General features: G+C 43.5%; 41 protein-coding genes and 2 tRNA genes. 18 read left to right on the forward strand and 25 right to left on the reverse strand.

The features are described 5' to 3' along the window. The first annotated feature begins 239 nt into the window (after positions 1-239). Both C8N29_RS12715 and C8N29_RS12720 read left to right on the forward strand, forming a co-directional pair. A complete protein-coding gene (locus tag C8N29_RS12715; RefSeq protein WP_107866447.1) occupies positions 240-602 on the forward strand; it encodes a hypothetical protein in 363 nt (120 codons plus the stop codon). Between the two features lie 146 nt (positions 603-748). After that, positions 749-1357 (forward strand): HD domain-containing protein, encoded by a 609-nt coding sequence (locus C8N29_RS12720; protein ID WP_107866448.1) that lies wholly within the window; start codon positions 749-751, stop codon positions 1355-1357. Between the two features lies 1 nt (position 1358). On the opposite strand, the gene C8N29_RS12725 is transcribed toward C8N29_RS12720, so the two are convergent. Further along, complete coding sequence (locus tag C8N29_RS12725; protein ID WP_107866449.1) at positions 1359-4820, reverse strand: hypothetical protein; 3462 nt, start codon at positions 4818-4820, stop codon at positions 1359-1361. A 159-nt stretch (positions 4821-4979) separates the two neighbouring features. Further along, the gene (locus C8N29_RS12730; protein ID WP_107866450.1) at positions 4980-9617 is read right to left on the reverse strand and encodes a C-type lectin domain-containing protein; all 4638 of its coding nucleotides are present in this window, start codon (positions 9615-9617) and stop codon (positions 4980-4982) included. 244 nt (positions 9618-9861) lie between these two features. On the opposite strand from C8N29_RS12730, the gene C8N29_RS12735 reads away from it, so the two are divergent. Then, on the forward strand, positions 9862-10383 hold the full coding sequence (locus tag C8N29_RS12735) for a hypothetical protein (RefSeq protein ID WP_107866451.1): 522 nt from the start codon (positions 9862-9864) through the stop codon (positions 10381-10383). Between the two features lie 44 nt (positions 10384-10427). Here C8N29_RS12735 and C8N29_RS12740 read toward each other — a convergent pair whose 3' ends face one another. The 6 genes from C8N29_RS12740 to recA form a co-directional block, all read right to left on the reverse strand. Continuing rightward, the gene (locus C8N29_RS12740) at positions 10428-11609 is read right to left on the reverse strand and encodes an acetyl-CoA C-acyltransferase (protein WP_107866452.1); all 1182 of its coding nucleotides are present in this window, start codon (positions 11607-11609) and stop codon (positions 10428-10430) included. Positions 11610-12117: 508 nt separating this feature from the next. Further along, complete coding sequence (gene csrA / locus C8N29_RS12745) at positions 12118-12324, reverse strand: carbon storage regulator CsrA (protein ID WP_107866453.1); 207 nt, start codon at positions 12322-12324, stop codon at positions 12118-12120. A 381-nt stretch (positions 12325-12705) separates the two neighbouring features. Further along, positions 12706-13932, reverse strand: a complete 1227-nt coding sequence (locus tag C8N29_RS12750; protein WP_107866454.1) for an aspartate kinase — start codon at positions 13930-13932, stop codon at positions 12706-12708. Between the two features lie 12 nt (positions 13933-13944). Further along, on the reverse strand, positions 13945-16572 hold the full coding sequence (alaS, locus tag C8N29_RS12755; protein WP_107866455.1) for an alanine--tRNA ligase: 2628 nt from the start codon (positions 16570-16572) through the stop codon (positions 13945-13947). A gap of 328 nt (positions 16573-16900) precedes the next feature. Further along, positions 16901-17371, reverse strand: a complete 471-nt coding sequence (locus C8N29_RS12760) for a regulatory protein RecX (RefSeq protein WP_107866456.1) — start codon at positions 17369-17371, stop codon at positions 16901-16903. Between the two features lie 65 nt (positions 17372-17436). Then, positions 17437-18495: a recombinase RecA gene (recA, locus tag C8N29_RS12765; protein ID WP_107866457.1), complete on the reverse strand. Its 1059-nt coding sequence runs from the start codon at positions 18493-18495 to the stop codon at positions 17437-17439. 310 nt (positions 18496-18805) lie between these two features. Here recA and mutS point away from each other — a divergent pair, with 310 nt between their 5' ends. The 3 genes from mutS (at position 18806) to C8N29_RS12780 (ending at position 23625) form a co-directional block, all read left to right on the forward strand. Next, complete coding sequence (gene mutS / locus C8N29_RS12770; RefSeq protein WP_107866458.1) at positions 18806-21427, forward strand: DNA mismatch repair protein MutS; 2622 nt, start codon at positions 18806-18808, stop codon at positions 21425-21427. 102 nt (positions 21428-21529) lie between these two features. Next, a complete protein-coding gene (fdxA, locus tag C8N29_RS12775; RefSeq protein WP_107866459.1) occupies positions 21530-21853 on the forward strand; it encodes a ferredoxin FdxA in 324 nt (107 codons plus the stop codon). Positions 21854-22959: 1106 nt separating this feature from the next. Then, positions 22960-23625: a ribonuclease T2 family protein gene (locus tag C8N29_RS12780; protein ID WP_107866460.1), complete on the forward strand. Its 666-nt coding sequence runs from the start codon at positions 22960-22962 to the stop codon at positions 23623-23625. On the opposite strand, the gene C8N29_RS12785 is transcribed toward C8N29_RS12780, so the two are convergent. Then, positions 23618-24859, reverse strand: coding sequence for an NAD(P)/FAD-dependent oxidoreductase (locus C8N29_RS12785; protein ID WP_107866461.1), 1242 nt, complete (start codon positions 24857-24859; stop codon positions 23618-23620). The two genes, C8N29_RS12780 and C8N29_RS12785, sit on opposite strands and share 8 nt — an antisense overlap. Positions 24860-25053: 194 nt before the next feature. On the opposite strand from C8N29_RS12785, the gene C8N29_RS12790 reads away from it, so the two are divergent. Further along, positions 25054-26472 (forward strand): B-box zinc finger protein, encoded by a 1419-nt coding sequence (locus C8N29_RS12790; protein WP_107866462.1) that lies wholly within the window; start codon positions 25054-25056, stop codon positions 26470-26472. Here C8N29_RS12790 and C8N29_RS12795 read toward each other — a convergent pair. After that, a complete protein-coding gene (locus tag C8N29_RS12795; RefSeq protein ID WP_170106985.1) occupies positions 26469-27899 on the reverse strand; it encodes a rhomboid family intramembrane serine protease in 1431 nt (476 codons plus the stop codon). The two genes, C8N29_RS12790 and C8N29_RS12795, sit on opposite strands and share 4 nt — an antisense overlap. A 42-nt stretch (positions 27900-27941) precedes the next feature. Continuing rightward, on the reverse strand, positions 27942-28736 hold the full coding sequence (locus tag C8N29_RS12800; protein WP_107866464.1) for a sulfite exporter TauE/SafE family protein: 795 nt from the start codon (positions 28734-28736) through the stop codon (positions 27942-27944). Positions 28737-29021: 285 nt separating this feature from the next. Here C8N29_RS12800 and C8N29_RS12805 point away from each other — a divergent pair, with 285 nt between their 5' ends. From C8N29_RS12805 to C8N29_RS12835, 7 genes are all read left to right on the forward strand, one after another. Next, a complete protein-coding gene (locus C8N29_RS12805) occupies positions 29022-30350 on the forward strand; it encodes a TolC family protein (RefSeq protein WP_107866465.1) in 1329 nt (442 codons plus the stop codon). After that, positions 30347-31507 carry an efflux RND transporter periplasmic adaptor subunit gene (locus C8N29_RS12810; protein WP_107866466.1) on the forward strand — a complete coding sequence of 387 codons (1161 nt, stop codon included), beginning with the start codon at positions 30347-30349 and terminating at the stop codon, positions 31505-31507. Before C8N29_RS12805 ends, C8N29_RS12810 begins: the two co-directional genes overlap by 4 nt. After that, positions 31507-32214, forward strand: a complete 708-nt coding sequence (locus tag C8N29_RS12815; protein WP_107866467.1) for an ABC transporter ATP-binding protein — start codon at positions 31507-31509, stop codon at positions 32212-32214. The genes C8N29_RS12810 and C8N29_RS12815 overlap by 1 nt, the downstream gene beginning before the upstream one ends. Beyond that, complete coding sequence (locus C8N29_RS12820; RefSeq protein WP_107866468.1) at positions 32208-33428, forward strand: ABC transporter permease; 1221 nt, start codon at positions 32208-32210, stop codon at positions 33426-33428. The genes C8N29_RS12815 and C8N29_RS12820 overlap by 7 nt, the downstream gene beginning before the upstream one ends. A gap of 212 nt (positions 33429-33640) precedes the next feature. Further along, entirely contained in the window at positions 33641-35335 is a 1695-nt protein-coding gene (locus C8N29_RS12825) for a vWA domain-containing protein (RefSeq protein ID WP_107866469.1), read from the forward strand. 64 nt (positions 35336-35399) lie between these two features. Next, on the forward strand, positions 35400-35987 hold the full coding sequence (locus C8N29_RS12830; RefSeq protein WP_107866470.1) for a sigma-70 family RNA polymerase sigma factor: 588 nt from the start codon (positions 35400-35402) through the stop codon (positions 35985-35987). Positions 35988-35990: 3 nt separating this feature from the next. Continuing rightward, the gene (locus C8N29_RS12835) at positions 35991-36935 is read left to right on the forward strand and encodes a hypothetical protein (RefSeq protein WP_107866471.1); all 945 of its coding nucleotides are present in this window, start codon (positions 35991-35993) and stop codon (positions 36933-36935) included. Between the two features lie 58 nt (positions 36936-36993). Here the strand turns inward: C8N29_RS12835 and C8N29_RS12840 are convergent. Next, positions 36994-37068, reverse strand: a tRNA-Glu gene (locus tag C8N29_RS12840). A gap of 19 nt (positions 37069-37087) precedes the next feature. After that, entirely contained in the window at positions 37088-38596 is a 1509-nt protein-coding gene (gene gltX, locus C8N29_RS12845; protein WP_107866472.1) for a glutamate--tRNA ligase, read from the reverse strand. Between the two features lie 300 nt (positions 38597-38896). On the opposite strand from gltX, the gene C8N29_RS12850 reads away from it, so the two are divergent. Next, on the forward strand, positions 38897-40504 hold the full coding sequence (locus C8N29_RS12850; RefSeq protein ID WP_107866473.1) for an HD domain-containing phosphohydrolase: 1608 nt from the start codon (positions 38897-38899) through the stop codon (positions 40502-40504). A 100-nt stretch (positions 40505-40604) separates the two neighbouring features. On the opposite strand, the gene C8N29_RS12855 is transcribed toward C8N29_RS12850, so the two are convergent. From C8N29_RS12855 to C8N29_RS12910, 12 genes are all read right to left on the reverse strand, one after another. Further along, the gene (locus tag C8N29_RS12855) at positions 40605-41336 is read right to left on the reverse strand and encodes a phosphatase PAP2 family protein (protein WP_107866474.1); all 732 of its coding nucleotides are present in this window, start codon (positions 41334-41336) and stop codon (positions 40605-40607) included. A 130-nt stretch (positions 41337-41466) separates the two neighbouring features. Then, entirely contained in the window at positions 41467-43293 is a 1827-nt protein-coding gene (locus C8N29_RS12860) for a phosphoenolpyruvate carboxykinase (GTP) (RefSeq protein WP_107866475.1), read from the reverse strand. Between the two features lie 315 nt (positions 43294-43608). Then, positions 43609-43698: transfer RNA gene (locus tag C8N29_RS12865), tRNA-Ser, on the reverse strand. 107 nt (positions 43699-43805) lie between these two features. Next, on the reverse strand, positions 43806-44828 hold the full coding sequence (locus C8N29_RS12870) for an AgmX/PglI C-terminal domain-containing protein (RefSeq protein WP_107866476.1): 1023 nt from the start codon (positions 44826-44828) through the stop codon (positions 43806-43808). Then, entirely contained in the window at positions 44828-45331 is a 504-nt protein-coding gene (locus C8N29_RS12875) for an ExbD/TolR family protein (protein WP_107866477.1), read from the reverse strand. The genes C8N29_RS12870 and C8N29_RS12875 overlap by 1 nt, the downstream gene beginning before the upstream one ends. After that, positions 45328-45840: an ExbD/TolR family protein gene (locus C8N29_RS12880; protein WP_107866478.1), complete on the reverse strand. Its 513-nt coding sequence runs from the start codon at positions 45838-45840 to the stop codon at positions 45328-45330. Before C8N29_RS12880 ends, C8N29_RS12875 begins: the two co-directional genes overlap by 4 nt. A 40-nt stretch (positions 45841-45880) precedes the next feature. Further along, positions 45881-46513, reverse strand: coding sequence for a MotA/TolQ/ExbB proton channel family protein (locus C8N29_RS12885; RefSeq protein ID WP_204509356.1), 633 nt, complete (start codon positions 46511-46513; stop codon positions 45881-45883). A 33-nt stretch (positions 46514-46546) separates the two neighbouring features. After that, positions 46547-46873 carry a hypothetical protein gene (locus C8N29_RS12890; RefSeq protein WP_107866480.1) on the reverse strand — a complete coding sequence of 109 codons (327 nt, stop codon included), beginning with the start codon at positions 46871-46873 and terminating at the stop codon, positions 46547-46549. Next, on the reverse strand, positions 46870-48066 hold the full coding sequence (locus C8N29_RS12895; RefSeq protein ID WP_107866481.1) for a tetratricopeptide repeat protein: 1197 nt from the start codon (positions 48064-48066) through the stop codon (positions 46870-46872). Before C8N29_RS12895 ends, C8N29_RS12890 begins: the two co-directional genes overlap by 4 nt. Before the next feature lie 10 nt (positions 48067-48076). Beyond that, positions 48077-51148: a tetratricopeptide repeat protein gene (locus C8N29_RS12900; protein WP_107866482.1), complete on the reverse strand. Its 3072-nt coding sequence runs from the start codon at positions 51146-51148 to the stop codon at positions 48077-48079. Further along, complete coding sequence (locus C8N29_RS12905) at positions 51145-53070, reverse strand: tetratricopeptide repeat protein (RefSeq protein ID WP_107866483.1); 1926 nt, start codon at positions 53068-53070, stop codon at positions 51145-51147. Before C8N29_RS12905 ends, C8N29_RS12900 begins: the two co-directional genes overlap by 4 nt. 30 nt (positions 53071-53100) lie before the next feature. Next, entirely contained in the window at positions 53101-53631 is a 531-nt protein-coding gene (locus C8N29_RS12910; RefSeq protein ID WP_107866484.1) for a hypothetical protein, read from the reverse strand. 328 nt (positions 53632-53959) lie between these two features. Here C8N29_RS12910 and C8N29_RS12915 point away from each other — a divergent pair, with 328 nt between their 5' ends. From C8N29_RS12915 to C8N29_RS12925, 3 genes are all read left to right on the forward strand, one after another. Next, a complete protein-coding gene (locus C8N29_RS12915) occupies positions 53960-55111 on the forward strand; it encodes a 4-phosphoerythronate dehydrogenase (protein ID WP_239987169.1) in 1152 nt (383 codons plus the stop codon). A gap of 229 nt (positions 55112-55340) precedes the next feature. Then, on the forward strand, positions 55341-56771 hold the full coding sequence (locus C8N29_RS12920) for a high affinity choline transporter 1 (RefSeq protein WP_107866485.1): 1431 nt from the start codon (positions 55341-55343) through the stop codon (positions 56769-56771). A gap of 214 nt (positions 56772-56985) precedes the next feature. Beyond that, positions 56986-57564, forward strand: a complete 579-nt coding sequence (locus tag C8N29_RS12925) for a hypothetical protein (RefSeq protein ID WP_107866486.1) — start codon at positions 56986-56988, stop codon at positions 57562-57564. Positions 57565-57671 lie beyond the last annotated feature (107 nt).

A 57671-nucleotide genomic window follows, 5' to 3' on the forward strand; every position in this document is an offset into this window, starting at 1 on the left:
TAAATTCAGGGCTAAAACGTTTTGCCATTTCTTCTCTCCAAACATAATTCTTAAATTAGCTTTAGAGGGAATAATTGTCCATTTAGTTGGCTAGGATCAATTGACGATAAAATAAATTTAGAGATTGATATTGAGAATAGAGAAAAATTTTTTTAGATGATTTTTGGTGTTCATTGTTTTTCTCAATTACACATAGAAAATACTCAGTACCTTCTTCAATTAAAATATATGGAAATACAATGGTTTATCAAAAAAAAGAAACTTGGATAAAGCAAGGTATTGATTTATCAGTTTCTTTTTCACCATATTTAGATATTCGCTTAGATACATATATAACTGACTGGTTGCCATATAATATAAGTAAGTATGGAGGTGTTAATGAAGATTATGAAGCTAATGCTTATCGTTTAGAGTCTGCACTAACGGAGTTTGTAGAAAAAACAAGATTTTCGGTTGATACGGAACCTGTTATGTATTTAAGATATGACGGATTTCGACTATATAATCAAACTGTTGAAGAGACTGGCGAAATATTCTTATTTAATGAACAAGGCTCTATTATTGGCTTTTATAATGCTATAAGTAATAAAATTAGTTATTGATATAGTAATCGTAGATTAGGTTGAGGAACGAAACCCATCACATTAATTAGATAAATCGCTGGTTTCCTACGTCAACCCATGCTGCTAAATGATGAAAACACATTAAACTAGCAGCGTCATCACTCTCAATCTAGGGAGGAAATTAAATGAACTGGCCATCTTTGTGGCAAAGCCTAATTTTAGTGCCGCCCACTAATTTATTAGCAGAATTACAAACAGCTTATGCACAAACACAGCGTTTTTATCACAGCCAACAACATTTACAAGAATGTTTAAGCCTATTAAATGAAGTAGAACATTTAGCCAAACAACCTGCCGAATTAGCCCTTGCGCTATATTTCCATGATGCAGTTTATAACCCACAAGCCAACGACAACGAAGCACAAAGTGCCGCATGGGCTGTGCAAGTATTAACTCAATGCCATGCACCACAAACATTAATACAGAGAATTGAACAACTCATTATGGCCACTAAAAATCACACCATTGCCAAAGATGATGTTGATGGCCAATTATTATTGGATATAGATTTAGCGATTTTAGGGCAAGAATCGACTCGCTTTAATGAATATGAACAACAAATTCGCCAAGAATATGCGTGGGTCAGTGAACAAGATTACAGAGTGGGTAGGGCAAAAGTATTACAGAGTTTTTTACAACGCGAGACCATTTATCAAACGGATTATTTTAGACAACGATTTGAACAACAAGCACGGCTGAATATTCACGCCGCGCTTGTTGGTTTAGACACTTAGATTATTCACATAAAACCAGTTTACTGTTCCACTCCTCAATAATTGGTAATTTAATCGGCCAACGTTGCTCAAATAAAGTCAGCGTCATTTCTTCGCCAATCCAGCTACCGACATATTTTATATTTTTGGTGTTAATGCCTGCCGTAGCACGTATCCCTGCATCTAAGCCCAGTTTAAGTGCGCTTTGACAGGTAATTTCAGTGACACCCTCTAATTGACCTTGTACTGAGCGTGTGACCCAATCCGCACCAAAGCGTTGGTCATATAACTGGTGCATATATTGTTTCAGCTCGTCGAGTTTCTTTGGATTTAAGTTCTCCAATTTCAGACCCATACGGTCAAGTTCCCGTACAGCTTCACGACCTGTCTTGAATTTTGGTAGTTCATTGCGAACAGGTAGTAGACAACTTGTTTTTTCCTCTTCATTCAAGAGGTCATAACATTTAGAGGCTCTCTGTTCAAATATATAGTTTTGGACGGCTCTAATTTGATATTCATCATAAATTCTAACCAAGTCAGTTTGTAACTGTATGGTAGGTAAATTCTTTTTCTCTACGGCAACGCCTGCTTCAAACCCCGCAGAGGCGTTCAAAAAGCCGCGTAAGGCGACATTGGCTAAGTTATTACCCACCCCTGTGACACTGCCTTGCATACGCAACTCAAGATAGGGTTCAACGTATAGACTGGCGGCCGTAATGCCAAATTCAAATTGAGATTTATAGGTTTCAAAGCTACGTGGAAAGTCTAAACGTTTGCTCACTGTTGTTTTGCAACCAGTCCGCCATGAACAAACTAAGTCTTGGTCATAAAAAGCATCAACCCCTAGTTTAGCCTTCATACCACGAGTGTAAGCGGCAAAAATTTTAGCTTCACCGCCAAATTCAATGCCTGCACTGAGGGTAATTTCTGGCCGTAGAATAGTGGCAACAGGGCCTAAAATTGTGGTACCTGCGTTAATGGTAATCAAGGTATATTCTAGTTTAGGTTTTTCTGTCCCACGTTTCGTCCATTCACTGGAGTTTTTACCTGCTTTGACATTCACTTCTAAACGAGGCTCGACCGCCACTTCTGGAATCAGCTTAAACGCGGCTCTGGCATCAAATAAGCTAAAGTCAAAATAATAATCAACCGCCATGCCAAAACCTAATTTGGCATTGACTCCTACAGAAAGCCACGGAAAGCGTTTGAAAGGCATGTCAATCGACAAACCATCACTACCTAATAAGTTAATATTGGGGGTAACGGCTTGCTTAAATGGCGAGGGCAGTGGGTCGTTAGGACCAAAGTACCAAGGATTATCCGTTGTTTGACGAGATACTGGCATATTGGGTAAGCGCGCTTCTTTGAATGAGCATTTTGCTTTTGTGGCACAGCTAAAATCGGCAACAGTATATAAATCACCTTGTGGACGGTGTGTATCGTCAAAGCTAATAAATTCAAAACCTGAGCGACCATCGAGGCGATGCGTTAAAAAGACGTTTTTGCGTACTTTGAGCACAGGACCAATGTCTTTTGCCCATGTCCATGCGGCGGCTGTGCGATAGGTTTCGCCTTGTTTTTTATTACCGCTAATCAAATACAAAGGGGTATTGGCTAAGACTTTTGCGTCCATGTGTTGCATAAAACGCATGTTGGCAAAATCAATGGTTTTAGCGACCTGTTGAGCACTGGATTGATTCGCCGCGACATTAAAATCACGTGCATAGGCTTTATAGGCTTTATACACTAAGCGCTTATTATCGCATTCGCCTTCGGCGGCGCGTAATGCTGATGTCCATACGGTATCATCTTTGGGGTCGTCTGGTAGTGTAGGGCGTGTATTCGGTGGCGTAGCATCGGCATACAACACACATTTATCTTTGTGAACGACTAATTCCCATGCTTGTTTAGTTAAATGATTGCCACCACTTTTATCTTGATATTTAGGGATTGCGCCTGTCGATGGATTGCTTTGTAATGGCGATGTACTAAAGTTTTCGTTTTGAACACTGACTTTAGGGTCACGTAAAACCGTCTTATCGGTGAGCATACTGACCGAAATAATATCATCTAAGGTGAGTGCGGGTTTGTATTCGGTCGTCAAATAAAAAGAGGCTTGGCTTAAAACATCAGTGACTTCTTTATCACTAAAAGCAAAGTTAATTTCCGTCCCTTGACTGGTGGTTGTTAAGGATAATATGTCATTAACGTTGACCAGTGGGTGTGGTAAATAGGGCAGGCTGAGTATGTAACCTGCTTCTAAACTACGCAGTAACTCGGCAATATTGGTGTCTCGGGTGGTGATGGTGATGACGCCATTATCATCACTAATCACGACATCTGAATCAGGTGACAAGGCTTTATAGGCTTTGACTTCATCCTTAAAAATAGCTTTGCTTTCTAAAACAGCATAGACGCTTTTAGATTGGTCTGGTCGAATTAAACAGGTCGTTTTATCGGTACTAATTTGGCTGCAACCGACCCAAGACACAATTCTCCGTCCTTCATCAGGGGTGACAGTAAGAGCATATTCCTCTTTTAAGGAACGTGGTACGGCAATATCGTAAGAGCCATCGGTATTGCGCCATTGGCCTTTTTTGAATAAGCCGCCCTTGAGAGTGCCATAGCCATTAAGATAAATATTCAGCTTTACATTACTGGCGACATTTGTCTCAGGAAGCTCGATATTCGGTGCACTTGCACCTAGTAGCTCTCCAATATAGGTCAGACTATCGGAGTCACCATCATGTAGGCTATCAATAAACGATTTACCTTTTGTGAGCGGTAAATGGTATTTATCAAAACCAACGACGAGTTTGGAGTGCATCGTCGTATCGCTCGGATTAAAGGCTAAAATATCCTCATAATCTGTCACGACGTTGCCATTGATGTCTTCTGCCAGTAGCTGTGATGACATATCATCAATTTTTTCGCGTAGACTAAATGGCGATAACAAACCAATCATGCTAAACATTTTTTGGTAAATGATTTCAGTTACAGGCGTGACGTTAATACTGGTACCTTTAAGCAAGTCATTGGCAAAGACAATCGCGTGTAATGCGCCCTTATTGGGTTTGGCATCATCTTTGGTGGTGGGGTTGTCGTCTGGGTCTAAGTCTGTACCGCCACGCACCTCGATAATCAAGGGTCTAAATTCAGGTAAGGCTTGAAGGAGCTGTAAATTAAACGAGCCATCATCATTGGTTGTGCCTTGAGCCAATAAGGTTTCGATGTCCATTGGGTCGTAGAGATACACCTCTGCGCCTTTGAGTGGCCCCATTTTGGCGTAATGAGGGACGGGGATGACGGTATTGGCAGCAATCATTGGCTCTTTGCTGAGTGGACTTTTTTGCGACAAGGTTTGAGCAAGAGATTGCGGCGTTTCGGCGTCATTACTGTTACAAGCGGCTAGACTGATTGCTAGAGAGAGGGGCAATAGCTTAGCCACTATACGTTTAGAAAAAGCATGTTGTGAGTGTGCCATGGTATGTATCTTATGAAACCCTGAGATGTTTAGTTTTTTTGTTAATATAGTATGGTGTTTATTAAAATAATAGGCGTCATGTTGAGTTTTTGATTGCGATGGGATGATAGAACATAAAAAACGCGGCTTTTGAGCCGCGTTCTTTAGTGAGCATGATGATTATTTCTCAATCACTGCTTTGCTGATGGTGGTATTACTTAACATAGCGTCATTCCAGCGGCCATTTTCCACTGTTTCGGCATAGTCTTCGTCCCCTACATTATTGGGTTCACCAAAGTTCCAATTGGTATAAGAGGGTGTTTCGCCAGAAATCCACTTCCAGTTGCCTTCTTGGTCTTTGTCGGTTAAACCAATCCAGTATTTGGTCGTGCTGGGGAAGTTGTCATGTAACCAAGTTTGTTCGTCTTGGTCGTTAATGGTGACTAAGTTCGCGCCTACACTTTGAGCCTTAGCTTGACAGTCAAGCCAAGAACCACAATCAATAATCGCATAGGAGTTTTTGGTCGTCGCATTAAACTTCCAATTGGGTTGTAAGCGTTCAAAGATGGCACGACCCACGTTGTTATTGGTGACTGCATCATCATTCCAACGGCCATTACTTAACATGACTACAGCATCTTCATTGCCTGCATTATTGGGTTCACCACTATTCCAGTTACTGTAATTAGTGGTTTCACCAGATATCCATTTAAAGTTACCTTCTTGCTGAATATCGTTAAAACCAATCCATGCGGATTTGCCGTTAAGCATGTTATCGACTAGCCATTTGTTTTCATCCGCGTTGCTAATGGTGGCCAAATTAGCCCCCATTGTGCGTGCTTTATCTTGGCATTGTTGCCAGTTACCGCACTCGACTACAACATAGGCTTTACTATTTTGATTGTTGAGCTTCCAGTCAAGTATATCTTTACTACGTTCAATGACGGCACGATTGACACTGTCATCTTCGGTAGAGTTATCATTCCATTTGCCGCCGCCAATCATACTGACTACATCTTCGTTGTTGACGTTATTGGGTTCACCACTATTCCAGTTGGTATAGTTAAGTTCTTCTTCGGTGTCCCACTTAAAGTCACCTTCTTGGTCTTTGTCGTTGAGGCCAATCCATGCGGATTTATTACCATTTGGCACGAATTTATCACTAACCCATTTATTTTCGGCTTCACTGCCAATAGTGACTAAGTGAGCACCAACTTGATTAGCTTGTGCCTGACAATCGTCCCAAGAACCGCATAATATCAGCGCGTATTGATTGCCTGTCGCTGAATTTGTTTGCCATGTAATGGTGTTAGTACCTTCTTCAGCCGTATCATCGGGTTCAGGCTTGTCGGCTTCCTCACACTCAGCAAGTTTTTCATTAAAATCGTCAATAAATTGTAATTTGACCGGCCAGCGTTGCTCAAATAACGTGAGCGACATTTCTTCGCCAATCCAATCACCAACAAATTTAATATTTTTGGTGTTAATTGTGGCTGTGGCGCGATAACCTGCATCTAAACCCAGTTTTAGACCGAACTTACAAGACACCTTAGTAGACTTATTATATGAACCATCTAAAACTTTGTCGACAAAGTCGCCACCATAGTTTTTATCATAGAGCGAGTGCATTTTAGCGGCTTGTGCTTCTACAACCTCAGTGGGGGCGTCGGCGATACTTTTATTGTATTTAGCGAGTTCGGTATCAAGGCTAGTTGTACTCGCAAAAGAGCGGGCATAACTATTTGCCTGATTGAGACAACTTAAAAGCTCCCACGTAGATTTTGATAAACAGCCACGTGCCGTGAGTTGTTCTTGATAAACTAATTCTTGACCAATGCGTGTTTTATATTCATTGGCAATACGGTCGATGTCCTCATTAACTTGGTCACCAGGTTTATTGATGGGCGCGACAGCAACGCCTGCTTCAAAACCAATATTGGCATTCAAAAAGCCACGTAAGGCAACATTGGCTAAGTTTTCACCCACGCCCGTCACACTGCCTTCCAAACGCATCTCTAAATAAGGTTCTGCATACAGTTGACCTTCAATACCCAGTTCAAATTGACTTTTGTAGGTTTCAAAACCACGCGGAAAGTCGAGGCGTTTATCAACCCGTGTTTCAGGTAAACAGCAACCATCCCATACGAGGTCTGCATTGTAGTATGCGTCAACGCCCATTTTGGCTTTTACGCCGCGTGTATAGGCCGCATAAATTTTGGCTTCACCACCAAACTCAATGCCTGCATTCAGCGTGACATCAGGGCGTAAAATACTGGCAACTGGCCCTAAAACGGGATAACCAATATTAAAACGTAACATAGTGAGTTCGAGTTTGGGTTTTTCGGTATCTTTCTTTTTCCAATCACTGGTATTTTTACCTGCTTTTAAGTTCAGTTCTAAGCGTGGTTCAACTGCAACTTCTGGAATCAGCTTAAAGGCAGCCATGGCATCTAAAATACTGTAGTCAAAGAAATAGTCGACTGACATGCCAAAACCGAGCTTAGCACCAATACCAACACTCAACCACGGAAAACGCTTAAAGGGTAAGTCTAGAGCCAAGCCGTCTGAGCCTAATAAGTTATAGAGATTATTGACATCTACCGCGTTTTTATAAGGCGAGGGGATGGGGTCATTGGGGCCAAAATACCACGGATTTGCGGTCGCTTGTTTATAGGTACGCATTTTCGGTAATTCGGCATCTTTTAAGCTACAGCGAGTCCCTTGTTTGCACTTAAAGTCGGCTACGGTATACAACTCGCCTTGAGGCTTACGATGTTTCTCAAAACTCAGCAATTCAAAACCTGAGCGGCCATCACTTTTACGCGCCAAGAAAACGTTGTTGCGTATTTTTAATACAGGGCCAACGCCTTCTGCCCACGTCCATGCAGCGGCAGTACGCATGGTCTCGCCTTGTTTTTTATTACCACTAATCAAATAGAGTGGTGTATTAGCCAAGGTTTTAGGGTCCATGTGTTGCATATAGCGCATATTGGCAAATTGCGCATGATTTGCATTAGTCCCATCGGTGTTTGACTTAGCGGCTAGATTAAAGTCACGTGCATATTGATTGTAAGGCTTATAAATCAGCGTTTTGTTGTGACATTCGCCATCGGCTGCGCGTAGCGCAGAAGTCCAAACGGTATCATTTTTAGGGTCATTTGGAATGACAGGGGGTGTGGTAGGCGGTGTTTCGTCGGCATAAATCACACATTTGTTTTTGTGAATCACCAACTCCCATGCTTTTTTAACTAAGTGCTTACCACCACTACGGTCACGGTATTTGGGCACAATCCCCGTCTGGCTGTTGGTGTTAGCCGTCGAGTTTTCGAAGTTGCTATCAGTGACACTAACTTTCGGGTCTTTGAGAATGGTTTTATCGTTTATCATCGTGACTGAGATGATATCGTCTAAGCCAATTTGTGGCTTAAATTCGGGCGTAGAATAAAAACTTGCACGGTTTAAAACATCCGTCACTTGTTGGTCGATAAACTTAAATTGTACTTCTGTACCAGAGTCCAATTTATTCACACTGACCATTTCGGTAATTTTGATAAGTGGGTGTGGTAAGTAGGGCAGGCTCATAATGACGCCGTTACTTAATTGTGCCAAACCTGCGCCCATCGCCGCATTACGGGTGCTAATCGTCATAATGCCTGCATTATCACTAATCACAACATCTGAGTTAAGCGGGATATTGGTATGTGATTTTACCTCAGGCTTAAACAGTGGCTCAGCGGCTAAGACAGCATAGACACTTTTAGATTGGTCGGGTTTGACTAAACACGTCGTGCGGTCGGTACTGATACTGCTACAACCCACCCACGAGACAATCTTCCGGCCAGCATCAGGTTTTACCGTTAAGGCATATTCTTCTTTGAGTGAACGTGGAACAGCGATTTTATAAATGCCTTCGCTATTACGACGCGTACCTGTTTTGAATAGTCCGCTTTCTAAGGTGCCATCACCACTGACATAGATGTCTAATTTAACATTGTTGGCAATGTTTGTTTCTTGAATATTAATATTAGGGGCACTTGCACCCAGCAGCTCCGCTGCATAATTACTTTTAGCCGCGTCATTTTCTCTCAAGGCTTCAATAAACGATTTGCCACTGGCGAGGGGGCTGTGATACTTACTGAATGGCACATACAACTTGTTGTGCATGCTCATATCACTTGGGTTAAAAGCGAGTACATCTTGGTAGTTAGTGATAGTGTTCCCATTGATATCGCTATTCAATAATTGTGCAGCCATATCATCAAGTGCTTGGCGTAGCTCCAAAGGACTGAGTGTGCCAATCATGGCTTCTAGTCGTTGATAAACCAGTTCAGTGACGGGTGAAATGATAATACTGTTGTTGCCTAATAAATCCTCAGCAAACACAATCGCATGTAAAAAACCTTGATTGGCAATCGGGGTGTTCGCTGTCGATGGATTATCGTCAGGGTCGATATCTGTACCGCCTTCTGCACGTAAAATGAGTGGACGTAACTCTGGCAAGGGTTTTAATAAGGTGAGTTGAAAACTGCCATCTGCACCCGTAGTGCCTTTGGCCAAAGCTACACCTTGATCCATCGGGTCATACACAGCAATAGTCGCTTGTTGCAGCGGCCCCATTTTGGCGTAGTGTGGTACTTTAGTTGACGTTCCCGCAACCACCATCGGCTCACCTGCCAATGGGGTTTTCTGCGCTAGCGTTGCGGCTAAGTTACTGCTACTCTCATCATTATTATTACAAGCCGCGATTGATAGGGCTAAGCAACTAGAAAGTGCTAACTTAAGCGTGGGTATAGCGTGCAAAGATTTAGATAATCTCATGGAGATTCTCCAATAAGCGAGATATCATCAATGTCCAAAATAAATTCATTAGAACTCTCCAGTTAGCATAAAAAATAATGTATAGGCCTGATTTATTATAGAAGGCATGATATGAAACCAATTTTGTAGAAATATAGAGAAAATCATCTTGCCTTTGCAAGTTTAATTTGATAAAAATGCAAAAATTATGTGTTAATAATACATTATAAGTGCTTTTAGATGTTATAAAATAAGGAATCACGCAATGCGTTCGTGTCTTTTGGTTTTTTTGTGTGCGATATCTACATCAAGTCTGAGTTATGCTGACGCTGCGGCAGTAAAACAGGCAATACAAGATAATGTTCCTTTGCAGCAAGTCATAGAGTCTGAGTTGGCGAAAGGAGAAAAAATAACTGACGTGATAGAGTCAATCACGAGTGCTGCGCCAACACTCGCGTACCAAGCTATAGTCATTGCAATTACATTACAGCCTGATGCTAAGGACGCATTATTAAAAGTAGCCGATAAATTGGGCTTAGACGCAAATATACTTAAAACGATGTTAGCGAATAACACAAATACTAAAAGCCCGACTAATACGACATCTTCCAATACTGTATTGTTTGGCTCTGCTGGCGGCATTGCTAATCCTATGCAATTTATTCCTGTGAGAAATAATGCTGGCGGCGGCAGTGGTGGCGGTGTGATTATTATTGGTGATGATACGTGTTCGGGTATTAAAAACCCCGTCACAGGCGTTTCGTCCTGTGTTGCCTCTCCAAATTAAATGTAAAAGAGCCTGCATGCTTCAGCATGCAGGCTCTTAGCGCTTTAGATAATTTCAATCGCCATCGCGGTGGCTTCACCACCACCAATACATAAAGAAGCAACACCACGTTTGCCGCCGTATTGTCTTAAGGCGTGAATCAAACTTAAAATGATACGAGAACCAGTAGAACCGACGGGATGACCTAGGGCACAAGCACCGCCATGTACATTTACTTTATCATGGGGAATGTTGTGTTTAATCATCGCCGCCATTGTGACCATCGCAAATGCTTCGTTAATTTCAAATAAGTCAACGTCAGCAACGCTCCAACCTGTTTTCGCAAATAATTTTTCCATCGCACCGATGGGGGCAATGGTAAATTCGCTTGGATGTTGAGATTGTGTGCTGTGGGCAACAATACGCGCCAAAGGTTGCAAACAACGTGCTTTAGCTGTGCTTTCACGCATTAACACTAAGGCAGATGCACCGTCAGAAATAGAGCTGGCGTTAGCGGCAGTGATTGTACCGTCTTTAGCAAATGCTGGTTTTAAGCTAGGAATTTTTTCGATTTTAGCATTACCAGGTTGTTCATCAATGGCAACTAAGGTATCACCATGACGACCTTTAACAGGCACACCCACGATTTCGGCTTCAAAACGGCCTTCAGCAATGGCTTTTTGGGCGCGTTGTAAAGAAGCAATGGCAAATTCATCCATTTGTTCACGGGTTAACTCTAATTTTGTCGCCATTTCTTGAGCAAAAGAACCCATTAAACGACCTGTTTCAGCATCTTCTAAACCGTCTAAGAACATATGGTCTTTAATGTCACCATGACCCATACGATAACCACCACGCGCTTTGGTTAAGACATAGGGTGCATTGGTCATAGACTCCATACCACCTGCAACCGCAATATCAACACTGCCAGCCACTAATAAATCGTGCGCAAACATGGTGGCTTTCATACCAGAACCACAAAGTTTGTTAATGGTGGTTGCACCTGTTGTGGCTGGCAAACCTGCTTTTAACATTGCTTGACGGGCAGGGCCTTGTTTTAAGCCCGCAGGTAACACACAACCCATAATCACTTCTTGTACATCTTCTGGTTGTAAACCAGCGCGTGCAATCGCTTCTTTAATGGCAACAGCACCTAACTCAGGTGCTGTGACGCTGGATAAAGACCCTTGGAAACCACCCATTGGCGTACGTGCACCATTAACAATAACAATCGGATCATGGCTCATAATATAAACTCCGTGAATAAATAGGCTTATGTTCAGCTAAGTTGCGTTTGACGATGGATATTGCTGGTAGTCAGCGCGTAGCAAGCGGAGAGAGCGACACCATGTTCACACAACTAAATTTGCCTCATATAAGTTGGTCGATTATACGGTATTTTTAACCGTCATCATATTCGACATGATACTGTAGGAAATATCCTACATTAACTGCGATATTTGACCATAGAGTCTAAAAGGGCAATTTGTCATAATGCACTCACGGCGCAGGACGGTAGCAATGGAAAGCAAACAGGACGAGGAAAGCCGTAGGAAGCTAGGGATATTAACGAGGAACGTTAACTATCATCAAATAATTAGGGATGGATGACATTTGATGAGTTTGCAGCAAAAGGAGTAGACACGGAGTCATTCAGGAAGGACTGCTGCGGGAAGCCATGATGGCAAGATAGGATGCAAAAATGAAAAAGCCCAAGTTCAGGATGAAAAACTTGGGCTTTTCTATTTCAGATAATCAATTATCTAAATCGTCATGATCGTGATGTTGATGAATCACTTTTTCACGTTGAATACGTTGGTAAATTTCTTCACGATGGACGGCAATCTCTTTTGGAGCATTCACGCCAATACGGACTTGGTTGCCTTTGACGCCTAAAACAGTGACGCTAACTTCATCGCCAACCATTAATGTTTCGCCAACACGACGGGTAAGAATTAACATAGTTAAACTCCTTGAATGATAATAAGTCCCACGACCAACAATAAACGGATATCAGGTATATGTTTTATGTTGTTTCGCACAGAAAATCAAGTTAAACACATGACTAACAAGAACAAGAATTACATAATTTGCTTAAGCTAAGCTGAAAATCATCATAATACTATCTGTAGTTTCTAACGCTACCTTGAATATATTGTCTAACGCGTAGATTAACAAAAACTTAATCCAACTAGCGAAATATACATCACTGTTGCACCATCAAGCGGATGTTGACAGATACAGTACTGACAATTTCATCTAAGAGAGACAACAGTTTAATCAACGTCGCTGTTCTTAAAGCGTATCGTGCAAAGCCTAGGGCTTTGCACGGGAGAGTGGTTATCAGACACTCGGAGCATCTAAACCAAAGGCAGTATGTAACGCACGTACGGCTAATTCCATGTACTTTTCTTCTACAACCACGGAAATTTTGATTTCTGACGTTGAAATCATTTGGATGTTGATGTTTTCTTTGGCTAAGGTACCAAACATTTGGCTAGCAACGCCCGCATGAGAGCGCATGCCCACACCCACTAAAGACACTTTAGCAATTTTGTCGTCGCCAACGACTTCACGCGCACCAATTTCTTTAGCAATATTTTCTAAAATAGGTAAGGCTTTACGGAACTCGTTGCGGTGTACGGTAAAGGTAAAGTCGGTGGTGTTGTCGGCACTGATGTTTTGCACAATCATGTCGATTTCGATATTGGCATTACCAATGGGACCCAAAATGCGATAAGCAATACCAGGGGTATCGGGTACGCCACGAATGGTTAATTTGGCTTCATCACGGTTAAAGGCGATACCTGAAATAACGGGTTGTTCCATTGCTTCCTCCGAATCTGTCGTAATTAAAGTGCCTTCGCCTTCACCAAAGCTGGATAGCACACGTAATGGCACTTGGTATTTGCCTGCAAACTCGACTGAGCGAATTTGCAATACTTTAGAACCTAAGCTAGCCATTTCTAGCATTTCTTCAAATGTGATTTTGTCTAAACGACGCGCTTGGGGTACAACACGTGGGTCAGTGGTGTAAACGCCATCAACGTCGGTATAAATTTGGCATTCATCGGCTTTAAGCGCGGCTGCTAGTGCAACACCTGTGGTATCTGAGCCACCACGACCTAACGTGGTAATGTTGCCTTGTGCATCAATACCTTGGAAACCTGCCACAATAATGACATTACGTTTGGCCAATTCGGCACGCATGGCGGTATCGTCAATCGCTTCAATACGGGCTTTAGTAAAGGCACTGTCTGTACGAATGGCAACTTGTGCGCCCGTCATGGATTTAGCGCCTAAACCACGTTTTTGTAAGGCCATGGCTAATAAGGCAATCGTGACTTGTTCGCCTGTTGACACCATTTGATCGAGTTCGCGTGGGTCTGGCTCATCCGTAATAGCTTTAGCTAAGGCGAGTAAACGATTGGTTTCGCCGCTCATTGCCGAAACGACAACCACAATGTCGTGACCTTGTTGATGCCAACGCTCAACACGTTCGGCGACGGCTTGAATACGTTCAGGTGACCCAACAGAAGTGCCACCGTATTTTTGAACTATAAGCGCCATAGTAAAGATTTCCTATTTTTGCTGTAACCATAAAGAGACACTGTTAAGCGCTTGAGGTAGGGCGGCAACGTCAGTGCCTCCTCCTTGCGCCATATCTGGACGACCACCGCCTTTGCCACCTAACTGTGTTGAAATATGTTGTACCAATTCGCCTGCTTTGAAGCGTTGCGTTAAGTCAGCAGTGACACCTGCAATCACGGTGACTTTATCGTCTTCAACCGTGGCGAGGACTATCACACCCGAACCGAGTTTGTTTTTTAATTGGTCAAGTGTTGTACGTAAGGATTTAGAGTCTGCACTGTCGAGTTTAACGGCTAATAACTTAACACCATTGATGTCTTGAGTTTGAGACAATAAATCATTGCTAGCACTGCTGGCTAATTTTGCTTTTAAGCGGTCGATTTCTTTTTCTAAATCACGGTTACGTTCAGCCAGTTGTTGCACTTTATCGGCAACGGCTTGACGAGAACCTTTCACTAATTGGCCAATGTGGGCTAGGGCTTGTTCGCCTTCCGCTAACCATGCTAAAGCGCCTGAGCCTGTTTTGGCTTCAATACGACGAATACCTGCGGCAACACCCCCTTCGCTAGTGATTTTTAATAAACCAATATCACCTGTACGACTAACGTGTGTACCACCACATAATTCAACCGAGAAGTTGTCTGTGCCCATGCTTAACACACGTACTGTGTCGCCATATTTTTCACCAAATAAGGCCATTGCGCCTTTGGCTTTGGCGGTATCAATATCCGTGACTTCAGTCGCAACGGTACTATTAGCTAAGATTTGGCCATTCACTAAGGCTTCAATTTGACTGATTTGTTCGGCAGTGACACCTTCGGTATGTGAGAAGTCAAAACGTAAATAATCAGCGCAAACTAAAGAACCTTTTTGTTGAACGTGTGTGCCTAAGGTTTGGCGTAAAGCGGCATGTAATAGGTGAGTCGCGGAGTGGTTGCGTGCGGTGTTGGCGCGTAAAGTATTATCAACTTGGCCTTCAACGCTATCATTCACTAACAGTTGACCTTGTGTGACGATGCCATGATGCAAAAAGGCGTTACCCACTTTAGTGGTGTTTTGTACTTCAAAACGGGTATGACCCACTGACAATACGCCAGTATCACCGACTTGACCGCCAGACTCGGCATAAAAAGCAGTTTTATCTAAGACTACAACGGCTTTTTGACCTTCGTTGACGTGATTAACGGCTTCATCACCAATAAACATGGCCACAACCTTGCCTTCGCTGTGTGTGCTGTCATAGCCTGTAAACACAGTATCAACATCTACTTTGAGTAAGCTGTTGTAGTCAAAGTTAAACTTGCCAGCTTTTTGTGAGCGTTCGCGTTGTGCATCCATACAAGCGTTAAAGCCTGCTTCATCAATGCTTAAATTACGTTCGCGGGCAATATCTGCTGTTAAATCCATTGGGAAGCCGTAGGTGTCGTATAATTTAAATACTACGTCACCACTGATGACTGTGCCTTGTAAGTTGACTAAATCTTGCTCAAGAATTTTTAAACCTTGCTCCAATGTGCGAGCAAATTGTTCTTCTTCTTGCTTTAACACTTTTTCGATAAAGGTTTGGCGTTCAACCAATTCGGGATAAGCAGCGCCCATGACTTGGGCTAAAGCAGCAACCATTTTATAGAAGAAAGGTTGTGTTGCACCGAGTTTATTGCCATGACGACAAGCACGACGAATAATACGACGTAATACATAACCGCGGCCTTCGTTGCTTGGCACAACACCATCAGCCACTAAAAAGCTACAAGAACGCGCATGGTCAGCAACGACTTTTAAAGAAGCTTGTTGTTCGTTGCTGCAACCAATTGCATCGGCAGCGGCTTGTAATAAATGTTGAAATAAATCAATTTCGTAGTTGCTATGAACGTGTTGCATTACTGCACTAATACGTTCTAAACCCATGCCTGTATCAACAGAAGGGGCAGGAAGCGGATGCAATACACCGTCAGCAGTGCGGTTAAACTGCATAAACACGTTATTCCAAATCTCGATATAACGGTCGCCATCTTCTTCGGCACTACCGGGTAAACCACCCCAAATGTCGGCACCGTGGTCATAGAAAATTTCGGTACAAGGACCACAAGGGCCTGTGTCACCCATTGCCCAGAAATTGTCTGAGGCATAAGGTGCGCCTTTATTGTCGCCAATACGAATAATCCGTTCAGCAGGGACACCCGCCACGTCTTGCCATAATTGGAAAGCTTCGTCATCGGTGGCGTAAACCGTGACCCATAATTTATCGCTGGGAATATTTAACCATGCAGGCGAGGTTAAAAACTCCCATGCATAAGCAATCGCATCGTGTTTGAAATAGTCACCAAAACTAAAATTACCCAACATTTCAAAGAAGGTATGGTGACGAGCCGTGTAACCGACATTTTCTAAATCGTTGTGTTTGCCACCTGCACGTACGCATTTTTGTGAGCTAACTGCACGCGTATAAGCCCGTTTATCTAAACCCAAAAAGCAGTCTTTGAATTGATTCATGCCCGCATTGGTAAATAACAAGGTGGGGTCATTCGCAGGAATAAGGGAGCTAGAAGCAACACGAGTATGACCTTTGCTCTCAAAAAAGCTTAAAAAGGCTTCGCGAATGTCAGCACTGCTACGCATGGCAACTCCGAGACTAAAATAATCAAATGGACGACAGATTAAGACTGATAGGTGGCTTTCGATTTTGATGGACGAAGCACTTTTTAAGAGGACAGTCTTACATAATCTTTATCTTAGTACCTGAAATACCATCGCTTTTGGCAACGTATTTGCAAAAAATTAAGGCAGGTATCACAAGGCTAATAAGATAAGGGGCGAGATTATAACGTGTTCTTGGCGTGGAGCTAGAGTGTTGTTGTGTGAAAAAGATGAATGCTAGGCCGAAACAAGACAATTTAACGCAAAAAAGTTCAAAGAATAGGTGTGAATATCACTTCGTCGTATTAGCTCAGACGGAGTCTATATCTGAACTATGTTTGAGCGCATACCAAATTTGTTCGCTATTAAAGCCACGGTATTGTAAAAAACGGCATTGTTTGGCTTGCTCTTGACGTTCGGTAGGTAAGGCCAAACCAAATTTTTTGCTACGAACCTGTTGGGCGAGTGCGTACCAGTCGTAGTTTGCTAATTGTGTGTTGATGATATCGGCTGTCAATATGCCACGACGCTTTAGCTCTTGACGAATGCTGATTTCACCATGCCCTTTATGTACATAACTGCGAACCAATAACTCACAAAAACGCTCATCGCTTTGCCATGATTGCTGTACTAATTCTTGTAATATCGTCGTCACTTGCTCAGGACTTGCGCCTAGCTCAAGGAGTTTTTGTTGCAGCTCATACCGACTATGTTCGCGACGCGTGAGCATGGCTAGGGCTTTGCTGCGTAGGGTAGCGTGACTTAATTCGGATGTGGACATAAGCGAGTGTCCATAAAAAAGAGAGGGCGATACACGAAAAAGGTCATGTATCGCCTGAGTAGGGCTTAGATGGTCAAGTCATCACTGTCTAAGGCAGCTTCGCGCGCTTCTTCGTCAGAGGCTGCAACAGGTGCAGGTACAGCGAGTAATTTAGTACGGATTTCTGCTTCAATCACTTCTGCTACCGCAGGGTTTTCTTCAAAATATTTACAGGCATTGGCTTTACCTTGACCAATTTTGTTACCTTGGTAAGCATACCAAGCACCTGATTTTTGAATGATATTTTGGTCTACACCCAAATCGACCAGCTCACCTAAACGGTTTGTACCCTGACCATACATAATTTGGAAGGTAGTTTCGCGGAAAGGCGGCGCTACTTTATTTTTAACCACTTTGACTTTGGTTTCCGAACCTACTACTTCTTCGCCTTCTTTGACGGCACCTGTACGGCGAATATCTAAACGGACAGAGGCATAAAACTTGAGCGCGTTACCGCCTGTTGTGGTTTCTGGGTTGCCAAACATGACACCAATTTTCATACGAATTTGGTTAATAAAGACAACTAAGCAGTTTGAGCGTTTGGCATTACCTGTAATTTTACGCAAGGCCTGACTCATTAAACGGGCTTGTAAGCCCATGTGCGAGTCACCCATTTCGCCTTCAATTTCAGCTTTAGGCGTTAAAGCCGCCACAGAGTCGACAATAATCACATCCACTGCACCCGAACGCACTAGCATATCGGCAATTTCTAAGGCTTGCTCGCCGTTATCAGGTTGTGTGACCAATAAATTATCAACATCCACACCCAATTTACGAGCATAGGTCGGGTCAAGCGCATGTTCGGCATCAATAAACGCGGCTGTGCCGCCTTGACGTTGACATTCAGCAATCACCTGTAAGGTGAGTGTGGTTTTACCCGAAGATTCTGGCCCATAAATTTCAACAATACGACCTTTGGGTAAGCCGCCAATACCCAGCGCGATGTCTAGGCCTAAAGAGCCTGTTGAAATGGCTTGAATGGCTTCGGCGGTATGGTCGCCCAAACGCATGACTGTGTTTTTACCAAATTGTTTTTCGATTTGTGCTAAGGCTGCGCCTAAGGCTTTACGTTTATTCTCGTCCATTATTGTGCTCCTACAGGAATGTGTATTATGAGTCGTGGTTTAGTGGTTATGAAAGAATGAGTCATCGCTTATAGGGGAACTTTAGCTAATTTGCAAGCGGTCAAATGCTCACTTTCCTTGAGACCTATCATCGCAAAACAAGATGCGTTCGGCTAGCCTTGTTTGCGTGCTATGCGACGTAAATTGTCGCTACTGGACTAAGATGTATTTTTGAACAACAAAGCGTCAAGGCATTGTCATGTTGCTAAAAGTCAGTAGGGTTGCCAATAGAAATCCGCTACTATGACACGCTGAATACTAGGGGCAAACTATGACCAATTTTGACGATCACACACCGATGATGCAGCAGTATTTGCGGATTAAAGCAGACTATACACAGGCTTTAGTATTTTATCGTATGGGTGATTTTTATGAGTTGTTTTTTGAAGATGCACACAAAGCCGCGCGTCTGTTAGATATTACCTTAACCCATCGCGGTAAAACCGCAGGTACACCCATTCCCATGGCAGGTGTCCCTTTTCATGCGGTTGAAGGCTATTTAGCCAAATTAGTCAAACTCGGCGAAACGGTTGTTATTTGTGAGCAAGTGGGCGACCCTGCCACGAGTAAAGGGCCTGTTGAGCGTAAAGTGGTACGTATTTTAACGCCAGGTACGGTGACAGACGAAGCCTTACTCGATGCCAAACAAGAAGCCTTATTATTAGCGGTGCATGTTTATCAACAACACTTAGGTTTAGCCGTTTTAGATATCAGTAGTGGCCGTTTTAGTCTTTTGGGGTGTGAGCTAAGTCCTGATGCGTTATTAGCAGAGTTGGCACGGTTAAATCCTGCCGAAATTCTCATTAGCGAAGACTCTGCCATATTATCTTGGTTAGACCATCGCCCCGTCACTAAACGTCAGCCGTGGGAATTTATTTATGAGACGGCACAACATAGCTTATGCCAACAGTTTGACGTGAAAGATTTACAAGGTTTTGATTGTTTGCATTTACCCGCAGCCGTGATTGCGGCGGGGGCGTTGTTGCAATATGCCAAAGAAACGCAAAAAACGGCTTTAGTGCATATTCAAGGTCTACGTGTTGAGAATGCCAGTGACTTTATTTATTTAGATGCCGCTACCCGTCGCAATTTGGAGTTAAGTCAAACCTTAGCGGGTGAGTTTCAATACAGTTTGGCATGGGTCTTGGACAGTTGCCAAACCCCGATGGGCAGTCGTTTATTACGCCGTTGGTTACATCAACCTTTACGTCATATTCCCACTTTATTGGCACGACAAACCGCCATTTCAGCGTTAATGACGGATTATCAATACGAACATTTGCAAACGCATTTACAAGCGATTGGCGATTGTGAGCGTATTTTGGCGCGTATTGCACTTAAAACGGCGCGCCCCCGTGATTTGAGCCGATTACGGGAAGTCTTTGCCGAATTACCTGCCTTACAACAAAAATTAGCGTTGTGTCAGAGTGAAAAAGTCCAACAATTAGCGCAAGCGATTGGTGACTTTCCTGCCTTACACCATTTATTAAGTGGTGCGATTGTCGAAAATCCCCCCGTTGTCATTCGTGACGGCGGCGTATTAGCAGAAGGGTATGATGCAGAGTTAGATGAGCTGCGTGCTCTCAGTACGCACGCAGGGGATTATTTATTACAACTTGAAAATAAAGAGCGCGAAGCAACAGGCATCTCGACCTTAAAAATTGGTTATAACCGTGTCAGTGGTTATTATATCGAGCTAACGCGTGCTCAAGCTGACAATGCCCCCGCGCATTTTATTCGTCGGCAAACCTTAAAAAATGCAGAGCGTTTTATTACCCCCGAACTCAAAGCCTTTGAAGATAAGGCTTTATCTGCGGCATCACGCGCGTTGGCAAGAGAAAAATACTTATATGAGCAACTGCTCTTGGAGCTGGCTAAAGAGATTGCGCCATTGCAGCAGATGAGTATGGCCTTAGCTGAGTTAGATGTCTTGGTCGCGCTCAGTCAACAAGCTGACGAAGGGCAGTGGCACGCCCCACAGTTAGTTGACCATAGTTATTTAGATATACAACAAGGCCGACATCCTGTGGTTGAGAGGGTGTTAACACAACATCCGTTTACCCCTAATGATACTCACCTTAGTCCACAACAGCGCATGTTAATTATTACTGGGCCTAATATGGGGGGTAAGTCTACGTTTATGCGTCAAACAGCGTTAATTGTGTTATTGGCTCATATAGGCAGTTTTGTACCTGCGCAAGCTGCAACCATTGGTAGTATAGACCGCATTTTTACCCGTATTGGTTCGGCCGATGATTTAGCAGGCGGTCGTTCGACGTTTATGGTTGAAATGACAGAAACGGCCAATATTCTACAAAATGCAACCGCGCAGAGTTTAGTCCTCATGGATGAAGTGGGACGAGGCACGAGTACCTTTGATGGTTTAGCCTTAGCATGGGCAGCAGCGGTGCATTTAATTGAAAAAATAAAGGCATTGACCTTGTTTGCTACGCATTATTTTGAGCTAACCAGTCTACCAGAGCATTACCGTGGTGCTGCAAACGTGCATGTGGCCGCCAGTGACTATGGTGAACATCTCGTCTTTTTGCATCAGGTACAAACAGGGGCAGCGAGCAAAAGTTTTGGTTTACAAGTTGCCAAATTAGCAGGAGTCCCCTTAGTGGTGATTCAAGCAGCGCAACATAAATTGCATGAATTAGAACAAAGCCCCCTTGCCAAAAAAGCTAAAAACAAACCAGCACCATTACAAACGGGATTATTTTCTGAGCCTATGATTATCGAAAAAGTCGTTGAAAAAGTGCGCAGTAAGCCGAGTCTCGTTGAACAAAACTTAGCTGCTTTGGATGTTGATAACCTAACGCCACGCGCTGCATTACAACACTTATATGAGTTACAAGCACTATTGATAAAGCAAGCCGACATTAAGGCATGACAATAACAGGGATAATGCTTAGAATATAAGACGTTATCCCATCTTTTTGATGGTGTTCATCCCGTTAATGGATACACCCCTAATTTTAAGAGGCAAGACAGCATGGCTTTTGTCGTTACCGAAAATTGTATTAAATGTAAATATCAAGACTGTGTAGAGGTTTGTCCTGTAGACTGTTTCTATGAAGGTCCTAATTTTTTAGTCATTCATCCTGACGAATGTATTGACTGTGCTTTGTGCGAACCAGAGTGTCCAGCCAATGCGATTTTCTCAGAAGATGAAGTACCTAAAGGCCAAGAAAAATACATTAAATTGAACGCAGAATTAGCCGAAGTATGGCCAAATATCACCGAAAAAGGTGAAGCCCCAGCCGATGCTAAACAGTGGGATGGTGTTAGCGATAAATTCCAATACTTAGAGCGTTAAGCACAGGCCGCCTTGAGCGGCCTTTTTTATAGTAAATTGCCGCGACGATAGTCAAAAATAACTAAAGCAGTTTGAGATAAGCGAGTAGATTTTTAAGTGAAACGGTGCTGAATTAATGGCGCTTGGGGAGCGTAGTATCATTGTTTACGCGATTGCCGTGATGATAAAAAGATAAAGCAGAGAATGGATGTAACGGCAGTTGATATAGCGTATTGATTGTATGGTGAAAACATACTTTATTAATGGTTAAGACAGCTATATCGTATGAGAATATTTTTCTGTACCCCAAAAACACAAGCGGGGCAGATAAACTGCCCCGATTTGTATCCATCCCGAACTTCCCTACACGTCCTAGTGTCTCCATTCCGTCCTTTTATGCTTCTCAGCAATTGTCCTTTTCCTGTATCCTATAACGCGTCCTGACGAGTCCTTAGTGTAGTCCTCACACTTCCTTCTGTACTTCCCATTACAACTAGCATCCTGCTATATCCTGTACGGCCTTGTGTTGTTCTTCATGAACTATTTTGTCCAACATCCTGTAACCGCCTTGTTGTGTCCATAATAACATAAAACGCTTTGACTACAAGTAGCCATCTGTCAGCTTTTGGCTATGTGGTCGCAAGATAGGAAATCTGTGTTTTTATAAAAAAATTATGTATTACAATTGGTTATGTTTTTTAAATGAGTTTATTTGATGTTGATTTATGGAAAAATAAGTAAAAATCGTACAGTAAATGTCAGATTTTTCCTACAAAATAAAACGTCAAACGGGCGTCAATCAAACACGCTATTTGATGGCTACGGCTAACATAATCGATAGTTTTACGCAGTTGCATGATACAGCTTGGATGTTTTAAGCGTAGGCACTATGTTAGATACACAAATGCTGATTAGATAGCGAAGCGTTACACCGAAATACACTAAGTAATAACAAAAACCTACAGTGCAAAACTCATTTTCAGCGTACCTTTATCACATCAAATAGAGATTCTGTTTTGTCCTGTGACGCGTTGCCCAATCGTTAATGTGGGCTCAAAATTTCAGGCATGATGAGTCCTATCTTTTAGATATCTATAATAATAAAAGATGATAGTGTGAGTGCGTATATGAAGTGGTGTGGTGTGATAGTTCAGGCTTGTCTGCTCGGGGTGTTATGGCCTCCCGTCTCTGTATTGGCTGAAGAACAAACTGCAAATGCGCAACCTATTAAACACCGTTATTTACTATCTATCAATTTAGCGCCTGCATCGTGTACCTTACATCCCGAAACACGTGAGTTACGTCAATGCCAAGAAGGGTATTCATTAATTGTTCATGGTTTATGGACAGAAAAGAGTGCAACGAATAAGCCGACGATTTGTTCGGATAAACCGCCAGAGCTATCCCCTGTTCAGCAACGTGTGCTCGAAAAATTGATGCCTGATGAAACCGTACGTAATGCAGCATGGCAAAAATATGGCGCGTGTATGGGGCTAACAGCACAGCAGTATTTTCGTGCTATTATGTCGTATACCAATAAATTAAAATTACCTGAAATGTTCAAAGAAGAAGGGCTTGACCGTCAAGTTGACCGAGATGAGTTGGCAGCAGCGATTCAAAAGCTCAATACAGGACTCCCTGAGAAAGGCTTTTATTTACGTTGTCAAACTAAGCAAGATAAAACATTTTTAACCGAAGTCCGTGTTTGTTATGACAAAGAAGGGCAGTTTGCCGAGTGTAAAACCTTTAAGCCAAACTGCCCTGATTATATTACCTTAAGAGCCATTAAATAGTCGTATGCCGCTCGGCTTCAAAACGTCGCGCTTCTAACATAGAGCGGTTCAGCCATGTATTTTTAGCAAGTTTCCCCATATTCAGAGCGCTGAATTGAAGACTACTTTTGAGATTATGCCAGTCACTCATTGCCTTAGGTAATTTCATTAAGTGAAAGTTGGCTTGAAATACGCCTTCTTTTGCAGCAATAAAACTCGGGCTAGCCAACGCAAACTGCGGAAAAAGCATAAAGCCAGTCTCACCAAAACTCATTAAACTGGGGATAGGTAATGGCTTAAACTCAAGTAGCGGCTTAGCTTGTGTTTGCCGTTTAATATTTTTAGCAATCAAAGCCCCCATGGGAATCGCGTGATATGCCTGTTTAGGAATGGCGGGTTCAATGCTCACAGTATCACCTGCAAGCCACACATTTGCTATAACGGTTGACTGCAAAAAAGCATTGACAGGAGCGTAACCTTGAGTGGGTGCTAATGGTGTTTGCGCCAGTAATGGATGCGGAATAGCACCTGCACACCATAACGTGACACGGCTATTGAGGCGTTGACCATCATCTAAAACAACCGCATCTTTTTCGACGGCAATCACCGTGCGCCCCATATGCCATGTAATATCTAAGTCCCGCATTTTTCCTCTTAGATAGCTATCTAAACCGTGATAATGCGGCATCAATTGGGTATTTTGTTCAATAACATGCACTTGAAAACGCCATTGTTTTTGATAACGACGTATAATTTCTCCCAGCACTTCTAAGCCTTCAATATTTGCACCGACTAGAACGACAGGTCGGTTACTGATACCTAAACTATCTAGCCTTTGCAGTTGATGAGCTGCGCGTTCTGCATCGGCAATACAGCAAAATGGAATAGCATAGTTGGCAGCGCCTGCGATGTTTGAGACTAAACTTTGATTGCCAATAGCAACAATCAGTTGCTCATAAGGCACATAACTGCCTTTTTTTAATTGTACGCGCTGTTGTTGGTAGTCGATGGCGATGACTTCATCAAGCATAAATTGATGACCCGCCCGTTGAATCAGGTTCGCTCGGTCGTGTCGGAGTTGGTCGGCTTTTTTATGACGAGAAATGAGTTCATGGATATGCGGCAGCCATTCAAAGTCTGGGCTAGGGTCAATGACGGTCACCTCATAATCACGCGCAGAGAGGCCTTTTGCAGCATTCATTCCTGCGAAATTAGCACCAATAATCACAATACGTTGTCGATTAGCAATCAGCATTTGAGGTTCTCAATCAATATGCGAGCTGCTTTTATTGGCAATGTCTCGCGTGAGGTTAGATGGTGAAGTCTGTCGCAAAGTCCTTAGTTAACTCACAATGAGCGTAGGCATCTGGGGTTAAAAATGCTATTTTTTAGTACACCAAATCCGATGAAATAAACGGTTCTCAGCGCTTTAAGGATAACTTAACGACAATGGCTATTGATTATTGTAAATATCATCCCTTGACATTAGCAACATGGCATTGCTCAGGTTGTCATATCAATGTCTGTGATGACTGCACACATATGACCAGCGATGTCGAGGCGCAGCCGCAGTGTTTGTTATGTAATCAGCCGTTAACCATGATGAATGCCGAACGTGCCGTTCCACCTTTTTGGCAAAACTTCACCGATTTTTTACGTTTACCCTTTAATCTTTGGGGATTGATGTGGTTAGTAGTGGTAGCTTTACTGGTCAGTATGGCAAGTCAATTACCCATGCTCTTTGTCGTGGGACTGGGATTTTTTATCAGTACGGTATATGGTTGGTGTTTGTTACAGCAATTGATGTTGGGTGAGTTCAAACCACCGACGCTCGCCGTATTATCTAAATTAGATAAGCGTTTAGCCGTAGAAATGAGTGCTTTTTTGACGGCATTATTGGTGGGGGCGGGTATAGCCGCTGAACGTATCCCGTGGTTAGCCACTTTATTGATGCTCGGTGTGGTTGTATTAATGCCGTTATGGTTAATGGCGGTTGCGGTTGATAAAAGTATCACTGCATTGTGGCAAGCACATGCCTTAAAGCATGTTTTGTCAGCAATTCAATTTGTATATTTACCGATTGCATTCACTGCCGTGGGTTTATCTATTGCTCTGTATAGCATGGTGCATTTATTGGCAGATGTGTTACCAATGACGCTGAATTTAGCCTTACGCCAAGTGGTATATGCCTACGGCGTATGGGTCATTATGGCGGTGTCGGGTTATACGGTATATCAGTTTCATAAAGCGTTGCAGTTGGAGTTAACACAAAAAAAGACGCGTAAACGGGTGGTTATGCGTAAGTTGGATAACCAAACAAACCGTTTGGAAGTCTATCTCAAAGAAGGATTGTATGACCGTGCGGCAGCTTTATTAAAGTCACTGGCCGAAAAGCAAAAAAAAGACCCAGAAATTCAGGCGCGTTATTATCATCTTTTAGTATTTATGCAAGATAAAGAGCAAATTCCGTATCAAGCCTCAAATTATTTAGAAGCCTTATTAGAGGTAGGGCAGATGAGTCAGGCGTTGCAGGTGCTGAATAAGTTACAGTATTTGATGCCTGATTTTAGACCACAAACGCCAGACATCTGTTTCGATTTAGCGAAAGCGTGCGTGGAAGAGCAAGACTATCAACGTGCCGTCAACTTACTGACTAAAATGCATCAGCATTATCCTAATTATGCCAATTTGCCAGAGGCTTATTTATTGTTAGCCAAATTATGGCATGACAAATTAGCGGATAAACATCAAGCGCTAGAAGTATTGGAGTATTTAGTGCTTCGTTTTACACGTCACCCTCGTTTCCCACAAATTCAAGCCTACTGGCGTGAGTTAGGCGGTAAGCCTAAAGAAGATTTTTTACTTTAGGGTATAGGGTCTGTTTTTTGATTAGCGAGTTGCTGGTAATAGCTAGCACGTTGTTGATGATGAAGCTGTTCAAATAGTTGACTGAGGACAAGAGCTGCTTTTTTGGCTAGCACAGATGGACGTTTGCTTTCAGCACCACGTTTATACACCTCTTCAGCTTCTTTGTAGGCAGAAATACGTGCAAAACGCATGGCCAACTTAAAGCAGGTGTCACTGTCTAAGCTGGCAAAACTCAAACTACGCCGTTTATAGTCGTTGTAAATAGATAAAATCAGATGATTATCTGTTTTTTGATTGGCTAAGTTAAAAATCCCCATGGTGGTTGCTTCAAACTCAAGCTCCGCAGGTTTAAATTTAATCAAATGATATAAATGCTCTAGCACACGACGGTCGTCAGGATATTTTTCTAATAATGTCCGTAGTTGTTTTTCGGCATTCGCAAACTGCATCTCGCTAATTTTAGTTAAAATATGATGAAGCTCATGGCGATAGACCTCATCTTTTGGCACTTCATCGACAATCACCTCTTCGGTATCTGGTGTAGGCAGTTTGATAAACCAGCGTTGATATAAAAAGTGCAAGATGATGCCACTCACAAAAGCGACACTACAGGCAGCTAATAACCATAAATCGTGATGGCTCCAGCTATGATACAAAGCATAGGCAATAAATAGAGCCAAAAAAAGCCAACCATTTGTTTTGAGCTGACTGTTGAGTAATCTCAAACTTGCAGTCTGATTAAACCGAATAAAAGCCACACCTAATAGTGCCGAAATAGCACCAAATGCTCCAACAAGCGGAGAGATGGCATGTAAATGCGTGACTAAATACACAATTCCTGCACTGAGACTGCCAACCGCCCAAGCGGTTAAGACAATACCACTGCCCAAACTATGTTCGAGCAAAATGCCCACCAGTAGTAGTAACACAACGGCCAACAAAATATCTGCTGAGTTGTGGTCTAAAAAAGCATAAGTCACAAAGGTAATAGGCCGAAAACGCTGTGCATCTAAGCCTAATATTTGTGTGCTCATTAAATCACGTTGCTCATTAAATATGCGGCGATTTTCTTGCCATTGACTAAACACCTCAGTGTCTAAATAGTCGTCGCCTTGTTTAGTAATAGATGCTGCAAAAGCATAATCAAAACCAATTTGTTGGCTAAGAAGGTCGTATTGACCACGGTCATAGGCTTTTTGTAGGGTATCTAAGGTCTGAGTTTGCTGCTGTTGTAACAGATGTGTGGGGTATAATGGCCACTCTACGGCTAATAAGTGTTGCTGATAATAACGCTGTAGATGCTGCTGACGCGCTGTATCTAAGGGCTGTAACCATGCGAATAATAATAACAGCAATGCACAAATCGCTAAACACAAACGGGGTGGCTTATGATAATCATAGGGTTTGTCTATGGGGGCGATGAGCATATAAACCACCTTATCATGCATTTTGGTTGAGAAAAATCAACACTAATGGCCGAGAATAAAACTTAGCCCGACACAGACTAATAATACAGCAAACAGCTTTTTGAGTGTTTCTGCGGGCAAACGATGCGCTAGTTTGGCACCAACTCGGGCAAATAATAAACTGGTCGCACTGATGCCTAAAAATGCAGGAATAAACACAAAGCCCCATGCGCCTTTTGGCAAGCCTGTTTCATGCCATCCTGCCCACATAAAACCCAATGCTCCTGCGATAGCAATGGGTAGTCCGCAAGCTGAGGCACTGGCGACAGCATGGGTCATGCTCACACCATGTAAGGTGAGGTAAGGGACTGTAAAAGTACCCCCGCCGATGCCAAAAATTGCCGATACCACGCCAATACCACTGCCTGCACTGGCTAATCCGACGGTATTGGGGAGTGGCATATTGCTTAGTTTACCTTTCCAGCCACTAAACATTTGTGCGGCAGTTAATAAAGCGAAACATCCGATAATAATTTCGAGTTGTCGAGCGGGAATAGCATGGGCAATTTGTGCACCAATAATAGAACCAATAAATAAACCCAACGCTAATTTACGCACAATCGGCCATAACACGGCACCGCGTTGATGATGTGCCCAAATAGCACTCAAAGACGTGAGGACAATGGTTGCTAGAGACGTACCAATGGCCAAATGAGTCAAAATATCAGCACTCAGACCTTGCGCCTTAAAGCTAAAGACTAAAACAGGCACAATGACCATGCCGCCGCCAATCCCAAATAAGCCTGCAACAAAACCAGAAAAACAACCCAAAACTAAATACAACACTACATAATCCATCGTTGAACCATTAACCTTATACCCGTATGACTGAGTTATTGCACCGAAATGAGTGCGACAGTCCTTAATAGACATGAGGGACTGTGCTGCGAGATGGCCATTTTCTACCCCTTAGCAAGGTATAGTAGACCGACTTTGCGGATGAGATATCCTGACAAATCTTGCTCAGAAAGATACAAAAAACGTATAAAACCATGACAAATTCTACTACATATCTGACTAAAGCATTCATATTTGTCACATATGATTGCAGGTCAATAGCCGTATCTCAGCAAGGGGAAATTCATGACGAAACGCAGTCCATTTTATTGGATAGGGTTAAGTATGATGATTTTAGTTACGCATCAGGCAAACGCGGCGCAAGATTGTCAGGCGGTACTTACTTCTCCTTTAAGTTTGGAGTCTGCGGTCAATTATGGTTTGTGTCATCACCCACAAAGTCAACACGTATGGGCACAGTTAGCCGTACAAAAAGCGGGTCTAGCCATTAGCCAAGACAGTAATAAACCCGCACTCAGCCTTCAAGCCAGTACAGCAAATACATGGCAAGCAGGTGACAGCCAATCGTCGATGAGTCTGCAAGCACAATTAAATTATTTATTATTTGATTTTGGCGAACGTAAAGCCAGTCAGCAACAAGCCCGTTATTTGCTAGATGCCGCACAACTGATGCTGGATACGACCATTCAAAGCCTGAGTAAAGATATTGTGACGGCCTATTTAGCCGTGTTAAAAGTGCAGGCACAAATTGACGCAAAACAACGAGCCGTGACAGCCGCTCAACAGACTTATCGTGATGCCGAGGCACGTTATCAGGTTGGTAGTGGTACGCCACTGGAGGTGGTACAAGCAAAAGCAGCATTGGCTCAAACACAATTAGTATTAATACAAACCCAAAGTCAATTAGCAAACAGTCGCGGGGCGCTCGCCCTTGCGATTGGCTTAAGCCCACCCAAGCTCCCTGCATTAAGCCCTATCACAAATTTATACACGCCGAATTCTTTGACCGAACAACAATTGAGTCAATGGTTACAACAATCACAGCAACATAGCGATATTCGTATCGAGCAAGCGAATCTTGAGGCGGCCAAGCAAGCTGTGTTAACAGCACGGTCTGCCAATAAACCGTCGGTGTCTTTGTCGGCTAACAGTGGATGGCAAGACCGTGACGGCTCTGCCCAAGACAGTACAGGCTTAGCACTTAATCTAACCGTTCCTTTGGATATCGGTGGCGCTAAACAGGCACGTATTCAACAAGCATTAGCTAAACAGCAAGCGCAAGAAGCCAGTTTATTGGCGAGTCAACAACAGGTAGAGCAAACTGTCTGGCAGGCATTTTATGAGCTACAAGCAGCCGTAGCCACCATACATGCTGCGCAAGAGAGTGTGGCGAGTAGTGATAAAGCATTAAAAGTGGCATTAGCGCGTTATCAGATGGGCTTAAGTACGATGTTAGATGTTCTCAATGCCCAGTCGGTATTGGCAAATAGTCAATTACAGCAAGTTAATGCGCAGTATGACGGTTTAACAGCGCGTGTGGCTCTCAGTTATCGTTTAGGTGAGAGTCTACAACCCACCATTCAACAATTTAGTACGGAGCCGTCTGCACCATGAAACGTTTAAGTCTTATTGTCATGGTTTTAGTCTTGATAGCGGGCGGCGTATGGGGCTATCGTGCACAAACCCAGACGGCCGACCAAACGATATATCGTCAACAAACCATTAGCCGAGGTGATGTTAGTCAGACTATCAGTGCTACAGGCACACTCAACCCCGTGCGTGTGGTGAGTGTGGGTACACAAGTGTCGGGCACCGTGAAAAAATTAAATGTCGACTTTAATGATAAGGTGAGTCAAGGACAAATATTACTGACGCTTGATACCGACCTGATGCAAGCTAAGCTCGCACAAAGTGAGGCTTTATTACACAGTGCGCAGGCAAAACTCACCTTAGCGCAAGCGAATCATAAACGTATGCGCGAGTTATTTGCTCAGCAATACATTTCTCAACAGGAGTTAGACCAGTCGGATGCCGATTTAGCCGCAAATGTAGCGCAATATGCACAAGTAAAAGCCCAAGTACAAAGTGACCGTATCAATTTAGCGAATACGGTGATTCGTTCCCCTGTTGCAGGTGTGGTGATTGACCGTAGTGTGGATGAAGGACAAACCGTGGCGGCCAGCTTTCAAACCCCTACCTTAATCAAAATTGCTCAAGATTTAAGTAAAATGCAAATCAATGCCAGCTTTTCTGAAGCCGATTTGGGAAAGTTAAGCGTCGGTCAGCAAGCCAATTTTAGGGTCGATGCTTTTCCGAATGGGCAGTATCAAGGCACGGTGCGTCAGATTCGTCTCAACCCAAGTACGCAGCAGAATGTTGTTACCTATGATGTGGTAATTGATGTCGCCAATCCTGAGCTTAAACTACTACCCGGCATGACGGCTTATGTGGATATTGATTTAGAGCATAAAGAAAATGTTTTATTAGTGCCCAATGCTGCTTTACGTTTTAAGCCCAGCACTAAAGAAAGCGAAAACAAAACGCAAACCACGACAAGCCGTAAACCTAAACGTGAACGCGGTATGGCAACGGTGTATGTATTGACAGCAGATGGTCAATTAAAAGCGATTCCTTTCAAAGCGGGGATTAGTGATGGCAAGTTTACCGAAGTGCAATCCGCAGCGTTGAAAGAGGGAATGTCCGTGATTGTCGGTGATGGTCAAACAGCCAAGCAGTCCTCAAAAAATAGTGCACCGATGAGGGGTTTTTAATGAAAACCGCCATTATCAATGTGAGCCAGTTAAAGAAGACCTATCATACCGAGGCAGGTGCATTACCTGTGTTACATGGGATTAACTTAGCGATTCACGAAGGCGAATTTGTTGCCATCATGGGGGCTTCAGGTTCTGGCAAGTCAACCTTTATGAATATTTTGGGGTGTTTAGATTCTGCAAGTCAGGGCGACTATACCTTAGCAGGACAATCTGTTGCGCAGCTAAGTCGAGACCAATTAGCACATCTACGCAATCGGGTAATTGGTTTTGTTTTTCAAGGCTTCAATTTATTATCGCGCACCACCTTATTGGATAATATCGCTTTGCCCCTCGTCTATGCAGGTATCCCAAAGACAGAGCGCCAACAACGCGCACAAACCCTATTGACTAAAGTGGGGCTAGAAAAATATAGCCAACACCGACCTAATCAAATTTCAGGTGGGCAACAACAGCGGGTCGCGATTGCCCGCGCCCTTGTTAATCAACCACGTTTAATTTTGGCCGATGAACCCACAGGCAATTTAGACAGTAAAACCAGTCAAGAGGTGATGTCTTTATTTTGCCAATTAAATGATGAAGGTATCACCATTGTATTAGTTACCCATGAGCCAGATATTGCTGCCTATGCCAAACGCTTAGTCCGTTTTAGCGATGGCCATATCGTCGAAGACCATGCCATCACACAACGGAGTTGGCCATGTTAATACCCATGTTGTACGAGGCGTTGGTGGCGATGTTGGCTAATCGCTTACGTAGCTTTTTAACCATGTTGGGGATGATGATTGGGGTGGCTTCTGTGGTGCTGATGTTGGCCATTGGGCAAACCGCGCGTGATTCGGTACAAAAAACCATAGATTCTATGGGTAGCCATTTATTTATTGTATTAGCAGGCTCAGCCAATACAGGAGGATTACGGACAGGCAGTGGTGGAGTCAGTACCCTCACAGTCGCTGATGCAACGGCTATCAGTGAATTAGCAGGGGTCAATGTAACAGCTCCCGTACTACAAACGCGCCAACAATTAGTGGCAAGTGGGACGAACTGGAGTACCGAGATTTTTGGTAGCACACCTGATTATTTAATTGCGCGGGGGTGGCAAATTCAGGATGGAACGTCGTTTGATGACAGTGATGTGCGCCAAAGTCGACGCGTTGCCTTGATTGGGGCGACAGTGGCACACAATCTATTTGCCGATGATAACCCGATTGGTCAAACACTGCGTATTGGTCGAACCCCCTATGAAGTCATTGGGGTATTGGCGGCTAAAGGTCAAAGTTTAGATGGACGCGACCAAGACGATACAGTGATTGTTCCCTTAACCAGTGCACAACGCTATTTGGTAGGTAATCGCTGGCGTAATTCCGTACGTATGATATTGGTACAAGCCACAGATGAGTCCGTTATGCCACAGGTAGAAGGAGATATGGATACCTTGCTACGTGAACGTCATAAAATCGCGATAGAAGCAGAGCCTGATTTTTCGATACGTAATCTCGCAGCGATTGCACAAACGGCTGCCGAAACCGCCAAAACTATGTCGTTATTATTGGGCGCAATTGCGTCTATTTCCCTTGTGGTAGGCGGTATCGGGATTATGAATATTATGTTGGTGTCGGTCACTGAGCGTACCCGTGAGATTGGTATTCGTATGGCGATTGGCGCACGCCAGCGTGATGTTTTGAGTCAGTTTTTGTTAGAGTCGGTCATGATTTCAGTGACAGGTGGCATTATCGGTTTGTTAGTCGGGATGGGCTGTGCGCAGTTAGTCGGCTCAATGTGGCAAACCAGTGTCAGTGTTTCGATGGATGCCGTGATATTAGCGTTTAGTGTTGCTGCGGTGACGGGTGTCAGTTTTGGCTTTTATCCCGCCTACAAAGCCTCTCGTTTAGACCCAATCGAAGCCTTACGTTATCAATAGGCGCATGTCAGTCAGTTTGTTAAAACAGTCAATAGAGCTTAAAGCCTATCTCTTACTCACGCTGCATGACTGCGACGCGTCTATGCAGCCACCGTAACTAAAAATAATGGATGTGTTTTAACCCTTTTTAGCCCTATGTTGCGTTTACTGAATAAAGCGGGCTACTTTGTATGTAACTAGCCCATCTCTCTTTATTAAACGGAATGTAAATAATGAAATATCCCACCTTTAGCCTTATCGGCAGTCTGTTATTGGTGAGTGCATGCTCACAAAAAGAAATCGCTAACACGCCTGCTAAACCGCAATCTAGCCCTGCACCAAGCGTGATGGCGGAGCAATCAATGAGCGCTGAGTTGATGACAGGTCACTCTCAGGCAACAGGTAGTGCTAGCGCATCTCTAGGTGCCATGCGGCATAATATGGCCTTAGCTAAGATAGCTAGTCCTGCTGTTAGTATGACAGACCGTGCACTGAGGCATGAGGAACGGGATAAATTTAGCCATTTTTCGGATAATCCGATTAAACAAGTGAGTTTAGAACCTGTTTCTACCTTCAGTTTAGATGTAGACACAGGCAGTTATGCACTGGTACGTCAATATTTGCGTCAAGGTCGTTTACCGCCAACCGATGCTGTTCGTACAGAAGAGTTGATTAACTACTTTACTTATGAAGAGATACATCATCCCAGTCAACATCCGTTTGCTGTGCATACCGAATTAACGACTGCACCGTGGCAGCCAGCCCATTATCTATTAAGAGTGGGCGTTCAGGCTCAAGAACAACAACGACAAGAGCTTCCTCCAGCGAATTTAGTATTTTTAGTTGACGTGTCAGGCTCAATGGATGACGCCAATAAACTGCCCTTAGTCATTCGGAGCTTAGAGTTATTAACGGAGCAGCTACGCGCACAAGATAGTGTGTCCTTAGTGGTTTATGCAGGTCGCACAGAGGTGGTTTTAGAGCCAACGGCAGGCAACCGTAAAGCAGAAATAAGAGCCGCTTTAGCACGGTTGCAAGCAGGCGGTAGCACAGCAGGGGCGTCGGCTTTGAATTTGGCCTACCAAATGGCGCGTAAGGCTTACAAAAAAGACGGTATCAATCGTATCTTATTGGCGACGGATGGTGATTTTAATGTGGGTGTTACGGATACGCAGCAAATTAAGGACATCGTACAGCGTGAACGTGAATCAGGTGTGACCTTATCGACCTTAGGTTTTGGTCTAGGGAATTTTAATGACGCCATGATGGAGCAAATAGCCGATGTTGGTAATGGCAATTATAGCTATATTGATTCATTAACGGAGGCGCGTAAGGTGCTAGTCGATGAGTTAAGCAGTACGTTTCATACAGTTGCGCAGGATGTCAAAATACAAATTGAGTTTAATCCCCAGTATGTCCGTGAGTATCGACTGATTGGTTATGAAAATCGTCAGTTAAAACGTGAAGATTTTAATAATGATAAAGTCGATGCAGGTGATGTGGGCGCGGGAAAACGTGTGACGGCTATTTATGAAATTACGCCTAACGGCGCACCATCCTCAGTAGATGCCTTGCGTTATCAGCAAGCACTTAAAAAAGCAGCAGTATCAACGCCAGAGTTTGCATTTTTGAAAGTACGCTACAAACACCCCAACAAAACACAAAGTGTGTTGTGGTCACAGGCTTTAGTCATGCCGAAAACGGTGACTGAATTTAGTCAAGCAAGTGTAGACCACCGTTTTGCCTGTGCTGTAGCAGGTTTTGGTCAATTACTGCGTCAGTCTACACAAATGGCAAATTTCAGCTATCCTCAGCTCTTAGCGATTGCACAGCAGGCCAGCGCAAATGACCGTTTTGGTTTACGCTCAGAGTTTTTACAATTAGTACAAAACGCGAATAGTCTGACTAATCCCAGTCATCATGAATAAGGGCGGGCTGAGGCATGGTCATTGATTATGATAGGCCTCGGACGTAGCACCAAGGAGACGTGGATTGACCTTAACACAGGCACGTATCACTCCGTCTAAAGTGAATGCCAATAGTCGAGATGAAGACCTGATGTTGGCCTACCAACAGCAGCACCCACAGGCGTTTGATTATTTGTATCAACGCTATCGTCAGCCTTTGTTTTCTTATTTGATGCGGGTTTTTAATGACCAAAGCCTTGCCGAAGATGTGTATCAAGACATATGGCTGACCTTAATTAAGCAGCGTCAGCAGTATCAACTGACAGGTAGTTTTAGAAGTTATTTATTTTGTTTGGCACATACCCGTGTGATGGATATGTGGCGCCGACAAGGACGTTTGTCCTTAGAACATTCATGGTCTTTAGAAGAGCATGATACCACAGCATGTGCATGGTATGAGCCAGAAGCACAACTCGCACAATGGCACTTGGCTCAACGATTAGCACATTGTTTACAGCAGCTACCTGACGAGCAACGCCTCATTATGTTATTACGCTTGGAGCTGGATACAGGATTATCTCAATTAGCACAACAACTCAATATCGCTTTTGAAACCCTAAAAAGTCGCTTCCGTTATGCACAAGCTAAAATTCAACGCTGTTTAGGCGAATAAGTCATGAATCCAGATGAAGTAGACCCTAAGCTAAAAGCCTTATATCAGCAAATGCCTACGTTTGAGCCGTCTAAACAGATTGACCAATATCTCTTAGACCAAGCCTATCGTGCGCCCATACGCTCGACATGGCGACCCGTATTTGCGCTGGCGGCAAGTTTGGTTTTAGTCAGTAGTTTAGTTTGGTATTGGCAGGCACAGCCGCCGCAGACCGTTAGCCAAACCATTCAGCGTGAGGTGACCTCTGCCAACGTACCGCTTACGAGGACAGAAGAAAAAGCGAGTCATGCACAAGCAGCCGCGTCTCCGCCTGCACTGGCTGTCGAGCCTATGCCTGCTATGAGTCAGCCAAGCGCGATGACAAAAACGCTATCTCATCCTGAGACTATCATGACTGCGCCTCAGACTCATCAAGCAGAACAAGAACGGCTGGAAATAGTCGCGGCTGCGCCTGCGATAACAGCCGATAAATCCATCGCCAGTGACACCGTAGAGGCCATAACAAACCCAGCCGTGATGTCAGCACCGATGAATAGAGCAAGCATGGCCAAACCCGTACTCAAAGAGCAGCAAGCTATCATGATAGAGCAGGTTTATATCGGCATGACAATAGACGCAGAGCATGCTCGTGGTTGGCAATGCCAAACTGAGGTGTGTCATATGCAATTAGAAAAGCCGTTACACACACAGTATTGGTACATACCGGCTCAAGGCGCGGAGCTTAATGCGTATGTGAATGCACAACGGGTACATACAATAAGACTCCGTCAACACATGACAGATATCCGTCAGACTCAACAAGCATTATTGACGCTAGGTACAGACTCAGCCGCACGTTGTGCAACAGAGCAAGGTGAGTTTTTACTCACACGAAAACTGGGCACACAATTACTACACTTGCGTTATCAAAACGCACACGTTGAGTTAATTATTTGCCAATCGGAATAGAAAGGTATGGATAACGGTAGATAATAAAAAAGCCAGCAATGAGCTGGCTTTTTAGATTTGGTGATCCCACGGGGAATCGAACCCCGGTTACCGCCGTGAAAGGGCGATGTCCTGACCGCTAGACGATGGGACCGCATCTGAGGCCGCGAATATTAAATCTCTTCGTGGGGGGTGTCAACACTTTTTAACGACTGCCAGTGCTTTTGCCATTCCGATTGCTCATTTTTTGACAATCCGCCTAAAATATCAACAGCTTGGCGTAAACGTGCAAAGGTTAAGTCCGCTCCCAAGATGCCCATAGACTCCATGACGGGTGTACTAGACGGGCTACCTGCAATGGCCACAAAAAATGGAAACATAAAATCGCGCAACTTATAACCTAAAGCGGTACTGAGTTGACTGAGTACTAAACTAATTTGGTCATGGTTCCAAATGCGTAACTGCTCAAAATCCCATAGGGCATATTGTAAAATGCGTTTAATTTCATCGGGCGTGAGTTTTTTATGTGCAAAGCGTTCGGCGCTTAAATTAACGTTGCCCGCAAAAAAGAAGGCAGCCCATTGTGCAGCGTCAGACAGGGTTTGAATACGCGGCTGAATTTGTTTGGCCACTAAACTTAAATACTGAGGGTTGATAGCCCATTGTTGAAATGCCGCCATAAAGTCGGTTAACGGCAACTCTTTGAGCCATTGACCATTTAGCCAACTGAGTTTTTCGACATCAAAGATAGGCCCTCCTAAGGATACGCGGCTTAAGTCAAAGTGGCTAATCATCTCTGCGAGACTAAATTTCTCACGTTCGTCAGGCATAGACCAACCCATACGACCCAAATAATTGAGTAAGGCTTCGGGTAAATAGCCCATACGTTGATAGTAGGTGATACTGGTCGGGTTTTTGCGTTTACTGAGTTTGCTTTTATCGGGATTACGTAACAAGGGCATGTGGCATAAAACAGGTGCTTGCCAACCAAAGTATTTATACAACAATAAATGTTTGGGTGCAGAGTTAATCCATTCTTCACCACGAATTACATGGGTAATTTCCATTAAATGGTCGTCAACGACATTCGCTAAATGGTAAGTCGGTAGACCATCGGCTTTGAGTAAGACTTGCATATCGACATTTGCCCAGTCAATTTCAATCTTACCGCGTAGCATATCGTCAACCTCACATACCCCTTCGCGGGGGACTTTCATGCGAATGACATGGCTTTCACCTGCGGCGAGTTTGGCATGGATTTGCTCGGTAGAAAGCTGCAAACAATGACCATCGTAACCTAAGTTTTCTTTATTGGCCTGTTGTTGTTGACGCAGTGTTTCTAAACGGTGGCTATCACAAAAACAATGAAAAGCATGACCTTTAGTGACCAATTCGGCTGCATGTTGTTGGTAAATGGCACTGCGTTCACTTTGACGATAGGGAGCATGTTTACCGCCGACGTCTGGGCCTTCGTCCCATGTTAAACCTAACCATTTGAGCGACGCCAAAATTTGTGCTTCTGACTCTAAGGTTGAACGTACTTGGTCGGTATCTTCAATACGCAAAATGAATTGACCGCCGTGTTGACGGGCAAAACAGAGGTTAAATAAGGCGATATAAGCAGTTCCCACGTGTGGAAAACCAGTCGGTGATGGAGCGATACGAGTACGGACAACAGTCATTGTATGGCCTGATTAACTAAAAAATAATGCGCGATTATATCAGGACTTTAAGACCCTGCATCCTCTCGACCCAACATAGTCGCGAATTTCATAGCGGATATGTCTAAAGAACCAAGAGCGTCAATATCACTATCCATTAAGATTTGATACATAGCTAACAAATCCCGTTCAGACAAAAAGTTATATTGCACAAAGAGTATGCTAAAGTGTTATGAAGGGATATGAATGTGCGTACTTGAGTCAGTATCGCTAGCAATCCTTCAGTGTTATGGCGTGATATATAGTCTGGGTTGAGTCAAGATGGCACAAGTCGAATTGGATAAAGATATTTTTTGGCGTTTAATTGAAATCAGTACCGCGCTGTCGAGTGAGCGTAACACGGCACGACTCTTTGAAAAAATATTGGATGCCGCTCAAGACTTTACAGGCGCAGACGGCGGCACTTTGTATTTGCTAAAAGAAAAGCACAACAAACAAGTCTTAGAGTTTGAAATTCTGCGTAATAACTCGCTGAATTTAACCTTAGGCGGCACGTCAGGCCGACCCATCCCGTTTGCACCCTTACCTCTATACCGAGATGATGGCACACCGAATCATAATAATATTGCCACTCATACTGCCTTAACACGCAAAATGGAAAATATTGCAGATGCCTATTGTGCTAAACATTTAGATTTTTCTGGAACGAAAGCCTTTGATGCGCGGGCAAATTATCGTTCCCAATCCTTTTTAACAGTCCCCTTGTGTAACCATGCCGACGAAGTGATTGGTGTCTTGCAGCTTGTTAATGCCAGAGATGCACAAACGGGGCAAACCATCTCTTTTAGTCCACAAATTGAACCCATTGTTGCTGCTTTAGCTTCCAGTGCCGCAATTGCCTTAGAAAATCAAATTCTTTTACAAGACCATAAAAACTTACTCGATGCCTTTGTACAAGTTATTGCACAAGCCATTGACGCCAAATCCTCACATACCTCTGCCCATTGCCAACGTGTTCCTGCACTGACAGAGTTAATTGCTAAAGCGGCTTGTGCTACGCAAGAAGGGCCACTGAAAGATTTTGATTTAGATGAAAGTGACTGGTATGAGCTAAGAGTGGCTTCATGGTTACATGACTGTGGCAAATTAGCCACTCCTGATTATTTATTAGATAAAGCGACTAAATTGCATTTACTACATGATGGCATTGATACAGTAAAAGCGCGTTTTGCCGCATTGATGGCACAAACAGAAACGGCTTATGTAAAGAAAATGTTGGCTATGCCGTTAGCACAAGCCGAATTAGCGCAAGAATTAGCACAAACCTTAGAGGCATTAGCGCAAGATTGTGCCTTTATTGAAATAGCTAACAAAGGCGGTGAGTTTATGAGTCCAGAGGCGAAAGCACGGATACACGCCATTGCTGAGCAATATTGGCAAGATACTAAAGGCCAACGACAGCCCTTACTCACTCCTGAAGAAGTGAGTTTTTTGTGTATCGAGCGTGGCACTATTAGTTTTGATGAGCGCCAAAAAATTAATGACCACATGACGGTCACAATTCAAATGTTAGAGTCTTTACCTTTTCCTAAGAATTTGAAACGTGTACCTGAGTATGCGGGTGGTCATCATGAAAAAATGGATGGTACAGGTTTTCCTAAGGGCTTAAGACGAGAGCAAATGTCTTGGCCAGCCCGTATGATGGCGATAGCAGATATTTTTGAAGCACTGACCGCCAGTGAGCGCCCTTATAAACCTGCGATGAAAATTTCACAGGCCTTGTCTATTTTGCAAAGAATGCGTAACCAAAATCATATTGATGGGGATTTATACCATTTGTTTTTAGAAGCGAAGGTTTGGTACACCTATGCGAAAACCTTTTTAAAGCCCGAACAATTAGACGTAGAAGATTATCAGCCTTATCTCTAGTGCCCTTTATAAAGCAGCCATACGTGTACTGAGCGCGGTCAACCTGTTTGTTGCCTCGCTCACTATCCTCAAACATCCTTATACAGCTTGAGTTTAGTACTTAAGGTTCAAGAGACTTGAGGTGTAAGGTTGTTTCATCTCTTGAGGGACTCAGCCTTGCTAAACCAGTGAGTGCTTTATGAAAGGGGAAATATAGGGCTAAACAGACATACCAACAAATGATAGCAGAACTAAAATCGTGAGAAGGAAAATGCGCTCCGCGTGCCCACTGACCCAGTCCAAATAACGTCCCTAAGCTAATCACAACCGTCAAAATGCTACTTGCCCACCGTGGTTTGTAGTGTAAACAAACAAAATATAAGCTAAATAGCGAAAAAGCCCCCGAAGAATGGCCACCGGGAAAACATTGACTAATTCCTAAATATTCAGGTTTATCACGCCATAGACCATAAAAAGTAACATGACCACCGTAACGGGTTAAGTCCCAAGGACAATCCATATTGGTTATATGTTTAAGGAGATTAACCAAGCCCGTGCCTAACGCAATACATAATAAAATGTAAAGCGCCACTTGACGGTATGGACGTAAATGAGGAATTTTTAAGCTGGCTATAGCCATCAATAAACTGGCAAGCGCAATGGTAAAAATGAGTTTGCCGCCGCCTTTATGAATGAGTCGGTCTGCCCACCAACTGTCGCGGCCAATGAATTCACCATACCTAAAAAAAAAGTCACCTACCATAAAATCGAGGGGTGTCAACAAAAATAATAGGCCGACCAATGTGCTGATAAACAAGGGAATAATGAGGGCTTTGTGTAAGGAAAAGGGCATAATGTGCCAACCATAATAACGACTGTTATATGATAACAAGGCACAAGAACGCGAAACTTAATAAAAACTTAATTGCTACAAAATAAAAAGGACGCTAAGAAGCGTCCTTTTGATGAACAAAAGACGGATATTAAACGTCTATTTTTTCACCGAGTGTCTGACGACGTGTTTTTAAGCTGGCAGGTAATTTGTCAGCAATTTTACTAAATAGCTCATCATGGCTGGCTAATTCACGTTGCCAAGCGGCTTTATCTTGGCTAGTGACAGCAGTGAAAAGCTCTTGGCTAAACTCACTACCTTCCCAAGATAAATCTTCATAACGTGGCACAACACCAATTGGGGTGTCTTGACCTGTAGCACGGTTTTCACAGCGGTCAATAATCCATTGTAAGACGCGCATATTTTGACCAAAACCAGGCCAAATAAATTTGCCATTGGCATCGGTACGGAACCAGTTCACATTGAAGATTTTGGGTAGCTTGGCACCAGACGCTGCAAGTTTTTCACCTACAGTTAACCAATGTGCGAAATAGTCACCAACGTGATAGCCACAGAACGGCAACATTGCAAAGGGGTCACGACGCACAACACCTTGTTGCCCAACCGCCGCAGCGGTAGTTTCTGAACCCATCGTTGCTGCTTTGTAGACCCCATCTTGCCAGTCGGTTGCTTCTACAACCAGAGGCATGGTATCGCCACGGCGACCACCAAAAATAAAGGCAGAAATTGGGACGCCATTCGGATTTTCCCAATCTGCATCGATTGATGGACATTGACCCGCAGACACAGTAAAGCGAGAATTGGGATGAGCGGCTTTACGACCACAATCGGGCGTCCAATCTTGACCTGTCCAGTCAATCAAATGGGCTGGTGCAGTTTTGCTTAGACCTTCCCACCATACATCGCCATCATCTGTTAAGGCAACATTCGTAAAGATGACGTTTTTATCTAAAGTCGCCATACAATTCGGGTTAGTCGTGGTGTTAGTACCGGGTGCGACACCAAAGAAACCTGCTTCTGGATTGATGGCATATAAACGGCCATCTGCACCGGGTTTTAACCAAGCGATATCGTCACCCACAGTTTCAATTTTCCAGCCTTCAAAACCTGCAGGGGGGACTAACATAGCAAAGTTAGTTTTACCGCAGGCAGAAGGGAAGGCCGCAGCAACATAGTGCTTTTCGCCTTGTGGATTAGTCACGCCTAAAATTAACATATGTTCAGCTAACCAACCTTCATCACGTCCCATCACAGAAGCAATACGTAAGGCTAAACATTTTTTACCTAATAGGGCATTACCACCGTATCCAGAACCAAATGACCAGATTTCACGAGTTTCTGGGTAATGAACAATGTATTTTTCGGGATTACATGGCCATTTAACGTCATCGGCAGCCGTTAAAATCGGTTGGCCAACCGTATGCACACAGGGTACAAAATTGCCATTTTCACCTAAAACATCATAAACAGCTTTGCCCATACGCGCCATGATACGCATATTGACAACGACATAAGGGCTATCTGATAACTCAACACCAATTTGTGCAATATGGCTACCTAATGGCCCCATAGAGAATGGAACGACATACAAGGTACGTCCACGCATGCAGCCTGCGAATAAACCGTTTAATTTATCACGCATAACCGCAGGGTCTTCCCAATTATTGGTTGGGCCTGCATCTTCACGTTTAGCAGAGCAAATAAAGGTACGTTCTTCAACGCGCGCAACATCGGAAGGGTCAGAGCTGGCGAGGTAAGAGTTAGGACGTTTTTCGGGGTTTAGCTTGCGCATCATGCCTGTACTGACCATCAGGTCTAACAAGCGTTGATTTTCCTCTTCACTCCCATCACACCATTCGATGCGGTCTGGTTGTGTAAGTGCCGCAATTTCGGCGACCCAAGCGATAAGTTTTGTATGTTTGACAAAAGAGGGAGCATTGACAATAGTTTGACTCATGGTGTGAGGCCCAATCAACTAAAAAACATCCATGCACTACAGGGGTGACCTGATAGTGGTAATAAAGAAAGTGTGACATATCAGTTTTCTGATATGTCATGTGATTCAAAAACTAGAGCTTGCTGTCACATAGTACAAATAGGTTTTAGTTTAGCTAAAACACATGACGGTTAGTCTCTGTAATGGAGTAAGGTCTTAATATTATATTTGTACCTAATACCTATACAGAGATTTGCTCTAAGGTAGCTGTTTTACCTTAATACCATAGAACAGTATTAAGGGTGTGTGATGATGTTCGACATCATCACAAAAATATGGCGGAGGTGGTGAGATTCGAACTCACGGACGGGGTAAACCGTCGCCGGTTTTCAAGACCGGTGCCTTAAACCGCTCGGCCACGCCTCCGGATTCAGGGCGGCAAGGATACTCTAAAAAAGCGAAATTGTCACTAAAGGACAATACTTTCCGATAAAAAAAGGCGCGAAATTCGCGCCTTTAGTCACAAACTTGATTTAGTTGGGATAGAAATTGACAGGATATTGTCCTTTCCAAACCTCAACATTGTCCTCGCCAAAGTTAAAACCTTTGACCATTGCAACAATTTTATTTTCTAAATCAGGGTTGTTAAGGTCACTAGAAGCGACTTCACAGTTAGTCACTTTACCACTGGGGTCAATGGTGAGTTTTAACTTAATAGTCCCTTCCATGCTGGGGTCATCTTTTAAGGCACGTTGATAGGCCTGATTGAGGCGACCGCCATTTTGGTCAAATACACGACGAATATTTTCGGTCGTCCGTTTACCAATACCCCCTTCGCCACGTGTTTTGCTCCCGTCACCACCACCGCCAGTATTAGCGCCATCACCACCCGCAATGAGGCCACCTTTCATATCTTTGGTGCCTTTATTGCCTAGGTTATAGTTACCCGTACCGCCTTTGCCTCCCGCTGTGCCTCCGCCATAACCAGAGCTAGCAGCGCCCGTGTAGGCTCCTACTGCGCCTGAGCCTGCACCTGCTTTTGCTGTAATCATATTACGGCTTGTGCCAACGGGCGCACCGCTATCTTTTTGCAATGCACCGCCAATATTGGGTTTGGAGGTGGCAACAACGTCCATATCACGTAAGTCGGCTAAATCATCGGCAACAGATGAGAGGGCTTCTTGCGCTTTTTGGCGTGCTGCTTTTACCTGACTTTCAGTTGGTTTGGCTTTGGCTACTGGTTCTTCTTTAATTTCTACTGGTTTGGGTTTGTCCTGTGGTTTGGGTTTGTCTTCTGCAACGTCTTTTTTAGACTCTTTCTTCTCAATCGGTTTAGGAGGAGGAGGGGGAAGCTCTATTTTACGTTCAACAATACGTGCAATCCGTTCTGGGACAACGGCTTCATTACGCGGTATGGGCGGAACTTTAATCCACGGAATCACGACAAAACAAATAATAGAAATGGCTAATGCAATATAGTTAATGCGTTTGGCGCGTTTGGAATCATTTGGGAGTTCGTCCCAAGGTAAAAAACTTTTAATCAGTAATGCTGACATTATTTTTTACCTCCACGCACGACAGCAAAGGATATCTTTGCGTAGTCACTGTCGCTACACGTCGCCATGACTTTACGAATCACACTGTAGGGCGTGTTTTGGTCGCCTAAAATAGTGATTTCGCGTTCAGGAACGCCTTGTTCATTCAGTGGTGGCGTCGTTTTTGAGGCGCGATACTTTAACTCGGTCGACAACGCTGGAATGATATCATTTTTTAATGCCATCACTGCGGCGACTGAACTCACCTGCATATCTTGAACCAAAATATCTTTATTGGTAATCATAACCACTAAATTTTCTTTAGGGTCTTTTTCGGCAATCGACTGCGGTAACTTTAAGTCTTTAGTATCTGGCAATTTGGCAGGATTGCTGGAGTTAACAAGCAAGAAGAACACCAAAATGGTAAAGATATCCATCAGTGAGGTTAAACTTAAAGTCGCTTGACCCCCTTTAAGACGACGTTGTAAACGCTCATGACGTTTTACATGAGGGCTTTTATTCATTGAGCACCTCCCATTGTGTCGGGTGGGGCATCACCAATACTGACATCAGGAAAAAGTGCATAACGTGCAAGTTTGCCTGTTTCGGTACTGACCACAATGCGCACCGCATCCATTGTATGAATCAATTTATCGTAGGGGGTATCTTGCTCAAGCAATATACTCGCTTCAGTGACGAGCGGGTACTGAGTCTTTACTGTGCGTAAATAATCGTTGAGTGCTTGATAGTCTAATTCCCCTTTGTCGTTAGTGGGTATGGTTTTTAGCGGGCCAGTTTGACGGTCGGCAACTAAAAACTTGTTTTTATACACCACGACTTCCAAAACCAAGGGTTTCTTTTGCTCAGCAGCCGCACCAGCACCACCACTAGGCATAGATACCTGTAGCACAGCGACTTGTGTAAACACTGCATTTAGTAACAAGAATGGAATTAAAATCACCATTAAATTCATAAATGAGGTGATATCTAATTCGGGATTCGTGTCACGAGCTTTTTTAAGGCGTGACCGCATAATCAACTCCTCTTCTATAGCAACGCATTAAATCCAAGTCTTAAGCGTTGTTACGAATTTGACGTAAAATATTGAGGAGTTTAACGGAAGCCATTTCTAAACTTTCAACGACTTCACCTGTGCGGCTTTGTAAAAAGGCATAGGCTAACAATAATGGAATCGCAACCACCAAACCAAACGCAGTCGTGTTCATGGCAACCGAAATTGAGCTAGATAATAAGTCACCTTTTTGTGCGGGGTCAGCATTAGCAACAGCGGCGAACGCAATAATCAAACCTTGTACCGTACCTAACAAACCTAATAAGGTAGAAATGTTAGCAAAGGTGGCAATAAATGGCGTACGTGCCTCTAGGCGTGGTAAAACTTCCATTAAGGCTTCTTCCATCGCGGTTTCAACATCTTCCACACGACGGGCGGTTTCGTTGCGTTCTAAACCATAAGCTAAAATACGACCAATTTCAGAGTCATTATCTTTTACAGCTTTTAAAGCTTTTTGCGTATCACCTTTTTGAATGACGGGAAAAATTTCATCCCAAAGTGCTTTGTTAGTATTTTTGACACGATTTAAGAAAATAAAGCGTTCGATAGTGATACCAACACCGACAAAAAGAATTAAAAGAATGGGGTACATAAAGAACCCACCGTCTTGAATAAAACGAACGACTGACATCATGATGGTGATACTCCTGTTATTTAAAATAAAAAATCAAGGTGTTTTAATGGTTGATAATTCTTGTAGTGCGCGAGCAAAATTCACTTCGCGAGAAACTACATCCCTGTCGATAGGCTCTAAGGTCTCTTGTAAAACAGAGGCTGTGATAGGATTTTTGGGCAGATAGTTTTCTTTATCTTTCCATGGCACTAAGTTGAGCTCTAATGGCGCATCTTGGCTACCAATCACATCTGTCCCAAATTTAATATCCACATCGCTGCTGCTTGCTTTAGCAGGCTTTTTAGTGGTGGCCGCTTTATCGGCAGCAACACTGATGCTTGAGATGACTAAACAGCTACAGAGTAATACGGATTTCATCATGGCTGCGCTCCTGCGGCCGCTGAGTTTTCAGCATTGACCGTTGTTGTTTGTTCTACTGGCGTAGATTGTACGGCTTCTTGCGAAACAGTGGCAGTGTTTGGCTTCACGTTCTGGGTGTTTTTTGCCTGTTTTTTGCCCTTTTTGTTGCTTTTGGTATTTGTAGCCGTTGTATTAACAGGCATCACAACAGGCGTGCTTGAGTTGTCTGCTTGATTTGGACTGGCTGTGGTGTTATCGGTGTTTGTGGTCTCAGGATTGGCTGTTGGACTCTTATCCGTTTGACTATCAACAGCCTTCGTGCTTGTGTTATCAGGCGTCACAGTTTCTTTAGCAGGGGCTACGTCATTATTCGGACTGGGTGCAGATTCACTGGCAGGTGTTGCTTCTGGTGTTGGTGTTTCCTCAACAATGACTTCTTCTACTTTAGCCTTAACTGGAGGTTTATACACGCCTGTTCGCTTTTGTAAATCTACAATCCATTTGGCTACGGTTGCATCGGGTTTGGTTTGTAGTGCTTGATAGGCTTCATAATGTTGTAAGGCAAAGGGGAGGTCTTGCAAATACAAATCCGCCAATACACCTAAATTAAAGTGCGCTTTTGCATACTTAGGACTGATGGTTAAGGCCTGTTCATAGGCTTTGCGAGATTCTACAAATTGACCTTGTTGACGTAAAACAAAACCCTGTAAGTTATAGATGTAGGGATTTTTACTATTAATACCCTGTGCTTTTTTGAGTAGCAAATCGGCTTCTTTAAAGTTTTGCTGTTGAATACGAATGAGGACTTGGTTAAGTACAGGGCCTACAAACTGGGGAGCTTTGGCTTGTACTTCTTCAAATTTGTTATAGGCGTCGTCCCATTGTTGCGCCTTGAGTAAGGTCAGTGCCTGTTGATAGTCTGCTAATACAGGCGCAGCCAGTTTCTTTTGTTCATCAGAAACGGGTGGAAGCTCTGGTTCTTGAGAGGTATCGACGGCCGCTTTAGTGACTTCTTTAACGTCGTCTTTTTTGACAATACCTTGAGCTGCGCGCTCTTTGGCGAGTTTTTCTAAATCAGGTTCGGTACTTTCGCTTACGGCTGTTGTGGTGGCTGTTGTAGGCTCTTCAACAACGGCTTTTTTGGGAGAAGAGGCGCAGGCAGCTAATAAGCTGCCCATTAAAATCGTCAATCCGAGTTGTTTGGTGTTGAGCATAACTGATTCCTCAATAAATCTCGTCGATACTGCTTTCTACTAGCTCAGTCTTTTTATAACGACCAGGCGATAATTCGGCGAGTGCAGCAAAGCTTTTTTGGACATAGCTGTCATAGACTTGCTCTTTAACCAAATTGGCATTCACGGTATAAATGCCTATTGCTTTGTCTGCTAAGGGTTCTGCTTGCTCCTCAAGTAAAATACCATATTGCTCTAATTCGAGTTCACTCAAACCTTTAGGACGTTCACTCGCTAATAGGTCTGCCGAGAGTTTTTGATAGATTTGTGCCTGTTGATAGTTGGCTGCTGTGGTAAATTCAGCAACGCCAATCAGGGCAACTTTGTTATAGGCACCTAATGCCGCTTGCATGGCCTTTTTCTTGGCCGCCAAACTCACTTTTAAGGGCTGTTTGAGAGTAATCGCTGCAAAACTATCATATAAAGGTTGACTCATTTTGAAGTGAGCCATCGCGCCAAAATAACGAACACGTGGGCTGGCTTTGTCTGCGAGTTTATCGTAGGTTTGTGCCAAGCTCTTTAAGCTATTTTGTGCTTCGGTGTTGAGGTTATTTTTGCTGTAATACGTGTATAAGCGGAAAGTTGCTTCGGCACGTTGGTCAACGGGATTATTGGTATCCGCAATATATTGTTGATACACCTTGATGGCTGCTTCGGGTTGTTTAATTTTTTCATAGGTTTCAGCAGCTAACCACAGTGCCTCACGTGCGGCGGCAGGATTTTTCTTGAGGTCGCGTGCAGCAATGACTTGATACTGTTGGGCTGCGTTGGATAAGTCATCCGTTTTTTCATAGGCGACTGCCAGCTTTTCTGGAATATCTTGGCTCAATGGGTTGTCAGGGTATTTATCGCGAAAAGCAATTAAGACGGGAATAGCTTCTTTATATTTTTCGCCATTTAACAAGACAGTGGCAGCATCAAAGTCAGAGCTTGCACGTAGTTTGGGGTCTGCGGCTGCTTGTGCGGCTTTTAAGAAGGCCTGTGCGGCTTGTTCGGGATTTTTGTCGTCGCGGAATTTTTCGGCTTGACGATAATACGTCGTTGCTAAACGGTCTTGATAGCTGGCTTTTTGCTTGCTGTCGGCGATATTAAATGCCAATACTTGTTGATACGATTTATCGGCTTCTTCCCAATTCCCTTTATCGAAATACGCATTCGCAATAATCGCGGTTGCATCTAAACGTAGTTTTTCGTCAACAGGGGGATTCATGGCCAATAAAGTTTGTGAAGTGCGTACTGCACCATCAAAGTCTTTGAAATTCAAATAAAGATTGGTCAGACCTTGTAATAATAAGGCGGCATTTTTATCTTGAGGTTGACTAGCAGCAAATTTGAAAATATTCGCTTCTAGGTCAGCACTCAGTTGTTTTGCACTGTCATCATAACTGGTGTAGTTATCAACAATATACTGAATAACGCCTTGCATTACGACGGCTGTGTTAGGGTCTTGTGGGAACTTTTCTGCAAATTTGTAAGTGCTCGCTGCCCGTTTAGGGAAAATATCTTTGCGTGCGGCAAGGTCGTTGGCCAACGATTTATCCCAGTCTTGATAACTCAGGAGGGCAAAATACGCCGATTCTGCGCCTTTGGGATTGTTGTATTCGTAAGCGGTCTTTTCAAATTCGACAATCGCACTTTTATAGTCTTTTGCAGAATATAACACTTCGGCGAGCAATTGATTAACCACAATGGCATCTTCTTCTTTGGGGTTTAGGCTCAAATGCGCACGATACCATGTTGCTGCTTTTTGATAATCTGTCGGTAGATTGTTGATTTGTGCTAGGGCATGATAATGTTTAGCAAGGTCTACAATATGACCTTCTAAGGTAGGCCTTAGTTTAGTACGGGTGGCCTCATCGGCTTGTTGCCAGAATGCGCTATTTGCATCATAGTGTTTAACAAAATCTTCTTTGGCAGTCACCACTAAAGAAGGAAAGCCGCCTAATTCATAGACATTAATGACCGCTGTACTTAAGTCAGGCGCAGTGGGGTCAAAGGGATGACGATTTATAAAAGAGTTATACGTATCGGCTGCTTCTTTGTACAGTTTTTTGCCAATATAGGCTTTGGCTAAGTTGTTGTAAATAATAGATTCATAGAACTTTTCACCGACTTTATCAAAATACACATCGGCAGATTTAGCCCCTTCTAATTGAATAAAAGATAAGCTAATCACTTCTAGAGCATCATCTAGCGCTTCTTGTTCTTGTTTGCTTTTTTTAGGTTTTATCCAAATTTTTTCAGCAAAACCAAAGAATTCAGGTAAAGCAGATTCGTAATCGGAGGCACGATAAAATGACCAACCCCGTTTGTATAAGGATTGGTCATAGAAATCTGTTTTTTTGTCGCTGAGGACTTTACCGTAATAGTCAGCGGCTTCTAAAAATCGACGATTGGCAAAGGCATCTTCTGCCAAACGGAAACGTACTTCTGTCAAATGGGGGGAGCTTGGATATTTCTCCGCAATCATTTTTAAGGCGGCAACTGACTCTTCTTTTTTGGTGAGTAAGTCATAGTTTTTAGCAAGCTCATAGTAAATTTCAGCACGTGATTCCGACGCAGGCATACGCTCAAGTAAATCTTGGTAAAAATCTACATTTTTCTCGAGCATTTCTTGTTCGGCTTTATCGGCTGCACTGCCAGAGCCTGTTTTCAGTCGGCGAGCAACCTTTAGATAGGCCGTGGCTGTGCCAGGGTCTTTAGCTTTTTTGGCATCTGCGACGAGTTGATTGTATAGCGCCTCGTTGAGTTTTTCGTTAATTTGTACTTCTAAACCGTCAGAGTTGGGAGCAACTTCGGTCACACCTGTCAGCGGATTTGTGCGTGGCTGTAGTTTGTTTAAGCGTTCAGCAGGGTCGGCAAAATTAGCCGCAGGCTCAGGGTCTTTGAGAATAGGCACTTTGACACTGTCTAAGCTCGCCAAGGTTGGTTTGAATTTGGGTATGGCGGCAGGTGGTGGCACTACAACAACAGGTTTAGTAGGCGCAGGGGTACTACACGCAGTTAAAAAAGCGATTGCGAGTGCTAAGGGACTTAGCCGATAAAAAGAAGTCTTAACAATCATAATTTTTCACTAGCTTTGGGGGTTGGCGCTGTATCAGCAGGCGCTAATTTGCTTTCAGTACGCTCCATCCCTAAATAAGTTTCGGCAATATAAGCGGTTAACCGTTGACGGCGTTCGTCAATCAAATTCTTGGCCAATGAGCGTAAATAGTTTTGGTACATGAGTTTGGCATCTGCTACCTCACCTTGTAATTTTTCGGCTTTGGCTTTGAGACTAGGAAACTTTTGACTGTTATTTCGTTGAACCACCGCTTTATTATCGGCTAACAAGGTTTCAACGGTAGCCAAGCGAGCCTTAGTCTCGCGCAGTTGATTGGTGGAGTCTTGCAGTTTTTCATAAATCTCATCGCGTGATGCCGCATGACGAGCAACTTCAAACAGGGTTAAATCTTTTAAGCGGTTCAAACGTGTGAGCAGTTCTTGACTTTGTTTTTCATCTAGCCCCAGTTTACTCACTTTACGAATCAGTTTATTGATTTGTTGGAGGCGGGCGGTTTCGGCTTGGGTCGCTGCTTCAGAGTAAGCGTCTGCATTTGTGCCTAGACGCTTCGCTCTGATTTGAATGGCTTGCCATTTTTTGACTAAACCCACATATTTGTCGCGTAAAACTTTGAGCTGTGCTTCTTTGGCCGCAAGTTCGGGACGACGACTTTCCAGTGTCTGAGCCACTTCTTGTAGGGCAGTAATATCGCGCAGGCGCTCTTCTATTAAAGTTTGTAAACGTCCTAATTGCTGATATTGTCTAAAACCCTCGTTAAAGGCAGGGGAGGCAAATAATTTACTAAATAAGCCTGCCGTAATCGCATTGTTCGTGGCGGGAATTGTCTTTAAGTTTAAGGGGTCGGCATCGATGGTATTCATGCGTTGAGGGGCTAAGACATCAGGCCAATTGGCTTCGTCAACGCGTAAGGCGGAGCGCTCTAGTTGAGCTAATTGCTCACGTAGCGTTAATGCGCCAATACGATAACTGGCAATAGCTTGTGTACGAGCACCCAAATCTTCATAAACGCGCGCGGCCAGCAAAAAAGCCTCTTGTACCGCAGGGTCGGCAGGATTGCGACTTTGTAACTCTAGCGCGGCGGGTAAAGTTTGCTCTAAGTCTTTATTCAAATAATACGAATAAGCCAAACTTAGTAAAGCAGAATTACTGTAAGGACCTTCTAAGCGTACACGCAATAAAGATTCGCGTGCCAGTGCGTATTTTTTATCTTGTAAGTATTTATAGGCAATAGCTAATGCCGCTTTATCTTTGAGGTTTAGGTTTTCGTCATCTGTGCCCGCTAAACGAATGACTTCGTTCAAATGAAAAATACCGACCTCAGGTTTGTTATTTTGAATATAAGCAATGCCTAAGTTGTACAAACCGTAACTGGCGGTAATCCCGTCACTACGCATGTCGGTGAGTAGATTAATCGCTTCTGGGTAGCTTTTTTTACGAATCAGAATATTGGCCAGCATCAAACGGCGTTCTGACTCTTGGTAAGAAGTTAAATTGCTCGGTGGTTTACGCAAATAGTTTTCGGATGGGGCATCATTCCCCATTTTATAGAGTAATTTTGCATAACGCAGCCAAGGGGCATTACGTGTGCTAGACGGAATATCTTGTGCTTGAACGCGTGATAAAGCGGCATCTCCTTCGCGTGGCAAACCAAACTCCGTGTATAAGTCACCCAATAAAATTTCTGTCGTTGGGTCATCGGCACTAAATAGTCCTTTCTCTTTATCTTCAATGACTTTATTGAGCGCAGAAAAATGACGCCCTAAATGATAGTCATAGTAGATTTGGCCAAATTCTGGCTCGCGTGTATCCGTCGAGACGTCTAAACGTTTTTTGAGGTCTACTGCGTGCGCATGTTGACTTGTAATGGCAACCGCAATGGCGATGGAGGCATATCGCCATGTTTTTTCCGCTATCCGCTTCATAATGTTATTCTGTCCTGATGACGAAACTGATTAGTTTTTACTTTCCCATTCACGGAAGTTAAAAACGGCAGGTTGCGCATTCGATACGTCATCACCCGCTTTGATTTCAACAATCTTACGTAAGCTATTTTTGCTAAAGGTATAATTGACCGTGCGTTGAAAGTCTTTGCCGTTGGCGTCGTAGGCAGTAATAACCGCTTGAATATTGTGTGAGCCGCTGTTGACATTACCCATATAGAGTCGCTGTAGGCCACCTTTGCTCAAGGCCACGGTTTCTTGTTCAGAATAAGCATGATAACTCACGATTTGGTCATCAATACTCAGCTTGACATCGACTAGACGCAGTTTACTGCCTGCATTGACTCCGACAAGAATGGTTGTGCTGGAGCTAGGGAACAACAATTCATTCTCTAATTGAGACACATCGCGGTTTAAGGTCAATACGTCGGACTTTAGGTCTTGTAAGTCTGATGGCAAACTGTTTTCGCCAGCCGCAAAGCTGGTAGAGCTAACAGCAGCAGTGAGACAAGCTACGAGTAAAAAAGAATATCCCTTGTTCATGATAATAATCAGTCGCTATGGTTAAAGAAATTAGCTTGGGTATCATAAGACGAAGACGCTACCGAAATCAAAGTCTGATCGTGCGAAGTCTTAAGAAAAATAACATTAAACCCTATTTTTGCTGTCTAGTTAGCAGAATTTTAACGCGCTAATGTTTATTGCTCCGTAAATTGTGCTTAGCAAATATCGTTATTTGTATAGGCTATGTCGCAATCAATGTCCTTAAAAAATAGACGAGAGCCAATGAATTAGCGTTAAAATGCGTGGCCACCGCAGTCTGGGCATATTAGCGTCTCTATGCCTGCTGTGCCTATTATTTTAGAGTTATATGACAATTATGCGTATTATTGCCGATGAAAACATGGCCTTAGTGCACCATTTTTTTGGCCATTTAGGTCAATTAGAGTGCGTATCAGGACGCCATTTACACCCTGAGCAGGTACGTGATGCGGATATTTTGTTGGTGCGGTCGGTGACAACAGTCAATAAAGCCTTATTAGACCAGAGTCGTGTACGTTTTGTGGGGAGTGCAACCATTGGTGCAGACCATTTGGATATGCAGTGGCTGAACGAGCAAGGCATCACGGTGAGTACGGCGCCTGGTTGTAACGCACGTAGTGTTGTCGATTATGTGTTGACGGCACTGATTCATTTGGCAAATCAGTATCAATTTGACCTTACTCAACGTGTATTGGGTATTGTTGGCTTAGGTAATGTGGGTTATTTGTTGGCTAAAACGGCGCAACAGATGGGGTTGCGTGTACTAGGGTGTGACCCGTTGGTAACGCGTACTGATATTGAGCAGTTACCACTAAACGAACTACTGGAACAAGCGGATATTGTCTCGTTACATACCCCTTTAACCAAGACGGGAACGTATCCTACCTATCATTTATTGAATGCCCAGAATCTACAAAACTTAAAAAAGCAGAGTATTTTAATCAATACAGGCCGAGGAGCGGCGATTGATAACCGTGCATTGTTGGATTTTTTGACGCATCGGCCAAACTATTTACAAGCCGTTGTATTGGACGTTTGGGAACATGAGCCTTTACCTAATGCCGACCTCATGCCATTGACGACGATTGCGACACCACACATAGCAGGCTATAGCTTAGAAGGAAAATGGCAAGGTACGGCATTTATTTATCAAGCCTTATGTCAATTTTTACAGCGTGAACCGCAATACAGACTGGCTGATTTTTTGCCACCCAATCGTCAGTTACAGTCCATCCAAGAAACGGGTCAATTATGGCCTGATTTACATCAGGTATTGGCACAAGTCTACCCTATAGTAAATGACGATACAGCCTTACGCCAAACCTTAGGTTTAATAGATAGCGAGCGAGCATTAGCCTTTGACCAACTGCGTAAACACTATTGGCAGCGTCGAGACTTAACGGCGTATGACGCAAGTCACACCTTGTATTCGTCCAAACTACAGACGATGTTAGTGGCGATGGGTCTGAAAACGGCCTGAACTTTGCTTATAAAATCCGAGATTGTCCGATAAAAAACAGCGACTTTTTGCGATGAAGCTCTTAAAATCCGCGCTGCTCAAATGGACATGTTGTCTCTGCGGATAGGGATGACTGCATCGTCTGAAACGCCAAACGGCAACAAACCCTAAACGATGATGGCCTAAGCGTGCTCCTTTTAAGTGAGCCATTAGTACCAATACTGTGATTGTTGAAGGAGTACAAATAGTTATGCTCAATCTCTTTGTTGGATTGTATTTACTGTTATCTATAGCGATTGGTTTGTATGCCGCCAGACGCGTACATAGTAGTCAAGATTATGTGGTTGCTGGCCGCAGCTTGCCTTTACACATTACAACAGCCACCGTGTTTGCGACATGGTTTGGCTCAGAAACTGTGTTAGGTACGTCATCAACCTTTATCACCGATGGTTTAGGCGGTATTGTGTCTGACCCCTTTGGCGCATCTTTATGCTTAATTTTTGTGGGTCTATTTTTTGCCCGTCATTTATACCGAAAAAACTTGATTACGATTGGCGATTTTTTTAAGCAAAAATATGGTCGTGGTGTTGAGTTGGCGACGTCTATTGCCATTATGTTGTCTTATTTAGGTTGGGTCTCGGCGCAAATGATTGCCCTTGGTTTGGTCTTTAATGTCTTATCACAAGGCGCTATCAGCAATGATGTTGGTATTGTGATGGGAGCAGCGATTGTCATGGTTTATACCATTTATGGGGGGATGTGGTCGGTAGCAATGACCGATTTTGTGCAAATGATTGTCATTGTCTTGGGCATGTTATTTGTTGGGGTCGTGGTCACAGGCAAAATTGAAGGCGGCACAATGGCAGTGATTGAGCATGCCTCGAATGCAGGTAAATTTGAGTTTTGGCCAGAGCCGACCATGGCGGGTATTTTGGCATTTATTGGTGCCTTTGTGACCTTGGCTCTAGGTTCTATTCCGCAGCAAGATGTGTTTCAACGGGTTATGTCCGCAAAAGATGAAAAGACAGCCGTTCGTGGTGCGGTATTAGGTGGTAGTTTGTATTTTATTTTTGCCTTTGTACCTATCTTTTTGGCGTATTCCGCTTTTTTAATTGATGAAAAAATGGTGACTAATTTATTGGAAACCGATAGTCAATTAGTCTTGCCTACGCTCATTATGGAGCATACGCCTGTGATTGCCCAAGTGATGTTTTTTGGTGCGTTGTTGTCAGCGATTATGAGTACGGCTTCAGGTACTTTATTAGCGCCATCAACTATCTTTACAGAAAATATTCTACGTCCCTTCTTAGGGAATATCTCTGACCAACGCTTCTTACATATCATCCGTACGGTTGTGTTAGTCTTTGGCGTATTTGTCACCTTGTTTGCCTTAAATTCAAATTCTTCCATTTTTGAAATGGTCGAAAATGCGTATAAAGTCACGTTGGTGGCCGCTTTTGTGCCCTTAGCAGCAGGTGTCTATTGGTCTAAAGCCAATACGCAAGGTGCGGTATTCTCTATGGTGGCAGGGGTCTGTGTTTGGATATTCCTAGAAGCAACTGCGCCCGAAGGTTTGTGGCCACCTCAGTTGGCAGGCTTAGTTGCAGCGATAATAGGGATGCTGCTCGGCTCTTTATTACCTAGTTTTATTCCCTCACCCAAAGACCTTAAGCAACAATAAAAAACAGAGTAAGTGCTGCTTATTAGCAGTACTTCGCTTTATGATAGTCTTGTCGGGCGAATAGCCAAGTCACGTGAAACACGCTACTATTCGGCCTTAAACAGATGATTAATATTGATGTAGATACATCAGACGAATAATGATGATAACACTGGCCAGCTAGCCACTTTGTCAAACTAATAACTATATGATTTTGCTATCGAGGATATTTACCATGTCTCGTCATTTTGCTGCGTTGGCTATATTGCCCCTGATGTTTTCGGCGTGGGTTGTTACGGCAGACGAATTGCCTGTTGCCTCAGCAGAAGATGAAACAAACGAGACGAAACCTCTGACCATAAAAGAAAAGTTTGACCATACACTGAAACAACTTAAACCCGTCTCTACTTACGCAGGTATTGGTTTATTTAACGATATGCTCCATGCCAATGTTGAAACAGTGACTGATTTAGGCAATTTTTATGTGCGTGTAGGGTCGTTTATTGAGGCAGATACAGGTGAAGTAGCCGCGAATGTTGGCTGGCGACACCCCATTACCAATGGGCGTGATGAGTCAGGCTATTTTTTAGGTGCATTTATTGGACATGTCATTGCCAGTTCGTACAATAGAGACGACTATTTACGTTTAGGGATGGGGTTTGACTTGAGTTACCAATGGGTCAATGAACATACTCGTAAAACCATCAGTGTAGGTTTGGGGTCGGGATTTGATGACCGAGTTGACCCCAATGCAACAGAGGTAGCTGCCCCTAAAGTGTTTATGAGTTTTAGTACAGCACTGAAAGTATTTTAATCTAAGCCTTCACCATATTGGGATGTCAGCTGAGCTTGTTGACCCTTTAATACAATGACGGCAACAAGCTAGATTCCCAAGATAAACGTGATTCAGTGGCGCGGTGT

The sequence above is a fragment of the Agitococcus lubricus genome (genome assembly GCF_003051055.1).
Taxonomy (GTDB): Bacteria; Pseudomonadota; Gammaproteobacteria; order Pseudomonadales; family Moraxellaceae; genus Agitococcus; species Agitococcus lubricus.

Bases quoted from the DNA above. Each gene is read 5' to 3' on its own strand.
- C8N29_RS12715 (WP_107866447.1), top strand. From the start codon at position 240: ATGGTTTATCAAAAAAAAGAAACTTGGATAAAGCAAGGTATTGATTTA.
- C8N29_RS12720 (WP_107866448.1), top strand. From the start codon at position 749: ATGAACTGGCCATCTTTGTGGCAAAGCCTAATTTTAGTGCCGCCCACT.
- C8N29_RS12725 (WP_107866449.1), bottom strand. From the start codon at position 4,820: ATGGCACACTCACAACATGCTTTTTCTAAACGTATAGTGGCTAAGCTA.
- C8N29_RS12730 (WP_107866450.1), bottom strand. From the start codon at position 9,617: ATGAGATTATCTAAATCTTTGCACGCTATACCCACGCTTAAGTTAGCA.
- C8N29_RS12735 (WP_107866451.1), top strand. From the start codon at position 9,862: ATGCGTTCGTGTCTTTTGGTTTTTTTGTGTGCGATATCTACATCAAGT.
- C8N29_RS12740 (WP_107866452.1), bottom strand. From the start codon at position 11,609: ATGAGCCATGATCCGATTGTTATTGTTAATGGTGCACGTACGCCAATG.
- csrA (WP_107866453.1), bottom strand. From the start codon at position 12,324: ATGTTAATTCTTACCCGTCGTGTTGGCGAAACATTAATGGTTGGCGAT.
- C8N29_RS12750 (WP_107866454.1), bottom strand. From the start codon at position 13,932: ATGGCGCTTATAGTTCAAAAATACGGTGGCACTTCTGTTGGGTCACCT.
- alaS (WP_107866455.1), bottom strand. From the start codon at position 16,572: ATGCGTAGCAGTGCTGACATTCGCGAAGCCTTTTTAAGCTTTTTTGAG.
- C8N29_RS12760 (WP_107866456.1), bottom strand. From the start codon at position 17,371: ATGTCCACATCCGAATTAAGTCACGCTACCCTACGCAGCAAAGCCCTA.
- recA (WP_107866457.1), bottom strand. From the start codon at position 18,495: ATGGACGAGAATAAACGTAAAGCCTTAGGCGCAGCCTTAGCACAAATC.
- mutS (WP_107866458.1), top strand. From the start codon at position 18,806: ATGACCAATTTTGACGATCACACACCGATGATGCAGCAGTATTTGCGG.
- fdxA (WP_107866459.1), top strand. From the start codon at position 21,530: ATGGCTTTTGTCGTTACCGAAAATTGTATTAAATGTAAATATCAAGAC.
- C8N29_RS12780 (WP_107866460.1), top strand. From the start codon at position 22,960: ATGAAGTGGTGTGGTGTGATAGTTCAGGCTTGTCTGCTCGGGGTGTTA.
- C8N29_RS12785 (WP_107866461.1), bottom strand. From the start codon at position 24,859: ATGCTGATTGCTAATCGACAACGTATTGTGATTATTGGTGCTAATTTC.
- C8N29_RS12790 (WP_107866462.1), top strand. From the start codon at position 25,054: ATGGCTATTGATTATTGTAAATATCATCCCTTGACATTAGCAACATGG.
- C8N29_RS12795 (WP_170106985.1), bottom strand. From the start codon at position 27,899: ATGCTCATCGCCCCCATAGACAAACCCTATGATTATCATAAGCCACCC.
- C8N29_RS12800 (WP_107866464.1), bottom strand. From the start codon at position 28,736: ATGGATTATGTAGTGTTGTATTTAGTTTTGGGTTGTTTTTCTGGTTTT.
- C8N29_RS12805 (WP_107866465.1), top strand. From the start codon at position 29,022: ATGACGAAACGCAGTCCATTTTATTGGATAGGGTTAAGTATGATGATT.
- C8N29_RS12810 (WP_107866466.1), top strand. From the start codon at position 30,347: ATGAAACGTTTAAGTCTTATTGTCATGGTTTTAGTCTTGATAGCGGGC.
- C8N29_RS12815 (WP_107866467.1), top strand. From the start codon at position 31,507: ATGAAAACCGCCATTATCAATGTGAGCCAGTTAAAGAAGACCTATCAT.
- C8N29_RS12820 (WP_107866468.1), top strand. From the start codon at position 32,208: ATGTTAATACCCATGTTGTACGAGGCGTTGGTGGCGATGTTGGCTAAT.
- C8N29_RS12825 (WP_107866469.1), top strand. From the start codon at position 33,641: ATGAAATATCCCACCTTTAGCCTTATCGGCAGTCTGTTATTGGTGAGT.
- C8N29_RS12835 (WP_107866471.1), top strand. From the start codon at position 35,991: ATGAATCCAGATGAAGTAGACCCTAAGCTAAAAGCCTTATATCAGCAA.
- gltX (WP_107866472.1), bottom strand. From the start codon at position 38,596: ATGACTGTTGTCCGTACTCGTATCGCTCCATCACCGACTGGTTTTCCA.
- C8N29_RS12850 (WP_107866473.1), top strand. From the start codon at position 38,897: ATGGCACAAGTCGAATTGGATAAAGATATTTTTTGGCGTTTAATTGAA.
- C8N29_RS12855 (WP_107866474.1), bottom strand. From the start codon at position 41,336: ATGCCCTTTTCCTTACACAAAGCCCTCATTATTCCCTTGTTTATCAGC.
- C8N29_RS12860 (WP_107866475.1), bottom strand. From the start codon at position 43,293: ATGAGTCAAACTATTGTCAATGCTCCCTCTTTTGTCAAACATACAAAA.
- C8N29_RS12870 (WP_107866476.1), bottom strand. From the start codon at position 44,828: ATGTCAGCATTACTGATTAAAAGTTTTTTACCTTGGGACGAACTCCCA.
- C8N29_RS12875 (WP_107866477.1), bottom strand. From the start codon at position 45,331: ATGAATAAAAGCCCTCATGTAAAACGTCATGAGCGTTTACAACGTCGT.
- C8N29_RS12880 (WP_107866478.1), bottom strand. From the start codon at position 45,840: ATGCGGTCACGCCTTAAAAAAGCTCGTGACACGAATCCCGAATTAGAT.
- C8N29_RS12885 (WP_204509356.1), bottom strand. From the start codon at position 46,513: ATGATGTCAGTCGTTCGTTTTATTCAAGACGGTGGGTTCTTTATGTAC.
- C8N29_RS12890 (WP_107866480.1), bottom strand. From the start codon at position 46,873: ATGATGAAATCCGTATTACTCTGTAGCTGTTTAGTCATCTCAAGCATC.
- C8N29_RS12895 (WP_107866481.1), bottom strand. From the start codon at position 48,066: ATGCTCAACACCAAACAACTCGGATTGACGATTTTAATGGGCAGCTTA.
- C8N29_RS12900 (WP_107866482.1), bottom strand. From the start codon at position 51,148: ATGATTGTTAAGACTTCTTTTTATCGGCTAAGTCCCTTAGCACTCGCA.
- C8N29_RS12905 (WP_107866483.1), bottom strand. From the start codon at position 53,070: ATGAAGCGGATAGCGGAAAAAACATGGCGATATGCCTCCATCGCCATT.
- C8N29_RS12910 (WP_107866484.1), bottom strand. From the start codon at position 53,631: ATGAACAAGGGATATTCTTTTTTACTCGTAGCTTGTCTCACTGCTGCT.
- C8N29_RS12915 (WP_239987169.1), top strand. From the start codon at position 53,960: ATGACAATTATGCGTATTATTGCCGATGAAAACATGGCCTTAGTGCAC.
- C8N29_RS12920 (WP_107866485.1), top strand. From the start codon at position 55,341: ATGCTCAATCTCTTTGTTGGATTGTATTTACTGTTATCTATAGCGATT.
- C8N29_RS12925 (WP_107866486.1), top strand. From the start codon at position 56,986: ATGTCTCGTCATTTTGCTGCGTTGGCTATATTGCCCCTGATGTTTTCG.